56 protein-coding genes (1 of these 56 running past the window's edge) are annotated in these 57,671 nt (G+C 33.3%); 23 read left to right on the forward strand and 33 right to left on the reverse strand.

All coding sequences use genetic code 11. From position 1 onward, the window contains the following. Positions 1–175: 175 nt before the first annotated feature. Together OD803_RS10215 and OD803_RS10220 are read right to left on the reverse strand one after the other, a co-directional pair. On the reverse strand, positions 176–757 hold the full coding sequence (locus OD803_RS10215) for a hypothetical protein (protein ID WP_129760172.1): 582 nt from the start codon (positions 755–757) through the stop codon (positions 176–178). Between the two features lie 67 nt (positions 758–824). Next, entirely contained in the window at positions 825–1,601 is a 777-nt protein-coding gene (locus OD803_RS10220) for a hypothetical protein (protein WP_262733329.1), read from the reverse strand. Between the two features lie 272 nt (positions 1,602–1,873). Between OD803_RS10220 and OD803_RS10225 the strand changes: the two genes are divergently transcribed. Continuing rightward, complete coding sequence (locus OD803_RS10225) at positions 1,874–2,989, forward strand: hypothetical protein (RefSeq protein WP_129760174.1); 1,116 nt, start codon at positions 1,874–1,876, stop codon at positions 2,987–2,989. A gap of 108 nt (positions 2,990–3,097) precedes the next feature. Here the strand turns inward: OD803_RS10225 and OD803_RS10230 are convergent, their stop codons facing one another. The 4 genes from OD803_RS10230 to OD803_RS10245 are packed head-to-tail and all read right to left on the reverse strand — an operon-like array spanning position 3,098 to position 8,569. After that, the gene (locus tag OD803_RS10230; protein WP_262733330.1) at positions 3,098–4,555 is read right to left on the reverse strand and encodes an oligosaccharide flippase family protein; all 1,458 of its coding nucleotides are present in this window, start codon (positions 4,553–4,555) and stop codon (positions 3,098–3,100) included. Beyond that, entirely contained in the window at positions 4,556–5,833 is a 1,278-nt protein-coding gene (locus OD803_RS10235; protein WP_262733331.1) for a glycosyltransferase, read from the reverse strand. Then, a complete protein-coding gene (locus OD803_RS10240) occupies positions 5,826–8,258 on the reverse strand; it encodes a YfhO family protein (protein WP_262733332.1) in 2,433 nt (810 codons plus the stop codon). Before OD803_RS10240 ends, OD803_RS10235 begins: the two co-directional genes overlap by 8 nt. A 29-nt stretch (positions 8,259–8,287) precedes the next feature. Next, a complete protein-coding gene (locus tag OD803_RS10245) occupies positions 8,288–8,569 on the reverse strand; it encodes a DUF4834 family protein (protein WP_129760178.1) in 282 nt (93 codons plus the stop codon). Positions 8,570–8,762: 193 nt separating this feature from the next. Between OD803_RS10245 and OD803_RS10250 the strand changes: the two genes are divergently transcribed. Continuing rightward, positions 8,763–9,737: a transporter gene (locus OD803_RS10250; RefSeq protein ID WP_262733333.1), complete on the forward strand. Its 975-nt coding sequence runs from the start codon at positions 8,763–8,765 to the stop codon at positions 9,735–9,737. A gap of 12 nt (positions 9,738–9,749) precedes the next feature. Continuing rightward, positions 9,750–10,868 (forward strand): GTP cyclohydrolase, encoded by a 1,119-nt coding sequence (locus OD803_RS10255; protein WP_262733334.1) that lies wholly within the window; start codon positions 9,750–9,752, stop codon positions 10,866–10,868. Positions 10,869–10,923: 55 nt separating this feature from the next. On the opposite strand, the gene OD803_RS10260 is transcribed toward OD803_RS10255, so the two are convergent. The 3 genes from OD803_RS10260 to OD803_RS10270 all read right to left on the reverse strand — a co-directional run bounded on the left by OD803_RS10260 (position 10,924) and on the right by OD803_RS10270 (position 15,500). Beyond that, positions 10,924–12,183, reverse strand: coding sequence for an aminotransferase class I/II-fold pyridoxal phosphate-dependent enzyme (locus OD803_RS10260; RefSeq protein WP_129760181.1), 1,260 nt, complete (start codon positions 12,181–12,183; stop codon positions 10,924–10,926). A gap of 144 nt (positions 12,184–12,327) precedes the next feature. Beyond that, positions 12,328–13,365 carry a PLP-dependent cysteine synthase family protein gene (locus OD803_RS10265; RefSeq protein WP_131506858.1) on the reverse strand — a complete coding sequence of 346 codons (1,038 nt, stop codon included), beginning with the start codon at positions 13,363–13,365 and terminating at the stop codon, positions 12,328–12,330. A 71-nt stretch (positions 13,366–13,436) separates the two neighbouring features. After that, complete coding sequence (locus OD803_RS10270; protein WP_262733335.1) at positions 13,437–15,500, reverse strand: S9 family peptidase; 2,064 nt, start codon at positions 15,498–15,500, stop codon at positions 13,437–13,439. Positions 15,501–15,614: 114 nt separating this feature from the next. Here OD803_RS10270 and OD803_RS10275 point away from each other — a divergent pair, with 114 nt between their 5' ends. Both OD803_RS10275 and OD803_RS10280 read left to right on the forward strand, forming a co-directional pair. Then, positions 15,615–15,938 (forward strand): YbaB/EbfC family nucleoid-associated protein, encoded by a 324-nt coding sequence (locus tag OD803_RS10275; protein ID WP_131506861.1) that lies wholly within the window; start codon positions 15,615–15,617, stop codon positions 15,936–15,938. 31 nt (positions 15,939–15,969) lie between these two features. After that, positions 15,970–16,359 (forward strand): hypothetical protein, encoded by a 390-nt coding sequence (locus OD803_RS10280; RefSeq protein WP_262733336.1) that lies wholly within the window; start codon positions 15,970–15,972, stop codon positions 16,357–16,359. 44 nt (positions 16,360–16,403) lie between these two features. Here the strand turns inward: OD803_RS10280 and OD803_RS10285 are convergent, their stop codons facing one another. Next, positions 16,404–17,426: a threonine aldolase family protein gene (locus OD803_RS10285; RefSeq protein WP_262733337.1), complete on the reverse strand. Its 1,023-nt coding sequence runs from the start codon at positions 17,424–17,426 to the stop codon at positions 16,404–16,406. Positions 17,427–17,474: 48 nt separating this feature from the next. Then, positions 17,475–19,883, reverse strand: a complete 2,409-nt coding sequence (locus OD803_RS10290) for a zinc-dependent metalloprotease (RefSeq protein ID WP_262733338.1) — start codon at positions 19,881–19,883, stop codon at positions 17,475–17,477. Positions 19,884–19,988: 105 nt separating this feature from the next. Here OD803_RS10290 and prfB point away from each other — a divergent pair. From prfB to OD803_RS10310, 4 genes are all read left to right on the forward strand, one after another. Next, a protein-coding gene (prfB, locus tag OD803_RS10295; RefSeq protein WP_262733339.1) for a peptide chain release factor 2 occupies positions 19,989–21,099 on the forward strand; the annotation gives its coding sequence in 2 pieces (ribosomal slippage) (positions 19,989–20,051 and positions 20,053–21,099; 1,110 coding nt in all). A 9-nt stretch (positions 21,100–21,108) separates the two neighbouring features. Then, positions 21,109–21,450 (forward strand): arsenate reductase (glutaredoxin), encoded by a 342-nt coding sequence (arsC, locus tag OD803_RS10300; protein ID WP_129760190.1) that lies wholly within the window; start codon positions 21,109–21,111, stop codon positions 21,448–21,450. An 88-nt stretch (positions 21,451–21,538) separates the two neighbouring features. Beyond that, a complete protein-coding gene (locus OD803_RS10305) occupies positions 21,539–21,940 on the forward strand; it encodes a hypothetical protein (protein WP_131506871.1) in 402 nt (133 codons plus the stop codon). Between the two features lie 18 nt (positions 21,941–21,958). Then, positions 21,959–24,394 (forward strand): TonB-dependent receptor domain-containing protein, encoded by a 2,436-nt coding sequence (locus tag OD803_RS10310; RefSeq protein ID WP_262733340.1) that lies wholly within the window; start codon positions 21,959–21,961, stop codon positions 24,392–24,394. A gap of 66 nt (positions 24,395–24,460) precedes the next feature. Here OD803_RS10310 and OD803_RS10315 read toward each other — a convergent pair whose 3' ends face one another. The 3 genes from OD803_RS10315 to OD803_RS10325 all read right to left on the reverse strand — a co-directional run bounded on the left by OD803_RS10315 (position 24,461) and on the right by OD803_RS10325 (position 26,271). Beyond that, positions 24,461–24,637: a hypothetical protein gene (locus OD803_RS10315; protein ID WP_165353684.1), complete on the reverse strand. Its 177-nt coding sequence runs from the start codon at positions 24,635–24,637 to the stop codon at positions 24,461–24,463. Between the two features lie 86 nt (positions 24,638–24,723). Next, entirely contained in the window at positions 24,724–25,545 is an 822-nt protein-coding gene (locus OD803_RS10320; RefSeq protein WP_262733341.1) for an alpha/beta hydrolase, read from the reverse strand. An 84-nt stretch (positions 25,546–25,629) separates the two neighbouring features. After that, positions 25,630–26,271: a peroxiredoxin gene (locus OD803_RS10325; protein WP_129760194.1), complete on the reverse strand. Its 642-nt coding sequence runs from the start codon at positions 26,269–26,271 to the stop codon at positions 25,630–25,632. Positions 26,272–26,440: 169 nt separating this feature from the next. On the opposite strand from OD803_RS10325, the gene fumC reads away from it, so the two are divergent. From fumC to hutI, 3 genes are all read left to right on the forward strand, one after another. Further along, positions 26,441–27,838, forward strand: coding sequence for a class II fumarate hydratase (gene fumC / locus OD803_RS10330; protein WP_129760195.1), 1,398 nt, complete (start codon positions 26,441–26,443; stop codon positions 27,836–27,838). 37 nt (positions 27,839–27,875) lie between these two features. Continuing rightward, on the forward strand, positions 27,876–29,270 hold the full coding sequence (locus OD803_RS10335; RefSeq protein ID WP_262733342.1) for a T9SS type A sorting domain-containing protein: 1,395 nt from the start codon (positions 27,876–27,878) through the stop codon (positions 29,268–29,270). A gap of 134 nt (positions 29,271–29,404) precedes the next feature. Continuing rightward, positions 29,405–30,643 carry an imidazolonepropionase gene (gene hutI / locus OD803_RS10340; protein WP_262733343.1) on the forward strand — a complete coding sequence of 413 codons (1,239 nt, stop codon included), beginning with the start codon at positions 29,405–29,407 and terminating at the stop codon, positions 30,641–30,643. Between the two features lie 74 nt (positions 30,644–30,717). On the opposite strand, the gene OD803_RS10345 is transcribed toward hutI, so the two are convergent. Continuing rightward, positions 30,718–31,602, reverse strand: a complete 885-nt coding sequence (locus OD803_RS10345) for a chromosome partitioning protein ParA (RefSeq protein WP_129760198.1) — start codon at positions 31,600–31,602, stop codon at positions 30,718–30,720. Positions 31,603–31,729: 127 nt separating this feature from the next. Here OD803_RS10345 and OD803_RS10350 point away from each other — a divergent pair, with 127 nt between their 5' ends. Together OD803_RS10350 and OD803_RS10355 are read left to right on the forward strand one after the other, a co-directional pair. Then, complete coding sequence (locus OD803_RS10350) at positions 31,730–32,749, forward strand: formimidoylglutamase (protein ID WP_262733344.1); 1,020 nt, start codon at positions 31,730–31,732, stop codon at positions 32,747–32,749. Further along, entirely contained in the window at positions 32,739–33,203 is a 465-nt protein-coding gene (locus OD803_RS10355) for a GNAT family N-acetyltransferase (protein ID WP_262733345.1), read from the forward strand. The genes OD803_RS10350 and OD803_RS10355 overlap by 11 nt, the downstream gene beginning before the upstream one ends. Here the strand turns inward: OD803_RS10355 and OD803_RS10360 are convergent. From OD803_RS10360 to OD803_RS10390, 7 genes are all read right to left on the reverse strand, one after another. Beyond that, positions 33,200–33,655 (reverse strand): hypothetical protein, encoded by a 456-nt coding sequence (locus OD803_RS10360; RefSeq protein ID WP_262733346.1) that lies wholly within the window; start codon positions 33,653–33,655, stop codon positions 33,200–33,202. The two genes, OD803_RS10355 and OD803_RS10360, sit on opposite strands and share 4 nt — an antisense overlap. Before the next feature lie 182 nt (positions 33,656–33,837). Then, positions 33,838–35,514 carry a DUF4199 domain-containing protein gene (locus tag OD803_RS10365; protein WP_134199088.1) on the reverse strand — a complete coding sequence of 559 codons (1,677 nt, stop codon included), beginning with the start codon at positions 35,512–35,514 and terminating at the stop codon, positions 33,838–33,840. A gap of 24 nt (positions 35,515–35,538) precedes the next feature. Further along, the gene (locus OD803_RS10370) at positions 35,539–36,087 is read right to left on the reverse strand and encodes a hypothetical protein (protein WP_262733347.1); all 549 of its coding nucleotides are present in this window, start codon (positions 36,085–36,087) and stop codon (positions 35,539–35,541) included. A gap of 46 nt (positions 36,088–36,133) precedes the next feature. Further along, complete coding sequence (locus OD803_RS10375; protein ID WP_262733348.1) at positions 36,134–37,369, reverse strand: DUF6638 family protein; 1,236 nt, start codon at positions 37,367–37,369, stop codon at positions 36,134–36,136. An 82-nt stretch (positions 37,370–37,451) separates the two neighbouring features. Continuing rightward, positions 37,452–39,410 (reverse strand): AAA family ATPase, encoded by a 1,959-nt coding sequence (locus tag OD803_RS10380; RefSeq protein WP_262733349.1) that lies wholly within the window; start codon positions 39,408–39,410, stop codon positions 37,452–37,454. A 76-nt stretch (positions 39,411–39,486) separates the two neighbouring features. Beyond that, positions 39,487–40,545, reverse strand: a complete 1,059-nt coding sequence (locus OD803_RS10385) for a hypothetical protein (RefSeq protein ID WP_262733350.1) — start codon at positions 40,543–40,545, stop codon at positions 39,487–39,489. Between the two features lie 83 nt (positions 40,546–40,628). Continuing rightward, the gene (locus OD803_RS10390; protein WP_129760206.1) at positions 40,629–41,966 is read right to left on the reverse strand and encodes a coiled-coil domain-containing protein; all 1,338 of its coding nucleotides are present in this window, start codon (positions 41,964–41,966) and stop codon (positions 40,629–40,631) included. Positions 41,967–42,135: 169 nt separating this feature from the next. Between OD803_RS10390 and OD803_RS10395 the strand changes: the two genes are divergently transcribed. Together OD803_RS10395 and OD803_RS10400 are read left to right on the forward strand one after the other, a co-directional pair. Next, positions 42,136–42,945: an MBL fold metallo-hydrolase gene (locus tag OD803_RS10395; protein ID WP_262733351.1), complete on the forward strand. Its 810-nt coding sequence runs from the start codon at positions 42,136–42,138 to the stop codon at positions 42,943–42,945. Positions 42,946–43,045: 100 nt separating this feature from the next. Further along, on the forward strand, positions 43,046–43,267 hold the full coding sequence (locus tag OD803_RS10400; protein WP_129760208.1) for a hypothetical protein: 222 nt from the start codon (positions 43,046–43,048) through the stop codon (positions 43,265–43,267). A gap of 50 nt (positions 43,268–43,317) precedes the next feature. Here OD803_RS10400 and ettA read toward each other — a convergent pair whose 3' ends face one another. Then, positions 43,318–45,009 (reverse strand): energy-dependent translational throttle protein EttA, encoded by a 1,692-nt coding sequence (gene ettA, locus OD803_RS10405; protein WP_262733352.1) that lies wholly within the window; start codon positions 45,007–45,009, stop codon positions 43,318–43,320. A gap of 2 nt (positions 45,010–45,011) precedes the next feature. Next, a complete protein-coding gene (locus OD803_RS10410; protein WP_103052245.1) occupies positions 45,012–45,194 on the reverse strand; it encodes a CAL67264 family membrane protein in 183 nt (60 codons plus the stop codon). Between the two features lie 145 nt (positions 45,195–45,339). Here OD803_RS10410 and OD803_RS10415 point away from each other — a divergent pair, with 145 nt between their 5' ends. From OD803_RS10415 to OD803_RS14655, 5 genes are all read left to right on the forward strand, one after another. After that, positions 45,340–45,774, forward strand: coding sequence for an RrF2 family transcriptional regulator (locus OD803_RS10415; RefSeq protein ID WP_129760210.1), 435 nt, complete (start codon positions 45,340–45,342; stop codon positions 45,772–45,774). 59 nt (positions 45,775–45,833) lie between these two features. Continuing rightward, a complete protein-coding gene (gene ric / locus OD803_RS10420) occupies positions 45,834–46,571 on the forward strand; it encodes an iron-sulfur cluster repair di-iron protein (RefSeq protein ID WP_262733353.1) in 738 nt (245 codons plus the stop codon). 133 nt (positions 46,572–46,704) lie between these two features. Then, positions 46,705–47,895, forward strand: a complete 1,191-nt coding sequence (locus OD803_RS10425) for a hypothetical protein (RefSeq protein WP_262733354.1) — start codon at positions 46,705–46,707, stop codon at positions 47,893–47,895. After that, positions 47,888–48,121, forward strand: a complete 234-nt coding sequence (locus tag OD803_RS14650) for a hypothetical protein (protein ID WP_332006933.1) — start codon at positions 47,888–47,890, stop codon at positions 48,119–48,121. The genes OD803_RS10425 and OD803_RS14650 overlap by 8 nt, the downstream gene beginning before the upstream one ends. Positions 48,122–48,124: 3 nt before the next feature. Beyond that, the gene (locus tag OD803_RS14655) at positions 48,125–48,352 is read left to right on the forward strand and encodes a hemerythrin domain-containing protein (protein ID WP_332006934.1); all 228 of its coding nucleotides are present in this window, start codon (positions 48,125–48,127) and stop codon (positions 48,350–48,352) included. Here the strand turns inward: OD803_RS14655 and OD803_RS10435 are convergent, their stop codons facing one another. From OD803_RS10435 to OD803_RS10470, 8 genes are all read right to left on the reverse strand, one after another. Next, positions 48,353–49,606, reverse strand: a complete 1,254-nt coding sequence (locus tag OD803_RS10435) for an alginate export family protein (RefSeq protein ID WP_262733355.1) — start codon at positions 49,604–49,606, stop codon at positions 48,353–48,355. A gap of 24 nt (positions 49,607–49,630) precedes the next feature. Continuing rightward, positions 49,631–50,341, reverse strand: a complete 711-nt coding sequence (locus OD803_RS10440; RefSeq protein WP_262733356.1) for an SCO family protein — start codon at positions 50,339–50,341, stop codon at positions 49,631–49,633. 10 nt (positions 50,342–50,351) lie between these two features. Next, positions 50,352–51,056 (reverse strand): formylglycine-generating enzyme family protein, encoded by a 705-nt coding sequence (locus tag OD803_RS10445; RefSeq protein ID WP_332006935.1) that lies wholly within the window; start codon positions 51,054–51,056, stop codon positions 50,352–50,354. A gap of 96 nt (positions 51,057–51,152) precedes the next feature. Then, on the reverse strand, positions 51,153–52,616 hold the full coding sequence (gene nirK, locus OD803_RS10450; RefSeq protein WP_262733358.1) for a copper-containing nitrite reductase: 1,464 nt from the start codon (positions 52,614–52,616) through the stop codon (positions 51,153–51,155). Between the two features lie 235 nt (positions 52,617–52,851). After that, complete coding sequence (locus tag OD803_RS10455; RefSeq protein ID WP_262733359.1) at positions 52,852–53,577, reverse strand: pirin family protein; 726 nt, start codon at positions 53,575–53,577, stop codon at positions 52,852–52,854. Between the two features lie 27 nt (positions 53,578–53,604). Further along, positions 53,605–54,042: a MarR family winged helix-turn-helix transcriptional regulator gene (locus OD803_RS10460; protein ID WP_262733360.1), complete on the reverse strand. Its 438-nt coding sequence runs from the start codon at positions 54,040–54,042 to the stop codon at positions 53,605–53,607. Positions 54,043–54,047: 5 nt separating this feature from the next. After that, on the reverse strand, positions 54,048–54,332 hold the full coding sequence (locus OD803_RS10465; RefSeq protein ID WP_262733361.1) for a GNAT family N-acetyltransferase: 285 nt from the start codon (positions 54,330–54,332) through the stop codon (positions 54,048–54,050). A gap of 2 nt (positions 54,333–54,334) precedes the next feature. Beyond that, the gene (locus tag OD803_RS10470; protein ID WP_262733362.1) at positions 54,335–54,868 is read right to left on the reverse strand and encodes an NADPH-dependent FMN reductase; all 534 of its coding nucleotides are present in this window, start codon (positions 54,866–54,868) and stop codon (positions 54,335–54,337) included. A 255-nt stretch (positions 54,869–55,123) separates the two neighbouring features. Here OD803_RS10470 and OD803_RS10475 point away from each other — a divergent pair, with 255 nt between their 5' ends. Both OD803_RS10475 and OD803_RS10480 read left to right on the forward strand, forming a co-directional pair. Then, entirely contained in the window at positions 55,124–56,767 is a 1,644-nt protein-coding gene (locus OD803_RS10475; RefSeq protein ID WP_262733363.1) for an acyl-CoA carboxylase subunit beta, read from the forward strand. Between the two features lie 21 nt (positions 56,768–56,788). Beyond that, positions 56,789–57,337 carry a hypothetical protein gene (locus tag OD803_RS10480; protein WP_262733364.1) on the forward strand — a complete coding sequence of 183 codons (549 nt, stop codon included), beginning with the start codon at positions 56,789–56,791 and terminating at the stop codon, positions 57,335–57,337. Here the strand turns inward: OD803_RS10480 and OD803_RS10485 are convergent. Next, a protein-coding gene (locus tag OD803_RS10485) for an AMP-binding protein (RefSeq protein WP_262733365.1) crosses the window boundary here: on the reverse strand, positions 57,334–57,671 show its final stretch. 721 nt of this gene lie beyond the right edge of the window; only the last 338 of its 1,059 coding nucleotides appear in the window; its start codon lies off the right edge, out of view; the stop codon is at positions 57,334–57,336. The genes OD803_RS10480 and OD803_RS10485 overlap by 4 nt on opposite strands.

The raw sequence follows: 57,671 nt of genomic DNA on the forward strand, positions 1-57,671 counted from the left end.
AGCAGCAGTAAATTTCTAAAAAAAACTTGTTTTTTACCTTGGAATACGTATAACCGTCAGTTACGGGATTAAAGTTACTATTTTTCGGTTAAACACAGACGTTAGCAATTCCGAGTGGATTCGGACGTAGTCGAATCCGCCGTAATTGCGGTTATACATTGTTGGCAACAGTATTTTATTTTTTTCCATTATGAAACTCAGTCAGAATTTTTTCTTTTTCTGATTCCGACAACCCATAATCAACAATTAATTCAGGTCGGAAAGGTGGCATTTGATTATCAATTTTTAAAAACCATTGAATTAAATATTGGCTAATTTCTAATTCGATTTCTTCGCAACCTGCTGAATAATAAACCTTATATTCTTTGTCATTAATTGATTTTGAAATCAAATCTAATTTTTTACTATAATCACTCCTCCTTAAAAGCCCTTCGTATCCAATTGCTTTAACAGTTCCGTTTGGGTATTTTATTAAGTTCAACAGTTCATTTTCGCTGGCATTATTCATTATCCAAAGTCTTGTTTTGGCAAACTTTTCCATTGACCTTCCATTTGGACCAACTCCTCCTGTATATCCAGTGTTTTTTGCAACTAAAACAGAGTCCTTTATAGATTTCGATACATTATTCCAATTATGTGACCAACTTTTTTCATAGAATGAAGATAATACAACAACAATTCCAATTCCGAGTATTGTCAAAATTGGGAATAAAATCGAGAATCGATTTCGCTTATTATGATTTCTGCGTTTCATCATATTGTTGCCAACAAATAATTAATTTTAAAATAGCTGATAAATTATCATAAAGAGTTATAATTAAGAATTAAAAATCCTGACCACAATTACATTCGATAATGTAATCTTCCTTATAATAATTCATAAATTTAGCCACTGACTTCAATGTATCTAAATATTTAAAATCAAATCCTTTTTTTATTAAGTTTTTATATCTTAGAAAATCATTCTCTTGCTTTGTGTGAATTATATCATCTCTATATTCTTTCAATTTCCAAATTAACTGATTATTTAGATTATTGTTTTTAAAAAAATCCTTTCCTGTATTCTCTTTAAGAATGACTTTGATTTTAGTCTTAAAATCCAAGGATTCTTGAATTTGCATTTTATTATAAATTATTGTTTTGTTTTTTTGTCTATCAATATAATTATAGTCATCCTTTATCATTGAATTTATAAAAGATTCAATAGCCGTAAATAAGTATATCACAAAACCACTAGATAAACCAAAAAAATTATACAATTCATGAATTGGTGGCTTTTTATCTTCTGATGATAAATTTAATTTAGAAATTAATATTTTTCTCTGTTCTGAAATTCTTTTCAAGCCCATCTGAGCATTATTAAAATAAATTAAAGTGGGATCAGGAATTGGAACAAGATAATTTATACCATCAATCTTATTCACCAAGCCACCAATTAAAGTATCATCTTCTAATTCTAAAAAAGCTATTTCACCTTTCCTATCAGATAATATATTTTCTTCAACATTAGCTCTTAAATCAATCATTTCTATTTTTTTTCCGTTAAAAATAGGATCATTAGAATTTGTTTGATAAAAAAACCGTCTCTTAATATGTTTCATTTTATTTGATTTATAAAACTCTTAAATATAATCTTTTTCAACAACTATCATTATTCAATAAGCACGAAAAAAACAATCGCTAAACAGCTTCTCTATACCTAGGTCATAGCTACTCCATAGCTAGTCCATGGATAGTCCATGTAAAACGCGGTTTTTCCTACAAAAAACCCAAATAAACACAAACTACTTAAAATCAATACATTAAATATTGTTTCTGTTTTTTGGCACGCTGTTTGTTTACTATTAGTTGTATAATTAAAACCCTTACAATTATGAAACGAATTATTTATTTTTTTACAGCAATACTCTTAGGAAGCGTATCTGTAAACGCAACAACCACCAGCACAAATTCAGTAAATACTTTTAACACTTATGCTAATGGTTATGGCAACTCTTTCATATTTGTAGAGAATGGTATTGAATTTTCAGTATTTCCTGATGGTCAGTTTGACTTTTACATCCCTAATTATGGTCCAAACGTAAATGTTGGCTTTAGTACTCCTAATGTATCCATAAGCTTTAACACTGGTTATGATTACAACCCTTATGTACAATATGACGATTTTGGTGCTATTGTTCAAATAGAAAATACACCTATTTATTATGACTTCTACGGAAGAATTACAAGAGCAGGAAATGTAAACATTCACTATAACAGTTTTGGACGTGTTGCTCGTGTAGGTGGTTTATACATTCACTATCGTAACAGAGTATTTTCTCACTACACAGGGTTTATAAACGTTTATAATAGATACTATGTGTACCGTCCATGGCACAGATATTATGCTGTACCTTCAGTAAACTTCTGTATTGTAAACACTAGACCTTATAGACAGTATTACACTCCTATTAGACATCACTATTACAGACCATACAGAAACAATTACCGTCAGCCTGTTAACATAAACAGTCGTCGTAATACTGTAGCTAACAACGGAAGACGTTCAAACGCACAACAAACACGTATAAGTGATAGATATAGACAAGATGCTACACCTAGAAGAAGTACTTCTGTAGATAGAAGCAACACCACAAGACGTAATAATAGTGCTGTAACAGCTCCTACTAGAACAAGAACTACCACTCCTAGAGTATCAAGTTCTACTAATAGAACAAACACATCGTCTAGAGCTACAGTTAATACTAATAGGCCTAAAAATAGTTCGGTTACTACCAAAAGAAATGTGACCAAAACAAGAACTACTGTGTCTAATAAAGTGAACACTAAAAAAAATTCAACGGTAAGAAAACCAAATACGTCTCAAATACGTAAATATAATACAAGACAAAACAAAAGTACTCAGCGTGTAACTCAAAATAACAGAACAAAGTCGTCAAATGCGACTAAATCTAGAAGTTCACAAAACAGTACAAGATCTAGAAGATAATATAACGATACATAATTTTTTGGTTGGTTAGTTGGAAAGTCCTGCAAGTCGTATGCCTCAAAGCACCTTGTGGGATTTTCCCGTTTTAGGCTAGTAACACAGCAAAAACTATTTAATTGGTAAGTACTTTTTTAATATTCCTGAAATGTCTTTAGAGACATTCATCTTATACACTGCAAAGACATACACACACCCTATCAATAAAGACTTAAATGCTATATTAACTATAGGATGAAAAGGAAATTCCCAAAAATAAAACACAGCAACACTTACTAAAATCAATATTCCTACTTTTAAAGAATCTTTTGTAAAAGGAAGCATTTTAAACTTTCGGTTTACAAAGTAAATTTTAGCTGTATTGTAAATAAAAATAGCTATAAAAGTTGCAACTGCTGCTCCATCAATTCCTAATAACGGAATAAATACCATATTTAAAATAACTATCAATACCGTAAGTAACACTCCAAAAAGTAGTACCACTCTATAATAATCACTATTGAATAAAATAGCATTATTGTTCCCTAAAAGCGTGTCGTAGAGTTTTGCTAAGCTTATTAAAAACACAACGGTTAGTCCATAACTAAATTCTTCAGGGATAATTAAATACAACTGATTGATGTTAAGCACAATTAGTAAAAATATCAAACCACTGATAATAAAAAGGCTAAGTGACGAGCGTTGATACAAATCCTTTAAAGCAACCTTATTTTTTTCATTTAAATAATTAGCAGTAATAGGCATTAATATTTGATGCATAGACCGTTGCGGAACCGAAATTACCGATGCGATATAAATTGCAACACTATAGTAAGCGACTTCCTCTATATCAATATATTGTCCAAGCATAAACTTATCTATATCTAAAATAAGTGTCGCTACCGAACCTGCAAGTATAATAAGCGATGAGTATTTAATAATAGCCCTAAAGCTCTCTATTCTATTAAACTTAAGTACTGGCCAACGAATAATAAATGCGTAGAGTTTCATTATAACCATACGCAATACATATACTATAATAATTGCATTGATAAACTCGTGTACATTAAGATATCCCAAATACACACAAAACAGCAGTAACATTATCCCAATTCTATGAAACACCTCTTTCATAAAGTTGCCAAAAACAGTCTGCATTTGGGTTTTTGCCCAAGCAAAAAACACTTCAAAATAACCCATAGAAATAGCAGCAATAATAATATGCCACACATAGTCTTTTACAATACCATTTCTTTGTGATAACAAATCACTTATAACATCATAACCAAAATAGCCAATCAATGCTACAGGAACTACTACAAACATAGGTAGTATAAGCATTAAGGTTAAAAAGCTGTTAAGTGAATTTTTGGTTTTAAATGTAGAATAGAACTTTATAAGTGTATTATGAACTCCAAAAGCCATTAAAGGCATCATAATATTTGCTGTAGATAGCACAAAGGCAATTAAACCATAGTACTCATCTGTAATAAAATTAGTGTACAGAAACAATGTATTAATTGCTCCTATACCAAACCCTAAATAGGTACTAATAGTGTTTTTAAAGGATTGTTTAACTACAATTCCCATTTATACAAGTTTCGCTAGAGTTTTTGTTAGTTCCCTTCTACTGTACTTTTGCAATCCTATAGGTTGCGTTTGCAGCGAATTGGTTTTATAGGCATTAAAATACAATAAAATTTGAGATTTTATCTGCTGCTTTTCATTGTAATAAAAATAATGTCCTGTATTTGTAGTTTTAATGATGTCTTCAACATCAGACTCTTGTGGTCCTATAGCTAGTATTGGCGTATTGGAAACCATATATTCAAACAGCTTTCCAGGAATAATAGCTTTACTTACTTGTGAGTCTATTTCAATTAACAACAACACTTGCGATTGCATTTGAAACTGCATCGCTTCCTCATGGTTGACATAACCAACAACATTTACATAATTATCTAGTTGATAACTTGACAAAGTCTGCAACACATCATCGCTCACAACACCTATCAAGTTCAATTGAAACGCAGTTTTAAAAGCTTCGTTTTCAGCTATCAACTCACGTAATGCGTCCCATAATTGAGTTGGGTTACGTTCAGAAAGTAATGAGCCAATATGAGCTATTGTAAAACGTTGGTCTTTCTCTGGTTTTTCAATAGCATACGTGTCGTAACCATTGGTAATAACAGTTATAGGTTGTTGGGTTTTAAGCGCAAACTCTTGCTTTGTTACTGTGCTAGTAACTATAATTTGGTCGGCAGATTGTAAAACATTCTGCTCTAACAATTCGTGTTTTTGTCTAGAGCTTTTGGTGAGTTTTAAATCTTTGTGATAACCTATAGTTGTCCAAGGGTCTCTAAAATCGGCTATCCATTTTACATTCAATTGCGCTTTTAACTGCAAACCTATAAGGTGTAAACTATGTGGTGGTCCAGTAGTGATAATCGTTTCAATACCTTCGTTTTTTATATATTCTGAAAGATAAGCTACCGAAGGTTTTACCCAACCTTTTCGCGCATCAGGAATAAAGAAATTTCCTCTTACATACAATAATAAACGCTCAATAAGAGATTGCTTTTTTTTCTTCGGAATAATGCCTGAGCTTATCGTTTTAGAACTCTTTTTTGAAAGTAAATTAGCAAACTTATAAGGTTCGTTTATAGGTTGTTTTAAAACAGTTACAGTATTAGACACTTCATCTTCCAACTGCAAGTCTGTAATTGGATAACTAGGATTCTCAGGACAGTAAACAACAGGATCTACACCAAATTCTGGCAAGTATTTTACAAATTTCAACCAACGTTGTACACCTGGTCCTCCTGCAGGTGGCCAATAGTATGTTATTATAAGTGCTTTTTTACGCACTAGCTTGGTCTTTTTTAAACGAATACAATAGCCCTCCTAAAAGCAATAATGCTAGTACAATTGAACTAGACAACGCAATAGTACTTCCTGTTTTTACTACTTGAGGCTCAAATTTAAACTCAATAGTATGGTTTCCTTTAGGAATTTCAAGTCCTCTCAATACATAATTAACACGCTGAATAGGTGCTTCGGTTCCATCAATTGTTGCTACCCAACCATGGCCATAATACACTTCAGAAAACACAGCAAAACCATCGTTACTATTGTTAGATTCGTACTTTAAATAGTTTGGTTGATGTGCTACTAATTTAATTGTAGATAAAGAATCTACAGTATAGGTTCTAGACTCCAATGGCATTGATGTAATCGCTTTTGTTTTAGTATTTAAACTGTCTAAGGCAACTATTTCTTCATTAGCAGAACTAACCTGTTGTAATGACGAAACAAACCAAGCATTTCCATTGGCTTCTTCATTGTTATAAGGAAATACATTACCCTTATCGTCTTCTCCAATAAAATATTTGGTATTCAACATATTAATGACTTCCATATTATTTTTTGAAATATGAAAATCATACAGTTCATCAAATCGTCCAAGTTTAGCTGCATGATAACCACTTAACGAATTATGAAAATAAGCAGCTTTCCCTGGATTTCTAGAGCCTTCACTAGATAAATCTAAAACTCTAAAATGTGTCTTGTCCTTTAATATCTCTTTATCAGCAGCATTAGCTTTATAAGGCTTTTCAACTTGAATTGCAGACACAAAATTATCGTTATTAACGTAGCGTCTGTCTACACCAACCAAATCAAATAAAATTAAAGCAGCAAATACAATAATCACTTTTCCTTCTGATAGTTTTTGTTTTAAGAATCCAAAAATTGTTGCTGCTGCAAGCACTACTAAAAGCAAAGTTCTTAATGTGTCTTGTGTAAAGAAGGTTTGTCTGTCGGCTCTTAGTGCATCAACAAAGCTTTGTCCATACTCGCCATAGGCTTGTCTGTAATACCCATCGTTTACACCAACAAAGTCAAACGACGATTTTATAAGCAAGAGTAAAATTGCAAGTCCTCCTGTAATTATTGCGGAATATTTTAATGCTTTTAGCTTTTCCTCTTTGCTTTCAAAATCATTGAATAAACGTACCAAACCAAAAATAGCCAATACAGGTATACAGAGTTCTAAAATTACCTGAATAGAACTTACTGCTCTAAACTTGTTGTACATAGGTACAAAGTCTATAAAGAAATCGGTTAAAAACCCTAAATGTTTTCCGTAAGAAAGCAATAACGATAGTACAGTACCACCAACTAGCCACCATTTGAGTCTGCCTTTAACCAAAAACAAAGCAAATACAAACAAGAAAATAACTACTGCTCCAACATACGCTGGTGCTTCAACAATGGTTTGTGCTCCCCAATAAGTAGGTGTAGTTTTTACTTCGCGAGTAGCTTCAACAGGCGACGCTCCAATATTTCTATAAAATTTAAACGTTTCAGAGTCGACACCAACATCTTCATGACTTCCACCACCAAAAAGCCTCGGAATAAACAAGTTAAGACTTTCCGCTATGCCATAGCTATATTCTGTAATATAATCCTTATCCAATCCAGTAGTCACTGCTTTAGGAGAACCATCAGGATTTATAGTAAGTTCACTTTTTCCTCGTGTACTTTCATTAACATACTCTTTGGTCGCCATAATATTGCTGGCGTTTAACCCAACAGCTAATAGTACTGCAACAACTAGCATCCCAACCGATTTGAAAAAATGTGGCAATACCTTTTTTCGGTAAGCGTCTATTAAATAAGCTATTCCTAAAACCACAACTAACAGCATCAAATAATAAGTCATTTGAAAATGGTTAGCACATATCTCTAAAGCCATAGCCACTGTAGTTAGTAAAAAACCACCTATGTAATGTTTTCTGAACGTGAGTAGAATACCACTAAGCACCAAAGGCATATAGGCAATAGCATGCGCTTTACTATTATGTCCTACACCTAATATAATAATGAGATAGGTAGAAAAACCAAAGGCCAATGCACCAAGTGCAGCGAGTTTAAAATCTACTTTTAGCACAAGTAACAACACATAAAACCCTAGGAAATAAAGAAATAAATAATCGGCTGGTCGTGGTAAAAAACGTAGTGAAAGGTCTAGTTTTTTAATATAATTATGAGGGTATTTTGCACCTAACTGATACGTGGGCATACCTCCAAACGCACTGTTAGTCCAGTAGGTTTCCTCACCAGTGGCTGCTCTAAAGTCATTTTGCTGTTGAGACATTCCAATATAGTGCTTAATATCACTTTGGAAAATCTTTTTGCCTTTTAAAACTGGGCTAAAATATGCTAATGAAACAATAACAAACCCAACTAAAATTAAAAGATGAGGAAGAATTCTTTTGATTGAAAACTGCATGAATATGTTTTAAAGAATGATTGTGAAAATTAATCAATTTCTTCGTAATCCACGTACTCACCAACAGTTTTATTTGAAGACTTCTGACGCTCAGGCATTTTATCAATTACAGTCTCGCCTTCTCTTTGTTGTGTTTGTTGGTTATTTTGGTATTGTTGAAATTGACCTCCAAAACGTTCTTGCATCTTTTTAGACATATAACGCATAAGGTATGGAGCAAAAATTCGCATAAGTAGCTTTATACCATAATACACTAATAGTATGATTAAAATGGTTCTTAAAAAACCAATAAAAGAAGCCGTTTGTACCATTAAAAAGATATTTTTTTCAAAAATACAATTATCATACTTTAAAATAAGTTATAAATACTTAAAAAAAGTATAAAATCTCTATATTTGAATTTAACAAATCACCTATGAAATGCCTACACAGCTAATTTTTACATCAGAATATAAAATGAAAAAGGCATTACGTTTGACAATTAAAAAACTAAAACACAAACAGATGAAATCTATTAAACAGTATATGTTATTGGTGTGTTTTGCAGTGTCTTTCAATACATTTTCGCAATATACCGAAGTTATAAATTCCAATAGACCCGGAGTTTCTAGAAGTGCTTTTTCTGTGGGAACCAATGTAGCTCAATTAGAGGTTGGCCCTTACATTGTTAAAGAAAAACACACGCCTTTAATGTATGAAGTGTCTGGTTTTGGAGTAGATTTTGCTGCGCGTTACGGACTACTTTTTGAAGAATTGGAAATCAACCTTGAAGGTACTTACCAAAACGATACGTTTACCGATAATCGCTCAACATTCTCAACTGAAGATAAACGCTCAAATTTTAAAAACTTTACTCTTGGCGCTAAATATTTAGTTTACGATCCTTATAAAAATGCAGAAGAAGACAAACCAAACATTTATAGCTACCATGACAATAGAGCTTTTAAGTGGAAATCCTTAATTCCTGCTGTTGCTGTATATTTAGGTGCAAATTACGATTCTAAAAATAACCCTTACACTGCTCCAGATGTTGAAGGTTTTAGTCCTAAAGTAATGGTTGCAACACAAAACAACTTTGCTGGTGGTTGGGTACTTGTTATGAATTTAATTAAAGACAGAATTGGTAGTGACTTTTCTGATTTTCAATATATCCTCACACTAACGCATTCTTTCAATCCTAAATGGGTGATTTTTGGAGAAGCTCATGGTATTAAGAGTGACTTTTATGCCGATAATTTATTTAGATTTGGAGGTGCTTACCTCTTAAGCAAAGACTTACAGTTGGACACAGCTTTAACCTTGAACACTAAAGACACACCTTCGGTATTCAGCGTTAATTTTGGAGCATCTTACAGGTTTGATTTCCATAAGGATAAAATTGACAATGGTAATTCTGCCGATGAAGAAGCTAAACGAAAATCAAGAGGTAAAAAAAGCAGAAGAGCTGAAACCGATTTTAATGACGATAATGGCAACTAAGCCAACTATTTTATGATTACAGTTAAAGAAATTAGCTCTAAAAATGAGCTTAAGGAATTTGTAAAGTTTCCGTTTAAAATTTATAAAGACTCCAAGTATTGGGTTCCTCCTATTATAAAACAAGAGTTAGAAACCTTTAACAAAGATGTTAACCCAATATTTAAAGATGCTGAAGCTCGTTTCTTTTTAGCATATAAGAATAATGAAATTGTAGGTAGAGTCGCTGCAATTATCAATTGGCTTGAAGTAAAAAAGCAAGACCAAAAGAAAATGCGATTTGGATGGTTTGATTTTATTGATGATTTAGAAGTTTCTAAAGCGCTTCTTGAAAAAGTAGAAGAAATTGGTAAAGAAAATAACCTTGAGTATTGCGAAGGTCCTGTTGGCTTCTCAAATTTAGATAAAGTAGGTGTGCTTACCGAAGGTTTTGACCAACTTAGCACTATGATTACATGGTATAACCATCCATACTACATCAACCATTACAAATCTCATGGGTATACTGAGGAAAAGGAATACATCGAAAACTTTTTCCCTTTTAAAAATGTAAAACCTGAGTTCTTTACAAAGGCTCAAGAACTTATAAAAAGAAGATATCAGTTACGTTCATTGGCTTTTACCAAAACAGAAGAGGTAATGCCTTATGCTGATAAAATGTTTGACTTATTCAATAAGAGTTATTCTTCGTTATCATCGTTTGTTGAGATTACCGATATTCAAAAGACATACTTTAAAAAGAAGTTTGTAAGCTTTGTAAACCCTGAATACATCAAGTTTGTTGTTGATAAAAACGATGAATTAATTGCGTTTTCAATAGTAATGCCATCATTTGCTAGAGCTTTACAGGAAGCAAAAGGAAAACTATTTCCGTTTGGGTTTCTTAAGTTATTAAAAGCTAAAAAAGAAAGTAAGGATGTAGTATTCTACTTAATTGGTGTTTTACCAGAATATCAAAACAAAGGAGTTACAGCAATTATATTTAATGAATACTATAAGGTGTTTAAGGAAAAAGGCATTCAAAACTGTATTAGAACACCTGAATTAGCAGATAATAAAGCTATTCATCAAATATGGAAACATTTTAATCCTAAAACCAACAAAAGGCGTTTTACACTTAGAAAAAATCTTTAATAAAAAAAGCCGATGAAAAATCATCGGCTTTTTTGTTGATATATTTAACTATCGTTTACTCTCCCATTGCAGCAGCAACTGCAGCAGATAAACGTTTGTAAGTTCCGTTTTCTAATCTACTTCTAATACCATCAAAAGCATCTAAAGTTTCATTAACATCTTCTAGCGTGTGTGTCGCAGTAGGTATTAAACGTAATAATATTAATCCTTTAGGAATTACTGGATACACTACTATTGAACAAAAAATACCATAGTTTTCGCGTAAGTCTTTTACTAAAGCCATAGCTTCAGGAATACTTCCTTTTAAATATACTGGAGTTACACAACTTTGCGTTGTACCAATATCAAAACCACGCTCTTTTAAACCTTTTTGTAATGCGTTTACATTCTCCCAAAGCTTTGCTTTGAGCTCTGGCATTGTCTTTAACATCTCTAAACGCTTTAACGCACCAACAACCAATTGCATTTGCAATGATTTAGCAAACATTTGAGAACGTAAATTGTATTTTAAATAATCAATAATTTCTTGATCTGCAGCAATAAATGCACCTGTACTTGCTAAAGACTTAGCAAAAGTTGCAAAATATACATCTATTCCGTCTTGTACACCTTGCTCTTCACCTGCTCCAGCTCCTGTTTTTCCTAAGGTTCCAAAACCGTGAGCATCATCAACTAAAAATCTGAAATTGTATTTTTCTTTAAGCGCTACGATTTCTTTTAAACGACCTTGCTCACCACGCATTCCAAACACACCTTCTGAAATTACTAAAATTCCACCTCCTGTTTGTTCTGCCATTTTGGTAGCACGCTCAAGGTTTTTTTCTAAACTTTCAACATCGTTGTGCTTGTAAGTAAAACGTTTACCCATGTGTAAACGTACTCCATCTATAATACAAGCGTGTGCATCAACATCGTAAACGATAATATCATCTTTAGATACCAAAGCATCAATAGTAGATACCATTCCTTGATAACCAAAGTTTAAAAGGTAAGCTGCTTCTTTACTTACAAATGAAGCCAACTCATTTTGAAGTTTTTCGTGTAAATCTGTGTGACCAGACATCATACGAGCTCCCATTGGGTAAGCCGACCCATAAGCTGCTCCAGCTTCAGCATCGGTTTTTCGTACTTCAGGATGGTTAGCTAAACCAAGATAATCATTAATACTCCAGGTAATTACATCTTTTCCCTGAAACTTCATTCTGTTGGATATTTGACCTTCAAGTTTAGGAAACACAAAATATCCTTCTGCTTGAGACGCCCATTTTCCTAAAGGACCTTTATCCTTGTATATCTTTTCAAATAAATCTTTCATTTAAGCTAAATTAGTCTAGTTTGAGAGGCAAAATTAATTAATTATATTATGACAACATAATTAATTTATAAACTTGTGTTCATAACCTAATAAGACACAAAAAACCTATCATATTATTAGGGTGAAATAGGATAGGTAATGTATTTACTTTATGTACTGAATTGTTTCGGAAGTGACATTTTTACTGTCAAAGAAACCTTGGCTTTCCATCCACTTGTCACTATACACTTTACTCATGTATCTTGAACCATGGTCTGGGAAAATCACAACAATTTTGTCTCCTTTTTTAAATTCTCCTTCTTCACTAAGTTGTTTTATGGCTTGCATTGCTGCTCCACTTGTATAACCAACAAATAAACCTTCGGTTCTAGAAATTTCCCTTGCAGTGTGTGCACTGTCTTCGTCGGTTACTTTTACAAACTTGTCAATAAGGTCAAAATCTGTTGCTGTAGGAATTAAGTTTTTTCCTAAGCCTTCAATTCTGTATGGGTAGATTTCGTTTTCGTCAAACTCTCTGGTTTCGTGGTATTTTTTTAATACCGAGCCATAAGCATCTACTCCTATTATTTTAACGTTTGGATTTTGCTCTTTCAAAAACTTAGAAGTTCCTGAAATTGTTCCTCCTGTTCCACTACAAGCAATTAAATGTGTAATTTTTCCTTCAGTTTGTTTCCAAATTTCAGGACCTGTAGTGTTATAATGTGCATCAATATTTAATTGATTAAAATACTGATTGATATAGATTGAACCTTTTCGTTCTTCATGTAAGCGTTTTGCAACTTGATAATACGACCTTGGGTCATCAGCACTTACATGAGCAGGACACACATACACAGTTGCTCCCATGGCTTTAAGCATATCTATTTTATCAGCTGACGACTTTGAGCTCACAGCCAAAATACACTCGTATCCTTTAATGATACTTACCATAGCAATACTAAATCCTGTATTACCAGATGTGGTTTCAATAATTGTATCTCCTGGAGTTAAAATTCCTTGTCTTTCAGCTTCTTCTATAATATGAAGTGCTATTCTATCTTTTGAAGAGTGTCCTGGATTAAAGGCTTCTACCTTAGCGTAGAAATCACCATCAAAACTTGCAGTTAGCTTATTTAATTTGATTAGAGGTGTTTTTCCTATAAGATCCAACACGTTATCAAACACTTGTAAGTTGTCTTTCATAAATGCTATTTATCAGTCACAAATTAAAAAAAGTAACCTAAAACCTCGCAAAAATAAGAGTTTTTTTTTAATTAACTAGTAATATTCTCTAAGTCTAATAAAAAGGCATACTCTTCGGCATCTTCTTTTAAAGCTTCAAAACGTCCTGAAGCGCCACCATGACCTGCATTCATGTTGGTTTTTAAAAACAATTTATTAGTGTCAGTTTTTAGAAACCTCATTTTTGCAACCCATTTTGCTGGCTCCCAATATTGTACTTGAGAGTCATGAAGTCCTGTAGTTACTAAAATATGTGGATAGTCTTGCGCTTTTACATTATCGTATGGCGAATAGGATTTCATGTAATTATAATACTCTAAGGTATTTGGGTTTCCCCATTCGTCATATTCTCCTGTTGTTAGCGGAATACTATCGTCTAGCATTGTGGTTACCACGTCTACAAAAGGTACAGCAGCAATAACGCCATGATATAACTGTGGTGCTATATTAATTACAGCACCTATTAAAAGCCCTCCTGCACTTCCGCCTAAAGCGTAAAGATGTTTAGGAGAGGTATAATTGTTTTCTATTAAAAAGTTTGAACACGCAATAAAATCGGTAAAGGTGTTTTTCTTTTGAAGTAGTTTACCTTGCTCATACCAATTTCTACCCAAATACTCTCCGCCTCTTACATGAGCAATTACATAAATAAAGCCTCTATCTAACAAGCTTAAACGTATGCTAGAAAAATAAGGATCTATAGTTGAACCGTAAGAGCCATAAGCATATTGTAACACTGGACTGTTGCCATCCTTTTTAACACCTTTTTTATATACTACAGACATTGGTATTTTGGTACCATCATCAGCAGTTGCCCATAAGCGCTCTGATTGATAATTGTTTTTATCAAATGTACCTCCTAAAACCTGCTGCTCCTTTTTTATGGTTTTGGTTTTAGTTACCATATTAAAGTCAATGGTTGACGCAGGATTGGTTAGCGAATTGTAACTATACCTTAGCACTTCAGTATCAAAATCGACATTAGTGCCTGTGTAGGCTGTATAGGTTTCACTATCAAAAGGTAAGTAGTAATCATCGGTTTCGTCCCAACGTGTAATTCGTATTTGGTTTAAACCATTACTACGCTCACTAATGACTAAAAAGTCCTTGAAAATATCAATATCCTCAAGTAACACATCTTCTCGATGCGGAATAACCTCAACCCAATTTGAAACTTCTGTTTTGGTTTCATCGGTTTTCATTAGCTTAAAGTTAGTAGCCTCATCTTTATTGGTAACCATATAAAAATGGTCTTCAAAATGCGAAATACTGTACTCCAACCCTCTTATACGCTCTTGAAACACCTTAAAACCAGCATTAGGTGTGTTGGCATCTAAAATGTGATACTCATTAGTTAAAGTACTGTAACAAGCAATAATGATATATTTTCTAGATTTTGACTTGTAAACTGCTACTCCAAATGTGTCGTCGGTTTCGTGAAAAACCAATTTATCTTCACTTTCATTAGTGCCTAATTTGTGTTTAAACACTTTATCAGACCTCAGCGTTTCTTCATCTTTTTTAGTGTAAAATAAAGTCGCGTTATCGTTAGCCCAAGACGCTGAACCTGTAGTGTTTTCTATAGTATCAGTAATTGGTTCATTATCAACTAAATTTTTAAAATTAATAGTATACTGACGCCTTCCTACTGTATCTAAACCATACGCAACTTTGGTATTATCAGGGCTTATGCTTATACCTGCTAATTTAAAATAGTCGTGTCCTTTTGCCATTTCGTTACAATCAAACATCAACTCATCAGGAGCATCTAAAGTATCTTTTCTTCTTATATAAATAGGGTAATCTTTTCCTGTTTCATACTTCACAATATACCAATACCCATTGTATTTATAAGGAACCGACTCATCATCTTCCTTAATTCTTGCTTTCATTTCTTTAAACAAGTTGTCTTCAAAAGCTTTGGTATGCGCTGTCATTTCTTCAAAGTAGGCGTTTTCAGCGTTTAAATAATCCAAAACATCTTGGTCTTCTCTTTGGTTGAGCCAAAAATAATCGTCAATTCTGGTATCGTTGTGAATGCTTAAAGTTTTAGGAACTCTTTTAGCTACAGGAGGTACAACCCTTTCTTTTATCATTAAAAATTAGTTTAAGAAGTATGCAAAAATAGAATTAAAATTAGAATTGAACTGTTAATGCATTACTAATGATTTTAGTAATTTTGTGACTTAACCTAATAAAAAGAAAAAATTATGTTTGGAGATATGATGGGTATGATGAATAAATTGAAAGAAACCCAAAAAAAAGTTGAAGACACTAAAGCTCGTTTAAACACTGTTTTAATTGATGAAAGCAGTACTGATAATAAACTTAAAGTAACTATTACTGCAAACAGAACCATAAAAAATATTGTTATTGACGATGCATTGCTTGAAGACAAAGATATGCTTGAAGATTACCTTGTTTTAACCCTAAACAAAGCTATTGAGCGTGCTACAACTGTAAACGAAACCGAAATTGCTGCAGTTGCCAAAGACGGTATGCCAAACATTCCTGGTTTGGATATGTTTAAGTGATTTTTTAGCGTGTTGATGTAAATCCCTTAAAATGAAAATTCATTATAAAAAGAAACAACTAACCCTAAATCTAATTTTAGGGTTAGTTTGGTTAGCTAATGGAGTTATACAAACTGTATTTAATGACAATACTAGATGGTTTGATTATATCTGGTTTCTACTTTCAGGGTTTTACTTAATAACACACTTCTATCAGAAAAAGGAAAAGTATTTAACTATTGAAAATGGGGTTATTAAACAAAACTGGCCTTTTGGAAAGAAGATAAACTTAAATGAAATAACAAGAATTAAACATTTTGCTGGAGAGTATATCCTTAAAACCACATCACAGGAAATGAAAATTAATATTGATTTAATTGATAAAGAATCTTTATCTAATTTAAAAACAGAATTAGAGAAGTTAAATGTTGAGTGGGTTTAATTTAAACCACTAATTTAAAAATCTATTTACTAAACATTATTGAACTAAAACTCAAGCTTTCTCAATACGCTCAAAAACTTATCGTGCATTACATTGGTATAATCAAGATGTGTTACAATACGTAGCTTTCCACTTCCCATACCAATAATCTTAATACCATTATCATCTAGCTTTTGTACAAATGCAGATTCGCTAATTCCTTTCTGTAGCTCAAAAATGATAATGTTGGTCTCTACTGGTTCAACCGATTGTATAAAAGGCAATGTTTTTAAAACCGTTTCAATGTCTTTAGCTTTACTATGATCGTCTTTTAGTCTGTTGATATTGTTTTCTAAAGCATACAATCCAGCAGCAGCTAAATATCCTACTTGTCGCATATTTCCACCAAATACTTTTCTAATTCTCACTGCGTTTTTCATAAGCGCTTCATCACCAATTAAAACAGAACCTATGGGACAACCTAAACCTTTACTCAAACACACCGAAATAGTATCAAACAGTTTTCCATACTGCATTGTGGTTTCGTCTTTTTCAACAAGCGCATTCCATAATCGAGCACCATCAAGATGATACCCTAATTTGTGTGTATCACAAACCTGACGTATTTTTTTCAACTCTTCAAAATCCCAACAAGAACCTCCTCCTCTATTTGCTGTATTCTCAACTTCTACTAAAGTTGTTTTAGCATAATAAAACGCATCAGGATTAATAGCTTCTTCTACTTGTTGTGCTGTAAACATTCCTCTGTTACCATCAACCAACTTACACGAAATACCACTATTAAACGACGCTCCACCAGCTTCGTAATTATAGATGTGAGCTGTTTTATCACAAATCACCTGCTCTCCTGGTTGCGTATGCAGTTTTAAAGCAGTTTGGTTTGCCATACTTCCGCTAGGAAAAAATAAGGCGTGTGATTTTCCAAATTGAGCTGCTAGTTTGCTCTCTAGCATTTTTACAGTAACATCTTCATCAAAAACATCATCGCCAACTTGCGCTTGCATCATTGCTTCCAACATGTCTTTTGTTGGCTTTGTAACTGTATCGCTTCTTAAATCTATAATCATATCTATTTTCTAAGAAATGGGAATTTTTAAACTATTTTTCTGTTATGTTTAGTTTGAATGGTAAAAACAAGCATCACTTCCTATTGGAGAACCATCAGGAATTTTTGGTGTACTTGGTGCTTTAAACCCTTTAGGATTTCCTAAAAATTTATCTATCTCTTTCACCATAAACATTGCCATTGGGTCAACTCTTCGCTCTTGTAGCTTCACTTTTAGTTTCATCACTTCAAAATTCACTAAAGCCTGAGCTTGTGGCATTAATTTTTCACTAGCTGATAACGCCATAATATTATTTAAAACCGAAAGATTGATAACCTGCTGTACTTCACCTTGGTAACTATTTTCTGTTTTCTTTTTTATAGTGGCATCTATCAAGATTTCTAAAAATTCTTTTAAACCTAATTGCGATTTATCTAAAACCTTTTGTTGATACACTCTGTTCATTCGTTCAGGATTTAATAATAATCCCAAAGTCATATCGCTTGACGTTTCTACAGGTGCAAAAGGGTCAAAAGCGACTCCTGTATTACCACGAAATGATTCTCTAGTTCGCCAATACTGAAATGCTCTTGGAGGAAACAACTCTAACTTATCTTGTGGAATAGCCAATGTTTCTGCAGAAAGGGTTTTAAGTATAGCTTGTAGTGCTTCTTTTTGAGTTTTAGCATCGATAGCTTTTGTAATCATTTGACCATCACCTTTTACAGCGTAATTATAATCCAATCCTCCTACAAGCTTAGTAGCTGCTTCGGTTTGATAACGATGAAAGAAATATAAAGGCACAAACACATCTTCTAAAACTGAATAAGGTTCTCCTGTCTTAATATTATCTTTTGAAAAATTTGAAATCGCTTTAGCTCTCACTTTAAGCACGTTTTCTAACTCCTCAGAAGCACTTTTACCGTTATCCCAAAGGTGAGCATAGGCATGAGCACCATTTTGTGCTCGTGCATCACTATCGGTTATAAATCGAAGACCTGAATTGGTTGCTTCTTTTAAAATATTATTTAGTGCTTCTGTTTCATTTTCAGTGTCTTTAAATTGAGAATAACTATAAGCCACAGTAACTTTATCCCAATCACCAATACCAACATCATAAGCATCGCTTAAATCAACTTCGCCATTTGTAAGTTTTACTTTTGGATGCGGATAATCCATAACCGAAGCTCTATTGTTAGTACTTGCTGCAAAATTATGAGCAAAACCAATAGTATGTCCCACTTCGTGCGCGCTCAACTGACGTATTCTTGCCAAAGCCATTTGTAACATAGGTTGGTAATTATCATCACGTTCAGCAAATGGCTTATTCAATAACGCCTGAGCAATCATAAAATCTTGTCTAATACGTAAACTTCCTAGACTAACATGTCCTTTAATAATCTCTCCTGTTCTTGGGTCAATAACACTTCCACCATAGCTCCAACCTCTTGTTGAACGATGTACCCATTGAATAACATTATATCTGCAATCCATAGGATCAACATCTTCAGGCAACACTTCAACTTGAAAAGCATTTTTAAAACCAATAGCTTCGTAGGCTTCATTCCACCAACGTGCTCCATCTAATAAAGCAGAACGAATAGGTTCAGGAGTACCAGAATCTAAATAATAAATAATTGGTTCAACTGCTTCACTAATGGAATCGTTTGGGTTCTTTTTTTCTAAACGATGACGAATAATATAATGTTTCTTTATTTGCTCCTGTACAGGAGTTGCATAATCCATATACGAAATGGAAATGGCTCCACTACGCACATCAAACTCACGCTTTTTATAATTATCGTCCGGTAATTCCACAAATGAATGATGTTGAATAACACTCACTAAAGAAGCTGTTGGTGTTACACTTCTTATGTTTCGGCCTTTTGGGTCTCCACTAAAAGTTAACAATGCTTCAAACTCAACATTTTTTGGGAATGCCTTTGTACGCTCTAGTGATAATGCACTTTTACTCATATCTAAACTGTAGCGTCCTTCGTTTTGGCTTTGCAGTCTATCAGCTACTCCATGAGCATCTTGCATTAAAAACGGAGTAACATCGATAATGTATTTTCCGTTGGACTCCTCTTCTATTTTAAACCCGAATAACACCGATTTTGCAAAAGCTTGTTCAATACTTTTCTTTTCTAACTCGTTATCGGTTATTGCTCTGTAATTTTGATTAGGTTGTACTAAAAGTAATTTGTTTCCTGCTTTAACAAATTTTACAATTCTGTTATCTCCAAGTTGTCCTCTATCTAAACCAATATCATTAGAACCAACTCCTGTTGCAAGTGAGTTTACATATAAAAACTCCTCATCTAACTGAGTAACTTCTAGATAGATTTTGTCTTGAGCTTCTTCATAAAAGAAATTAAAATATCCTTCGTAATTTTTTAAATCTTTTCCTGTTAATCCTTGAGCAAAGGAAGTAGTAATACATAAAAGTAAAAATAAATGTAAAAAAAGCGTTTTCATAGTTGAGTATTAAGGCATAAAACTAAACAAATTCCTTTAAAAATATCCTTGCAAATCTTTTACAATGCAGGTTTTAATTTTAAATTTGTCAAAATTTACAATTTTATGACTACATCAGATCAAATAAAAGATCTTAATTCCCGTCTAGGTTCGCTTAGACAATATCTTTGACGTAGATGCCAAATTAATTGAAATAGCTAACGAAGAAGAAAAAACATTTGACCCAAACTTTTGGAACGACTCCAAAGCTGCTGAAGCCTTAATGAAGTCGCTAAGAGAAAAGAAAAAATGGGTTGAAGATTATAACACTGCAAAAACACTTGTAGAAGACTTAGAAGTTATTTATGAGTTTCATAAAGAAGATGAAGCTACTGCTGAAGATGTTGATGACCGATTTGAAAAAGCTGTAACTCAAATTGAAAAATTAGAGTTTAAAAACATGCTTTCAGATGAAGGAGATAGTCTTAGTGCTGTACTTCAAATTACTGCTGGAGCTGGTGGAACCGAAAGCTGCGATTGGGCAAGTATGCTTATGCGTATGTATCTTATGTATGCTGAAAAAAATGGCTTTAAAGTTAAAGAACTTAACTTTCAAGAAGGAGATGTTGCAGGTATAAAAACGGTAACTTTAGAGATTGAAGGCGATTATGCTTTTGGATGGCTAAAAGGTGAAAATGGAGTGCATCGTTTGGTACGTATTTCGCCATTTGACAGTAATGCTAAACGACACACAAGTTTTGTTTCGGTATACGTTTATCCTTTGGTAGATGATACTATTGAAATAGAAATCAATCCTGCCGATATTGAAATTACAACAGCGCGTTCAAGTGGAGCTGGTGGTCAAAATGTTAATAAAGTTGAAACCAAAGTACAGCTTACTCACAAGCCTACAGGAATTCAAATTTCTTGTTCCGAAACACGATCGCAACATGATAACAGAGCAAGAGCAATGCAAATGCTTAAATCGCAGTTATACGAAATAGAATTGCAAAAACAATTGGCTCAAAGAGATGATATTGAAGCCGAAAAAATGAAGATTGAATGGGGAAGTCAAATACGTAATTACGTTATGCATCCATATAAACTAGTAAAAGATGTAAGGTCTGGTCATGAAACAGGTAATGTAGACGCTGTTATGGATGGAGATATTGAGCCTTTTTTAAAAGCCTATTTAATGATGATGGGACAAAAAGAAGACACACAACAAACACTATAAAAAATTATTATGCTTAAAATTTACCACAACCCTAGATGTAGTAAATCAAGACAAGGTATTGAAGTTCTTGAAACTTATGGAAAACCATTTAAAGTCATTAAATATTTAGAAGACGTTCCTTCTGAAAAAGAACTAAAAGACATCATTAATTTATTAGGAATTCAACCTATTGAATTAGTGCGTAAAAATGAAGCTATTTGGAAATCAGAATTTAAAGGTAAAGACCTTACTGACGATCAAATTATAAAAGCTATGACTGAAAACCCAAAACTTATTGAAAGACCAATAGCTATTAATGGTAAAAAGGCTGTTATTGGTAGACCTGCTACCAAAATTTTAGAAATTATTTAGCCTTAATAAGATTTATTTCTTTAACACAACTTTAACCAAAACCCACTAAACCTTACCATATTTTTGCTGTCTAACTAAAAAACTAGGCATGCAAAAACTATTCTTTTTTTTACTTTTTTTCAGTTTTTATTCTCTAGCTACTCATTCTCAAAACAGTAATGAGAAGCAAATGCAAGAGATGAAAGAACAATATGAAGCTGACAAACTTGAATTTATAGAAAATCTTGTTAGCAGCTTAAGTGTTGACGATTTTCAAAAAGAAATCATCAAGCAAAAACTAAACTCCTATTTTGATGAAAAACAGAAAATTCATCAAGCAAACTTCCCTTCATATATACGCGAAGAAAAATTAAATGAATTGGACAGAACTCATTTTACTGAATTAAAAGATATATGTAAAGATGAAGTTATTAGTAAAATTCAAGAAGCAGTTAAAAACCCCTTGGAACATAAAAAAAAGAACAAGAGAAAAAAGAAAAACAAAAATTAACCCAACCAAAATCAATTCATGAAACATCTATTTAAAACACTTATTCTACTTTTAAGCTTCAACTCAATTGTTGCGCAAACACCTAACGAAATAACCGTTTCTGGTATAGTAATGGATAGTGAGGTAAACTTACCATTAGAGTATGCAACTGTTGCTTTTTTTAGTAAAAAAGAGAATAAAATAGTTACTGGAGGCATTACAGATAGCGAAGGTAAATTCTCTATAAATGTACCTGCAGGAACTTATGACATATCAGTTGAATACATTTCTTACGAAAAGAAAACCTATTATGATAAATCATTAACTAACGATATAAATCTTGGTACTGTAGGTTTAGCTTTAGATGTTGAAGCTCTTGGAGAGGTTGAAGTTATTGCAGAGCGTACTACTGTTGAAATAAAGCTAGACAAGAAAATATATAATGTTGGTAAAGACCTTACGGTTCGTGGTGGTACAGTAAGTGATGTACTAGACAACGTTCCTTCGGTTTCTGTTGATGTTGAAGGAAATGTATCTTTAAGAGGTCAAGACAACGTACGTATTTTAATTAACGGTAAACCTTCAGGATTGGTAGGTTTAAATTCAACCGATGCTTTACGACAACTACCTGCTGAATCTATTGAGCGTGTTGAAGTAATCACCTCTCCTTCTGCTCGTTATGATGCCGAAGGAACTGCAGGTATTTTAAACATTATTTTAAGACGTAGTAAATTACAAGGATTAAATGGAGCTGTTACTGTAAATGCAGGACACCCAACACAAGCTGGAATTTCTGGGAATATTAACTACAGAACTGGAGATTTTAACTTTTTCAATACTACTGGATATAATTACAGAGAATCTCCTGGTAATTCACTAACTGAAACTGAATATTTTAATGGTGACGACCCTAACACATTCTTAAACGAATACAGAGATTTTGACAGACAGCGAAAAGGAATTACAACTAATACAGGTGTTGAATGGTACATTAATGACACTGCTTCATTAACAGCTTCGGTTGTGTACAGAAAAAGTGATGATGATGATGAAACTACTAACACTATTAGAGAGGTTGATGCAACTGGAGCATTAATTAATGAATCTCCAAGACTTGAACTTGAAAAAGAAGACGACAGAAACTTACAGTACTCTGTTAATTTCGACAAGCAATTTAATGGAAACAGTGAGCACAGATTTACGTTCGATTTTCAATATGAAAATAGTAACGAGGATGAGTTTTCTTTAATTCAGCAAGATGGAGATGCTTCTGAAAGAGTAACAACTCTTGAAGAACAAGATCAAATTTTATTACAAAGTGACTACGTAATGCCTATTGGTGAAAAAGGTCAATTTGAATTTGGGTATAGAGGTAACTTTAACGAATTAGATACCGATTATGCGTTAGAGTTTTATGATGGTTATGATTATGTTTTAGACACTGATGTAAGTAATAACTTAGTTTACAGAGAATATATTAACGCTGTGTACTCTCAATTTGGTAGTAAAATAAAAGACAAATTTTCTTATTTATTAGGTTTACGTATGGAATCTACACGTATAACTATTGACCAAGTTACAAGTGGTGATTTCGACAAGAAAAACTATGTTGGATTTTTCCCAACCGTAAATTTAGGGTATGAAATTACTGAAAACCAAAGTATCACATTTGGTTATAACCGTAGAATTAGAAGACCACGTTCTCGTTTTATAAATCCATTTCCATCAAGAAGTAGTGCAACTAACCTATTTCAAGGAAATCCTGATATTGACCCAAGTTACTCAAACACTGTTGATATTGGATACTTAAACAAATTTGGAAAAGTAACTTTAAACTCTTCTATTTACTTTCAACATGCTACAGATGTATTTACTTTCATTACAGAAGATACAGGACAAACAGTTACTGTTGGAGGAACTGAAGTACCAGTAATAAGACGTGTTCCTATTAACTTAGCAACAAACGACCGTTTTGGTTTTGAGTTTACCGTAACCTACAGACCATCAAAAAAATGGAACTTAAACGGAAACTTCAACTTATTCCAATCTAAAACCGAAGGTTTTTATAACGGAACCGATTTTGGAGCTGAAAACATTAGTTGGTTTGCTCGATTAAACAATAAATATACTTTACCAGGAAAAATCGATTGGCAAACACGTTTATTTTATATGGGACCAAGAGAAGATGCTCAAAATAAAACAAAGGGAATATTTTCAACCGATGTTGCTTTTAGTAAAGACATCTTAAATGAAAATGCTTCAATAGCTTTTAATGTGAGTGATGTATTTAACAGCAGAAAAAGAATTTCTGACTCTACAACCGATACGTTTATTAGTCATAGTGAGTTTCAATGGAGACAACGTACTTTTAACCTATCGTTCACTTATAGATTTAACCAACAAAATAGAAACAACCAACGTCAAAGAGGTGGCGATGGTAATGGTGGTGGAGACGACTTTGAGTTTGAAGGGTAAACCTAAAATGTATAAAACTAAAAAAGGACGCAATTGCGTCCTTTTTTTATAATATATAGTAAAAAATTATTGTTGTAATCTTTGAGCTTTCTTTTCAGCTCTAATTTCTTTAAGTCTTTCAATTGAAGCACCAAAAATCCAGTAAGGGATTACGAAAGTCAATAAAAATATCATTAACCAAAATCCAATTGTTAAAATGGTTAAAAATGCTAAAAATCCTAAGTATTGATCAAATTCAAACATGTGCTATTTTTTTGTTGTTGATGCAAAGATAAAACAAAGTGTTTTGTTTTACAATACGAAACTAAAATTTATTAACAGCTTATTCACTACTCTTTGTATGGAAACAATCTTAAGAGACCTTCATACAAACTTCTGTGTAAAATAGTAGCATGATTTTCATTATCCATTAGTAAATAATCAACTGTTAAATGCTCTTTACCTGAGGATTTTAAAACTTCAGCAATAGCACTAGCTTCTCTTTGCATAATTGGGTCTTCTTCCTTCCCTACTGAAACATACACATACGTTTCAACATCTGGTTGGTGGCTAAACAATACATTAGCTTCGTTAAGCATACTTTCATCATCCCACCATAAACTAGGACTAACGATTAAGTAATGCGTAAATAATGACTGTTTTTTCAATAAAACCTCAGTGGCTAACAAACCTCCTAATGATTGGCCAATTAAATATTTCTCATTAGTAGTTTTATACGTTTTTTCAATATAAGGTTGCAATTCGGTTTCTAAAAAAGTGATAAACGATTTAGAATGTCCTGTTGTTGGATAATTTTTTTTCAGAGATTTTAAATTTGTATGAAATGTGAAATCGCGTTTTCTATCTACATTAGCAATACCTACAACAATAACATCAGGCATTTTAAACTGTAAATTAAAAAACTGCACCAAGCCAACGACATGAATAAAATCTTCATTGATTGAGCCATCTAAAACATATATAACAGGATATGCTTTAGCTGCATCATAAGTTGATGGCAAATACACATTAAGTGTACGGTTTTCATTTAAAACCTTTGAATGAATAGTTTTTACCTCTCCTATCGTTAATGGTGTTGATTTAACTTCGGTTTGCGAAAAAGAAAAAGAAACTGTAAAAACTAAAAAAAGTACTGCTATAACTTGCTTCATATCTAAATCATTTTTGATTTATAAATATAAAAAAACACCATGAATTAACTACATGATGTTTTTTAATCTTTTTTATTGTTAATCCTAATCCAAATTAGGTTGTGGAGTTGTTCGCAAATAAGGTTTTACAACTTTATGACCTTTAGGGAAAAGCTCAGGAATATCTTTATCTGCAACCGCAGGAACGATAACACAGTCATCTCCATTATTCCAGTTAGCAGGTGTAGCTACTTTATGATAAGCTGTAAGCTGTAACGAATCGATAACTCGTAATAACTCATCAAAATTTCTACCTGTTGAAGCTGGATAAGTAATAATAAGTTTTACTTTTTTATCAGGATCAATCACGAATACTGAACGAACAGTTAATTTACTATCTGCATTAGGATGTATCATATCATAAAGTTCTGATACTTTTCGATCTTCATCAGCAATTATTGGAAAGTTTACTGTTGTGTTTTGCGTTTCATTAATATCGTTAATCCAACCTTTATGAGACTCTACTCCATCAACACTTAACGCTACTACTTTAACATTACGTTTATCAAATTCTGATTTATATTTAGCTACAGTGCCAAGCTCTGTAGTACAAACTGGAGTATAATCGGCAGGATGCGAAAACAAGATTCCCCAACCATCACCTAACCAGTCATGAAAATTAATCTGTCCTTCTGAAGATTGCGCAGTAAAGTTTGGTGCTACATCTCCTAATCTAATTGTTGCCATGTTTATGATTTTAAAAATTAAAGTATAAAGATACTTATTAATCTACTAAACTAGTAGGAATTAAAAATATTTAAGTTTTTTTTAATATTTAAGCACATAACTTCATGCTTTTTAAACCTAAAAGAACGATGAAAAATGTTAAATTTGTGCATCTAATAAAACAAACATCATGACTTATAGAATAGAAAAAGACACGATGGGAGAAGTAAAAGTCCCATCAGATAAACTTTGGGGAGCACAAACTGAGCGCTCAAGAAATAATTTTAAAATTGGCGCACCAGCTTCTATGCCTTTAGAAATAGTATATGGTTTTGCATATTTAAAAAAAGCTGCTGCTTATACTAATAATGAGTTAGGTGTTTTAGAAGACGAAAAACGCGATTTAATTGCTCAAGTTTGTGATGAAATTTTAGAAGGCAAACACGACGATCAGTTTCCGTTAGTAATCTGGCAAACAGGTTCAGGAACACAAAGCAACATGAACGTAAATGAGGTTATTGCCAATAGAGCACATCAACTTGCTGGTAAAGTTATTGGTGAAGGCGATAAAACCATCCAACCTAATGACGATGTTAACAAATCACAATCATCAAACGATACCTTCCCTACTGGAATGCATATTGCAGCTTATAAAAAAGTTGTAGAAACTACAATTCCAGGAGTTATAAAACTTAGAAACACTTTACACACAAAATCTATTGAGTTTAAAGACTGCGTAAAAATTGGAAGAACACACCTTATGGATGCAACACCTCTAACTTTAGGGCAAGAGTTTTCAGGTTATGTTTCACAATTAGACCATGGTTTAAAAGCACTTGAAAACACTTTACCTCACCTTGCTGAGTTAGCTTTAGGAGGAACAGCTGTTGGAACTGGTCTTAATACTCCTGAGGGTTATGCAGAACTGGTAGCACAATACATTGCAAAATTTACTAACCTTCCATTTGTATCTGCTGAAAATAAGTTTGAAGCTCTAGCTGCTCATGATGCAATTGTTGAAACTCATGGTGCTTTAAAGCAACTTGCGGTATCATTAAATAAAATAGCAAATGATATTAGAATGATGGCTTCAGGACCTCGTTCTGGTATTGGAGAAATTATAATTCCTGCTAACGAACCTGGTAGCTCAATTATGCCTGGAAAAGTTAACCCAACACAATGTGAAGCTCTTACAATGGTTTGTGCGCAAGTTATGGGTAACGACGTTGCTATTACTGTAGGTGGTACTCAAGGACATTATGAACTAAACGTATTTAAGCCTATGATGGCTGCAAATATTTTAGAATCTGCTCAACTTATAGGTGATGCTTGTGTAAGCTTTGAAGAAAACTGTGCTAGTGGTATTGAACCTAATCATTCAGTAATAAAACAGTTACTAAACAACTCTTTAATGCTTGTAACAGCATTAAATACTAAAATAGGATATTACAAAGCTGCTGAAATTGCTAATACAGCTCATAAAAATGGAACTACATTAAAAGAAGAAGCAATTAATTTAGGATATGTTACAGCTGAAGAATATGACGAATGGGTAAAACCAGAAGACATGATTGGTAACATGAAATAAATCAATATATTAGTAACTAATTCAATTTACTACATTTATGAAAAGAACACTACTTACTTTACTTTTTGGAGTTTTTATACTGTCAACTTCAACATCTCAAACTACATTCTCGACAAAAATGCCTATTGATACTAATGCAGGAACAAACCCTTATGTTGTTGTGTCTGGGTTAATAAATAATGATGCATATCCTGATTTAGTTGTATCTGCTTATAACGCTAGTACCATTAAATTATATATCAATAATACAGATGGATCTTTTGCTGCTCCTGTGACAATTTCATCTACTCTATCTCAAGTTGGAGGTATATCATTAGCTGATATTGATGGGATTAATGGCTTAGACATTGTTGCTGCTTCTTATGCCGATAATAAAGCAGTTTGGTTTGCTAACAATGGTTCTGGTGGTTTTGGAACTGAAAATGTAATTTCAAGTAGCGTAACTGATGCTGCTGGTATACATACTGCTGATGTTAACAATGACACTTATATTGATGTGATTGTTTCTGTTAATGGTGATGACAAAGTAGTTTGGTATGCTAATGATGGAACTGGAAACTTCCCAGGTGGCGAAAACACAATTGTTTCTGGATTAAACCAACCAGGAGATATTGATATGATAGATTTTGATGATGATGGTGATTTAGACATAGTTATCTCTACTGCTGAATATGCAGCAAACGGAAGAGTTGATGTATACTATAACGATTTAATCCCTGGTGGATCAGTAGCTTTTACAGTTGATGCAAATCCTGTAACTGATTCAGGAAACGTTTATTTATTTGATGTAGATTTCGCTGATGTAAATGACGATGGAAATATTGATATTTTAGTTTCTGATAGTTTTGGTGACTTAGCTTGGTTCAATAAGGAATTAGATGGCACGTATACTAAAAATATAATTTCGATTTCCATGGCTAATCCAGGAACTGTTGAATCTGCCGATATGGATGATGATGGTTATAATGATCTTGTCATTACAAATGGAGGAACTGCTGGTAATGATTTAATTTGGTTTGAAAGTACGGATATTGGTGGATTTAATAGCGAATCTGTTATTGATGCTACTCAAGCCCAAATTTTCACATTAGCTATTGATGATTTTGATAATGATGGTGACTTAGATATAGCTACTGTTGACTATCAAAACTTTGATGTGAATTGGTTTGAAAACGAGTTATATACTTTAGGAAGTAATGATTTAACTCAAAACACTTTTAACATCTACCCTAACCCAGTTAAAAATAAGCTTTATGTTAAGTCTCTTAATAATGAAAGTTACAATGTATCAGTTTATGATATTTTAGGAAAAAACGTTGTTAATTCAACTATTTCACCTAATAACCCTTTAGATGTATCATCTCTATACAATGGAATTTACATTATCAAATTTGAAGGACATAACAAAACTTTTAAGTTTGTTAAAGAATAAACTTTTAAATACATCTTATAAAAAGCGTTGACAAACAGTCAGCGCTTTTTTTATACATCGTATTTAGAAAAAATTTGATACCATTTCCTGATAACAGAAGTAATTTTGTTAATTTTATGATTTTACCCTTAGCTATGTCAATACTAATAACCAACATAAAAGAACTTATTCAAGTTCGTGATACCAATGTTACCATTGTAAAAGGCAGTGACATGAAAACACTTCCTGTAATAAAAAACGCTTACTTATTTATTGAGCATGACACTATAGTTGAGTATGGCTCAATGGACGACTACCAAGATATCGATGCTGATGAAGTTATTGATGCCACAGGAAAAGTGGTGATGCCTTCTTGGTGCGATTCTCATACACACATTGTATACGCAGGAAATAGAGTTAGAGAATTTGTAGATAGAATTAATGGCTTATCCTACGAAGAAATTGCCAATAATGGTGGTGGTATTTTAAATTCTGCTGAAAAACTTCAAAACACTTCTGAAGAAGAACTTTACCAACAATCATTAAAACGTCTTAATGAAGTCATAAAACTAGGTACAGGTACTGTCGAAATAAAATCGGGTTACGGCTTAACCGTTGATGCAGAACGAAAAATGTTGCGAGTGATAAAACGATTAAAACGCGAATCGCTTGCTTTTATTAAGCCTACACTATTAGGCGCTCATGCTGTTCCTAAAGAATACAGTAATAATAAAAGTGCTTATGTAGATTTGGTAGTAAACGAACTTATACCAAAAGCTACTGAAGAGCATCTAGCCGAATACATTGATGTATTTTGTGAAAAAGGCTATTTTGACCTAGACGATACTGAAAGAATCCTTAAAGCAGGTGTAGCTCATGGTTTAAGACCTAAAATACATGTAAACCAATTTAATGCTTTTGGAGGTGTAGCTTTAGGAGTAAAATATGATGCGCTTTCAGTAGATCATTTAGAAGAAATGAGTAAAGAAGATATTGAAGCGCTTAAAAACAGCAATACAATGCCTGTTGCTCTACCTTCTTGTTCTTATTTTTTAAGTATCCCTTATACACCTGCAAGACAAATGATTGACGCAGGCTTACCACTAGCATTAGCAACCGATTATAATCCAGGTTCAACACCTAGTGGAAATATGAATTTTGTAGTAAGTACTGCGTGTATAAAAATGAAAATGACTCCTGAAGAAGCTATAAATGCTGCAACCATAAATGGTGCTTATGCTATGGGATTAAGCAATATGTATGGCAGTATTTGTAGAGGTAAAAAAGCGAATGTAATCATTACAAAAGAGATTCCTAATTACCAGTTTATTCCTTATGCGTTTGGAGAAAACTTAATTGATGAAGTTATTATTAATGGTATTAGATTAGATTAGATTAGATTAGATTAAAATAAAAAAGCCGAATGAAAATTTTCATTCGGCTTTTTACAATCAATCAATTAATTTGCTTATTTCAATGTAAACTCAGTTGATGAGATTAATTCTTTTTCATTGAAAACATTTACTGTATAACGTCCTTCTTCAAACTCATCGTTGTTAGGAGCTACAAACTCGCAAATGTTTAAACTTCTGTTTTCGTAGTTAAATTTACTCACCAAGCTATAGTTTAATATTTTATCTTCAAACTGTATTTGCTCGTTAGCACCAAGTACATTATCATTAGGATCTAATACCTGAACATATAATTCTTTATCACCTGCACCTACTAAAGTGTTTTTAGCAACAGTATAGCAAACTCTAATTTTATCACTTCTTCTAGAACGCTCTGTTGGTATTAATTTACCTGAAGTTCTCTCAATAACTCCGTACGCTTTAAGTCCAACTGTTTGTAATACTGCAGCATTTTCAACTACTGTTGCTAACTCAGTATTTTGTACTAATAATGAATCAGTAAACATTGTACGTTCTGCTAATTGTAATTGAGTACTATCTAATGATGTTGCTAACAAAGAGTTTTCTACTTTTAGCTTGTCATTTTCAGCTAGCAATACATCCATTTCTTCTTGTAATGCTAAAAATTGTTTTTTGTATCTCCATAAACTGTTAACACTGTTTTGAGATATTTTTAGTGAGTCCATTAAGCCTTCAATACGTGCTCTAGCCTCAACTAAATTTTGGTTGGCAACTTCATTCTCGCCAATAGCAATATCATATTGCTTAGCCATGTTATTTAGGTCTGCCATTACCTGTTCTTTTTCTTTGGTTAAAACCGCTTCGGTTTCTTTCTTGTCATTATAAAGTTTAGAGGTATAAAATCCTGTTCCTAAGAAAAGAGCCAACAAAATACCTAAAGCAACTTTTAATCCTGTACTTTTACTGTTTGAATTCTCCATTGTTTTTTCTTTTTTAAATTATTTAAACGTTAATTCTTGTTTTTAATCTTTTAATTAAATTTAATTTTAAGCCTGAAAATAAATAAAACTGTATTTTTAATTATTATTTTTTAATAACATTTCCAATATGGACAACCTTATACTTTTTGATAAAGATACTTTAAAAACCATCTTAAAAAAACGCTCAGGCGAAACCAAGTTTGGAGAACAAGTTATTTTACTTCCTAACTCCACTAATATATACGATGAATTAGTAAATTTAGATGTTGACTATGTAATTTTTGGTATTTCTGAAGACATTGGAGTCTTTGGAAACCTAGGAAATACAGGGACTTCAAAAGCATGGGATGCTACAATAAAAATTTTAACAAATATACAAAGTAACGCGTTTTTAAATGCTAGTAAAGTAGTTATCCTAGGTCATTTAGACTATTCTAAATCATTACAAAAACTTCAAAACTTAGATAAAACCAACAAAAAGGATATTGCTAAAGCACGTCGAAAAGTAGCTAAAATCGACAAACAAGTTTCACATTTAATCCATCAAATAGTTAAAGCAGGTAAAACACCAATTGTTATTGGTGGAGGACACAATAATGCCTACGGAAATATAAAAGGAACTTCGCTAGCGCTAAACTCAACAATTAACGCTGTAAATTTTGATGCGCATAGTGATTTTAGAGCTGAAGAAGGCCGACACAGTGGCAATGGATTTAGTTATGCTTACGCTGAAGGCTTTTTGAAAAACTATTTTGTGTTTGGACTACACGAAAACTATACATCTTCAACTACATTTAAAACTTTAGATAAAGTAAAATCTGTGGCATATAATACTTTTGAGGCTATACAAATTAGAAAAGAGCTTAAGTTTAAAGCAGAGATGCAACGTGCTTTAGAGCATGTTTCTGGTAGTGCTTTTGGTGTTGAAATAGATTGCGATGCTATATTAAATATACCAAGCAGTGCAATGACACCAAGTGGTTTTAGCGTTAATAAAGCACGACAGTTCGCCACCTTTTTTGGTGCTCACGAAAATGCAAAATATTTGCATATTTGCGAAGCTGCTCCTACTCCAGAAACCGAAACCCAAGTTGGAAAATTGATTACTTATTTGATTACTGATTTTATTAAAGCTCATGCAAATTGAAATCATCCCCTTTAATACTAGATATTCTCAACATTTTTATGATTTGAATATTGAATGGCTTAAAACCTATTTTTATGTAGAACCTTACGATGAAGAAGTCTTAAGTAAACCTGAAGAATATATCATTAATAAAGGCGGTTTTGTCTTTTTTGCAAAACTTAATGAAACTATTCTTGGAACTGTTGCATTAATGCCTACTAGTACTAAAAATGTGTTTGAACTCACTAAAATGGCAGTTTCACCAAAATATCGTGGTTACAAAATTGGGCAACAGCTTATGCAATATTGTATAGAATTCGCAAAACAACATCAGTTTAAAGCTTTAATGTTGTACTCTAACACCAAGTTGGAAAACGCTATTTATATATACCGAAAATATGGTTTTATAGAAATTCCTGTTGAAAAAAATTCTCCTTATAAACGTAGTGATATAAAGATGATTTTAGAGGTTTAAAACTTTTCATCTAGCTCATTACAAAACTTTTGATTTTCAGCACAAAGAATAGATAATGTCTCAAATAACAACTGATTTAATTCCTCATCTGTAGATTTAATAGCATAAGCAAGTTTAAACTCAGAGAGAGCTCCTTGAAGATTATTGCTTTTTAATCTTGATTTACCAGAACGCTTCAATAAGTTGAATGCTTCAAGGTTTTCACTCTCAAGACGTTGTTTCGTTGTATTATTAATTTCAGATGAATGTTGCAAGATTTTTGACTTATTCAATTGGATAATTCCAAAAAACAAGCTTATCAAAACAATACTTACCACTACATATAATCTATTTGAAGTTTTAGAAGGCTGGATTTTAAATTCTCTTTGGTATTTTGGGACTTCTGTAAATAAAGGTTTTCTTTTTATTTCAAAAGGCTTTCTTGGACGTTGTTTATAAATCCAACTTTGCATACCAAAACCCATGTAACCCATAAATATCCTTTATCTATAAGTCATTGAAATTCAATAAAAGTTACACTTAGTTAGTATGATGAGATAATAATTACCTTGTCATTCCGCAATTGATGCGGAATCCAATCCAACTAAAATAATGTAAATGTTGATAGTTTAGGAATGTAGAAAGAATAGCAACCTTAATTCTCAATAGATTTTAAAGAGTCTATTTGACGCTGTAAGCGTTCAATTTCTTCAGCATTTTTATCTACTCTAGGGATTGCCAAAACCGAGTCTATAGCTTGCTCAACAATATCAATATCTTTTGTTTCTTCAACAAAATAATACCCAATACCTTCACTCGATCTCCAAGCTTCGTTTAATTGGTCATAAACTGTTTTATCCCATTGACTTGGGTGTTTTACATCAATCCAAATAACATCTCTATATTCAGCATCAATTAAGGCTAAGTCTGGTGTTGCAGAGCCATCAAAATTGTCTGAACCTTCACGAATTGCTGAAATAGTTCCTAAAAAGAACATACGTTTTCTTCCTGCAATATCTTTTATATAAGGCCTAAATTCAACCGGTTTATTAACTGTCCAGTCAAACTCTTTACGAGACTCTATAACTTTTAAAGGCATTGCCGAAACACCTGCATAACCTTGTTTTTTAGCTGCATGATCATAATAATACAGCTTATCAGTTCCATCTGCAGGAATAAAAACACTAAATGTTAAACTTGTGCGCTCATCACCAACTGGCTCTAAACCAAACCAATGGTATAATCCGCTGTAAGCATTAGTATCTGTGTCAGAAAAATCAAAATCAGTTACAAAAGGCTGCTCGTTTTGATCGTCTGGTAAATCTGGTATTTTCACTGCTGTTTCCATGTTCCAAGGTAGTGGATCACTAAAACCTCCAAGGAATTTTAAAGATTCTGCTTGTATGCGAGATACTTTTTCAGACAATGTATTTTGACGTGTTAAATACGGATGGTTGTTCATTTCATCAGGACTTATATAGGTTCCTTTTCCTATTAAAACACGCTCAAAATAATCGTTAATATCGTGTTCGCCATTATCAATAACCATAACGCCTCCAAAAGTTGGATAAGGAAACAAGAACCCTTTCCATTTTATCAAACTCACTACTTCTACCCATTTTCCGGAATCGTTTTTCATATAAAACACATCTCCAGGTTCATAATTAAACAACATCCAAGGATTGAAACGTTGCACTACTGCGTTGTAAGTGTTTCTACTAAATTTTAAAGACTCACCTATTGAAAACACTACAGGAATACGATTTTCACTTGAAAACCTAGGAAATGGTGTTGTACTAGAGACTGAAAAAACCTCTTCGGTATTATCGCTTATTTGCTGTAATGTATATTTTTCTGAAGGTTGAATGGCCATAGTCCATTTGTTTTCGCCATCTACACGAACTAAGTGAGGTAACGACACGTCTTTGGTCTCTCCTACACTTTCGTTTGCCATTGAGAAAATGTTACGAAGTGGTTGTATACGTTCGTTTTGAGTTAGAGGAAGCTCGTTGATTTCAACTTTATTTAAATGATTAAAGACATTATAGGTTTTCATGTAATCGTACATTTTAAAATGCCATCCTACTGCATAGAGCAAACCAAAAAACACAAGCAAAACACCTAAAATACCTAATCGACCACCTGTACTTGCTGTTTTTCTAAACTTTCGTAATCCAAAAAACAAGACTATACCACTTAACAGAATAATGAAAATGTATTTTCTAAGAAATAATAAAACTGGTTGATAATCGTCCCTAAAGAAGAATAATGCCAACACTAATAAAATGTAAGTTAAAATTGCAGGCTTTCCGTTTTTCCAGAATAATCTCATGTTTAGTTTTTAGTTGTTAGTGAATTACATCAATCCTTTATCCTTCAAGCGTTCACGAGCACTTTTCTCGTTAGGTTTTGGTGCTTCAACTTCAGGTTCGATTTTGTTCTCGACTGCGCTCGAACTGACATCGCTGTCTTTAGTTCTTAAGTCTTCAATAAAGTCTTTTCCTTTTTCAACAGCGTCATCAAACTTATCTTCTAAAGAATCACTTTTCTCTTCAATAATTTTAGTTGATTTAATTACAAAATTTGCAATGTAAGTTCCTACAAGTGTACCAACAATAACTGAAGCAAAAGCTGAAACACCATTATAGCTTCCAAAGATTTGAAACGGAGTTAAAAATTGAACAGCCACAGCTACAACCAAAAATAAGGCTACAACAAAAATTAATCTAGGTATAAAGGTTTGCTTATAAATGAATCCTTTTCTACTATCGGGTTTCATTTGTAACTCTTTACTGTTTACAATTTTATTCACAAAACGATATGCTCCATTACCATTAGACTCTCTCCAATACAAGAAAATGCCAAAAAGTATAGCAGCTATAAAAATTACAAGATCTAGTCCCATGTGTTTGTTTTTAAAGTGAATGCTTTATAAAATTAGTCTATTTTATTTAAATATTGTTACGTATTGTGTCAATTACCCAATCTTTAAACGAGTCATCCCAAGTCTCATAGGTTTTATAAAACTGTTCTTTATCATACCAGTACAAAAACAACACATCCTTTGGCGAAACATTTATTAAAAGCTTCCATATTAAATCTTGATGCATTGGCTCTAAAGATGAATGAGGTTGGTGCAATGCATGGTATAGATCAACATCTACCATGTCCTTTAATTTATACTCGTTGCTAAACTCTAAGCGTTCTAAATACAACTCTACACTATTGATTTTCTTAAGTGCATTGATATCAATTTTATTTAAATAACTCTTATATAAAATTTTACTCTCAAATATTTCTTTTAGAGAGTGTTGAGTCTCTTTAAGTTGTTGAGAGAGTTCATATTTTTTTACACGATCGTATCTTGGGGTTTTAACCACTTCATCCAAATCGCATTCAGCAATTAAATGATTTCGTAGTTTTTCAATTAATTCATCATGATTGATATGGTACATCAACACATCATGTGTAGTATCATTAATAGCTTCTTTGTACCATTTTTCATCTTCAAACACGATAATATCCGAAATAAAATCGCGCAACACATACACACCTCCAAAAGCTCTTGTATAAAACGAACTCACACTGTATTGAAGTTCTGGTAATTCTAAATCCCTGTTACGCAAATCTCCATAGGTATTTGCCGACTGTAATAACTTTTCGTGTAAGGTTTCATCAATAAAATTATTACCTTCTTTAAACTGCTCAATAAGCTCGCGTTGTTTTTTTTGTGCTTTATTAAGGTTGTTTATTAACCTAAAATGAATGTTTATAGTTTTGTATTTTAAAATATCCATAGGTCCATAAAACGCATCGATACCTTGATCAAAATCGAGACAAATTGCTGAGTCTCTAGTTATATCGTTTATTTTATTACCATAGGTTTTAAAAACCAATTTCATTAATTCCCTGTCAAACGTATGTGTAGGCAAATAGACAGGTTTTCCTTTTTGCAATGGAGAAATAATAATAGCATGTGCGTTGGCTTCGCCATGGTTTAAGTAAAGTAATTCCTTTTTTTCTTCAGCAATTTCAGGGCTCCAACCTATACCATCAATTGAAAAACTAGTAAGCTTTGTTGGCGAAAACCCTAATGTTTTTAAACACTGATTATAACGCTCAACCAACTTACCTCTTACAGGAAGTAGTTCACTTTGATATAGATTTGCTGCTTTTAGTTTATTCATAATTATTTCCCACAAAAGTGGAAATCTTAATTTATTCTAATTCTCTTTAGGATTCCGCATCAAGTGCGGAATGACAGTAAAATTACTTTTTGTCAAACTGAGTTCTTGCTTCCAATTCAATATTAAGCTGATTAACTCTAGCATCAACTTTACGTTTAAAATCAGTATCTGCAATTGTAGCAACATTGTCTAGATAACGCACAACCTCTTGACGACGAATTTCAGAAAAATCCAAACCTCTCATATTGGTTCGCATCAATTCTTGTAACATATTGAGTTTGGTATCATAATCCTTTTTAAAGTAAAAATCAGGGTTACTAAACCAATCTTCTTCTAAATCAAAATCAGTTAACCTTAAAGATATAGCGCTTTGTATATTACGAACATCTCTAGACGAGAAAAACGGAAAAACAGCTTGTATTTCTTTATATAAGTTTGCAAAAAATAAATGCTCATTGGTTTTAAAATGCTTCTCTACTTGATCATATATATCATGAACTCGAACTTCTGTAGGTTTATCTATATTTTGTAAGATATCGCCCATACTCTTGGCTAATCCTTGATTTTGTAGATAGCTGTAATTTTCTGGTCCTTGCATATTTACAAAATCAGGCATAGTGTCTTGTAATTTTCTCCACCACAAATGATCTTGATCTAAAAAGTCGTGCTCGGTACGTGCTCCATCAATTTTAAATCGTCCTTGAACACGTGAAATTACTGCTTTATCCAACATTTCTGGAAGGTTGGTAAATAACCCTATTGAGCTATTACCGTAATTAACAGCATAAGCACCTTCGGTATATCTTAAAAACACACCTATTACTTCTTTTACACCTGCCGAAACACCTTGTGCAGTACGCTCTTGAAGATTATTTTCAGCATCATCAATTGGAGCAAAAATGAGTTTTGAAGGATCTTGTAATGGTTTCATCCACTCTACCATTTTTTCGGCAGATCCACCTTGAAATGTTGATATCAACGTATCAGGCATTGGATGGAATAAAAATGGAATATCAAGATTGTCACAATGCTCTTTTAAACGTGTTGCAATAGCTGCAATAAGCATACTTTTTCCTGTTCCTGGAATTCCGTAACCCATAAACACTGGCATAAAACCTCCTAGTTCCTGAAATGGATTCTTTTTTGCTGTAAAATCGTAGCTTAACATACGCTCGGTTAAACGTCGTGCAAAGTGTTTTGCATCTCTGTTACCTACTATTTGTTCAAATTGAATTTTATTAAACTCTACACTTTTGGCAGCTCCTGCAAATACATTGTCCCAACCAGATACAGCAAAGTCTGATTTTTCTAATTTATAGGTTCTATCTAAAATAGTTTCGGTGTACTCCAACGTGCTTTTACGCATTTGGATTTCATCTATTAAGGCTTCAAAATACACAACCGTAAAATCGGTAACGTCTTTATCGCTTTTTATAATATCTGGATGCGACAAATACTTGTCGTAATAATAAAGACAACACGAAATTCCTTTTAATGGTGATAACAAAGATACTTCTGGCAGACCTGCAAATTTTTGCTTCATAACGCTTAAATCATCTGAAGCAACGGTTTTAAGGTTATGCAAAATATTGTAAGCCGTAGCATATAGCATAAAAGCTGTTGCTGTTTGCATTTTGCTTTCGTACTCTCGTTTTCCTGAACTATCTAAAGCAGATTTTCGCTCGTTTAAACTTGATAATCCTGAAGCATCATAGTAACTATCTTTAATCCAAATACCCAAAGTAATACCTTCTTGAACTGCAAATAAGGTTTGATTTAAATGAATTGGAATAGCAACAGAGTCTGGTAATAAGCGTTTTTTTAAAGCTAATATGGTTTTTGAAACTGAAGTCAACTCAACATTGCTTCCATTATTGGCACGCGACAAATACAGTAAAATAGATTCATCTTTAGCATCTTTGTCTTTGTTTTTTGCACGTTGACCTTGCTCCCACTGTACACTTTTTAAATAGGATGTTGCTTCATCACGAAGCATATCAAGTTCTGTTTGCTTTATAGGAAATGTTGAGTTGTGTTCCATGTTTCTATTTTGTCGTCATTGCGAATAAAATGAAGCAATCTCTTGTTTAAAAGAGAACCACGTACTTTGTTCCTCGTTATGACATTGTTTTTTTAATTTTTAATTCAGAAACTTGAATTGGCGCTTTCGCCAATTTATTCATAATTTCAGGTGTTTTGTTATACAGCATTTGTATAATACGATGTGGCGCAAACACATATTTTTGATGTATCGGTTCGCTCCACTTTTGTAAGGTTTGCTTATTAAAAAAGCTACCTTCTTTAAACTCACTTCCTGAGAATACTTCGTCAATACTCAGCGACAGCGCATACGACTCTATACTTAATTCTTTTTTAGCTATACCTTCTAAAATGGCATGTGTGATTTCATTTTCATCTTTTGCAAATACATTATGAAAAGGGCCTAAATCTATTCGCTTAATGTGTTTTGGATGTACTTCAGGCAGTTTTCTGTCTATTCCATAAGCCATAGTGTCTAAATCCATATCTCTGTCTGCAGTGGTCTTTAAGACTTCATAAATTTTATCTCTGTCTTTTAACGGATTTCGTCCTCCACTATAATCAAAGTACATGAAGCATATAAATGGCCTATTATGTGCTACATCATAAAAACTCCAACTGGTCATAAACTCAGGCGAAACATTCTCAGGCGTTTCCATAATGCGACCTTGCACAAAACGATTAAAAATATATTTCTGCTCTACTGACGTGTAATAAACTATTGAAGCCGCTTGAAACAATTTTTCTCGTTTTATGGGTTGTTTTTTATGAAGTAACTCATGCAAAAACTCATCTTGTAATTGACTAACATCTTTAAGTTTAGAAATGTAGTCTTCTTTTAAGGACAAATCATTAAAAAGATACCTAAACTCCAAATAGTTAGGAAAACCTGAATCGGTTAAATCCACTTTCATATTGTCTTCATCGTCGTACATATATTTAATACGCATAGCTTCGACTGAATACAATAACAAATCACAAAACTGCTTAAAATAAACAACTTCTTGTGCACTACATAATCCTTGATTTTGAACACTTACAATGAGTTCCTTTAGGGCAAAGTCTACCATTTTATGATAGAATACATATTGCGCTTTGGAGTCTAGTGTAGCGGAATCTAAAGGAGTTACAATCATGTTTTGAGTTTGCAGTGAACAGTATTCGGTTTGCAGTCAATTATAAAAATACTGCTAACTGCAAACTGAATACCAATTACTTTTTAAGATAATAAGTCGTCATTATTTTCAGGCTTTTTGTCGCCAGTTGGCTCTCCTTCACCTGAAGGTTTATTAGCATCTGCCTTATAGTAGTCTTCAAAAATTTCTTTCATATCAATACCATAACGCTCAGCAAAATTCTTTTGAATTTCAGAATCTTTGGTACGAATTTCCTGTAACGCTTCAGCATAACTGCTGTAAACACCTTGCATTACTTTTTCATGCACAGGAATATTATCCATCATTTCTTGACGTGCTTTAGCACTTGCTGTATGCATTGATGCAAGAGTTTCTCCAATATGTTCGTCAGTTTTTACACCTAAATGCTCTAAAATAGCTGCAAATTCTTGGTCAGTTCGTGCTTTTAAAGCCACAACGTAACCGTCGTAATATTTTAAACGCTCTTCGGTATCACTCTTTAATTTTGCACGATGTGTTTGTAAATTACTTCGTAAAGAGGTTAATACCTTTATGGTTAAGTTATGCTTATGCACAAAGCTGTCTTTACTTGCAGCAAGTGTTGTATAAGCGTTTTTAAGTCCTTCAAGCTCTTCTACTTTTTGCTCTAATGTGGTGACTTTACCAACAGCTTCAGCATACTCCGCAGATTGCTTATCTACAATTTCTTCTAACTCTTGACGTGCTTGTTTTAGTAAAGCATAGTTTTCTTCAAGCTTTGCTTCTACTTCTTTCTTCTTCTCTAAAGCTTTTGTATGGTTTTTTGTAGCTTCAACAATCGCGTCTTGAAGTTTGTCTTCAACTTCTTTAATTTCTACTTCACGATCTTTTAAACGCTTTACAGCTGCCTGACTTTTAAACGATAACTCATTTAATAAAGTTTGTACATCTGCCGATTCTATACGTTGCTGAAACATCGCTTTGGCTTTGTTATCTGCTTCGTCACGAGATTTTTGAGCAGCAGTAAGTTCGTCTTGCGCTTTTTTGATTTTACTTTTTCTTCCCCAAAGGTTGTTCCACCAAGTATCTGGTTTAGCTTCGGCATCTTCTAGTTCAACTCTTGCGCGTTCTAGACGTTTTATGGCATTATCAATGATTTTTTGTTCATCAGCATTTAAGCTAGAGAAATCTTCAAAAATAATCCCAACTTCGTCTTGATAATCAGTTAAATCTTTAATGGCATCTAGTAATGACGTTCTATCTTTTTCTGCCATATGCACTACATCGTCCAATGTTGCATTAAGTATTTTTTGACGCACTTCAGGATCATCTTCCTGTGCCAATTTAGATTTCATAGTGTCAATGGCTTTTCCCCAATTAACATCTACTTTTTCCTGTTTTTCATTGGAATTGGTTTCTAATAAATCAAAATCATCAGACATATTGTGTAGTGTTTTTATAGTTGAACAATTTTTGGATAAGCAATTTCGTTAAAAAATATCATTTTCAAAACTAATGCTCTTAAAATATCAGTAGTAAAAAAATTAAAAATGTTACAGGCTATAAAAAATGTAACGCAATCATTATCTTTAGTACTCAAACACTTCTATTATGAGAAATTCAATTTTTATTACCGCTATTTTAGCATTGTGTTTTATAAGCTGTAAAACAGATAAAAAAGAACCAGCAACCACTGAGACAATTATTGAAAACAATGTTGATGTTGAAACAACAACTTCCGATACTTCTTCTGAAATAAAAATTACTCCTATCGAACATGCTACTATGGTCTTGGAGTATAAAAATGTTGTGGTGTATGTTGATCCTGTTGGAGGAGCAGAACAATTTGCTGGACAAAAATCACCTAGTATCATTTTAGTTACTGACATTCATGGTGATCATTTTAATGAAGAGACCTTGTCAGGAATATTAGGAAATGCTGTTAAGATTATAGCTCCTGGTGCAGTAGCTGAATTGCTACCAAAACCTCTACGAGATCGTACACTGGTTCTTAATAATTCGCAAAATAGAGACTACACTTTTGATGGTGTTGAAATTAATATTGAAGCTGTACCAATGTACAACTTAAGAGAAGAGGCTTTAAAATTCCATGAAAAAGGACGTGGTAATGGTTACATTTTAACCATGGGAGGAAAACGAATTTATATTTCAGGTGATACTGAAGACATTCCTGAAATGCGCAACTTAAAAGATATAGATATGGCCTTTGTATGTATGAACTTACCATATACCATGACTGTTGAAAGTGCTGCAAGTGCTGTTCTAGATTTTAAACCAAAGCAAGTATATCCATACCATTACAGAGGCCAAGGTGGACTTAGCGATGTGGAAAAATTTAAAACCATTGTGAATGATAAAAATGATGCTATTGAAGTCGTTCAATTAGATTGGTACAAATAGTGATTACTCCATTTTTTATTAACAAATTTATAATGAAATAGTTACGGTTTTAATTAAAATTGTATATTTGACTTGATTAACCCCAACTATCAACCTAATTATGAATGCTTTATATTCAATTCCAAAGTTACTTGTAAGCACTACTCAGCTTACGGTTATACTCATTATTACAGCAGCAGTATTTATGTTTTTTATTGTGGTTGCAGTAATAAAAATGAGAAAGTTAAAGGCTGAAAATAAGAAGCTTATTGAAATGGAATCTTTAAAAAATGACGTTGAGGAGAGCTATAAAGATTTTACAAATGGCCATTTGTATGAATAAATTAAAATCACTTAAATAAAAAAGCCTGCATTGTGCAGGCTTTTTTTTATCTATCTAACTAATTTTTTATACTTAATTCGTTTCGGCATTAAGTCACCACCTAAACGTTTTTTCTTGTTCTCTTCGTAATCACTAAAACTACCTTCAAAGAAATAGACTTGGCTATCGCCTTCAAAAGCTAATATGTGCGTACAAATACGATCTAAAAACCAACGGTCGTGAGAAATAACCACAGCACAACCTGCAAAGTTTTCTAAACCTTCTTCTAGCGCACGTAACGTGTTTACATCAAGGTCGTTTGTAGGCTCATCTAAAAGTAGTACGTTTCCTTCTTCTTTTAGTGTCATAGCTAAATGCAAGCGGTTACGTTCTCCTCCAGATAGTAATTTTACTTTTTTGTTTTGTTCGCTTCCAGAGAAGTTAAAACGACTTAAATATGCACGAGAATTGACTTGCTTTCCTCCCATCATCACCAATTCTTGCTCATCACTAAAGTTTTGCCAAATCGTTTTTTCTGGATCTATATTAGAATGACTTTGGTCTACATAAGCAATTTTTGAAGTATCACCTACTATAAACTCACCTTTGTCTGGTGTTTCTTCGCCCATTATCATTCTGAAAATTGTGGTTTTACCTGCACCATTTGGTCCAATAACACCAACAATTCCAGCTTGAGGTAGATTGAAGTTTAAATCTTCATACAATAACTTATCGCCATAACCTTTACTTACACCTTTTGCTTCAATAACATTGGTTCCTAAACGCGGACCATTTGGTATGTAAATTTCAAGCTTTTCGTCAAGTTGCTTTTGGTCTTGACTCATTAATTTATCGTAGTTCTTTAAACGCGCTTTTTGCTTGGTTTGACGTCCTTTTGCACCTTGACGCACCCATTCTAACTCACGTTCTAATGTTTTTTGACGTTTTGAAGCTGCTTTTCCTTCTTGAGCCATACGTTTAGACTTTTGGTCTAACCATGAAGAGTAATTCCCTTTCCAAGGAATACCTTCTCCTCTATCCAGCTCTAAAATCCAACCTGCAACGTTATCCAAGAAATATCTATCGTGCGTTACAGCGATAACGGTTCCTTTATACTGCGCTAAATGATGCTCTAACCAATGTACCGATTCAGCATCAAGGTGGTTGGTAGGCTCATCAAGAAGTAATACGTCTGGTTCTTGTAGTAATAAACGACATAAAGCTACACGACGACGCTCACCACCAGAAAGTACACCGATTTTTTTATCACCATCTGGAGTACGTAATGCATCCATGGCAATTTCTAATTTGGTGTCTAATTCCCAAGCATTGGAAGCATCTATTTGATCTTGTAATTCGGCTTGACGGTTCATAAGCTTTTCCATTTTTTCAGGATTGCTATACACTTCTTCCAAACCAAACATATCGTTTATTTTGTTGTATTCATCTAGAATAGCTACAGTTTCAGCAGCGCCTTCTCGCACTACTTCCATCACTGTTTTTTCATCATCTAGTTGTGGTTCTTGTTCTAGATAACCAACAGAATATCCTGGTGAAAAAACCACATCGCCTTGATAGTTTTTATCTACACCTGCAATAATCTTTAATAATGTAGATTTACCCGAACCGTTAAGACCTAAAATACCAATTTTAGCTCCGTAAAAGAAGCTTAAATAAATGTTTTTAAGTACTGGCGTATTAGCCGATTGAAATGTCTTGGTTACACCAGACATTGAAAAAATTACTTTTTTATCGTCGCTCATAATTATACTCTTCCTTTTAATGCATTAAACACCCAAGCAATACAGAAAAAGCCAAAACCAACAGCAGCAAATCCCCAACCTGCAACATCGTCATAGCGAAAAGCTCCTAGTCCTATTAAACCTAATCCTACAAAAATCATAATCCATGTGGCCCAAGCCAACACTGTATTTTTATTCATTGCCATTTCTTAATCTTTATTTTTAGTTAGCAAATACAAATATCGGCATTATTTAAGAAATAACATATAATAGGTTAAAGACATTTTAATTAAGACAAAAACATCCTAATTAAAAAAATATTCGTAAATTTGTAAAAGATAAATTATCTATATGTTTTCAAAAGCTTGTGAATATGGTATTAAAGCAGCAATTTACATTGCATCAAATTCCAATGAAGGTAAGCGTGTTAGCTTAAAAGGCATTTCAAAACATATTGATTCACCAGAAGCCTTTACTGCAAAAATTCTTCAAACTCTTGCGAGAGAGAATATTGTAAACTCTATAAGAGGTATTAATGGTGGCTTTGAAATAGACAAGCAAAAACTTGAAAATATTCAATTGGCTGATATTGTTAATGCCATTGATGGAGACAGTATATATAAAGGTTGTGGTATTGGTTTAAAAGAATGTAGCGAACAACATCCTTGTCCTATTCATAATGACTTTAAGGTTGTTAGAAATAATTTAAGAATCCTTCTAGAGACAACTAATTTAAAATCCTTGGCAATGAATGTGAATGCTGGTGCTGTTTTTTTAAAAATTTAAAATAAAAAAAAAAAATTAAAACAAAACAGGATAAATTTATCCGAATAAATAAATATGATATGGAGATTCTAGAACAACAAACAAACAAACAAATAGGAAGTTTTGTGGCTGATGATTACAGAACTGCTGCAGTGTTTTCAAAATACGGTATTGATTTCTGCTGTAAAGGCCACAGAACCATTCATGAGGTCTGCGAAAAAAATGATATTAATGCAGACGAATTATTGAATAATTTGAATGTCATTATGAATTCGAAAACCAATGAAAATATTGATTATAAATCTTGGCCATTAGATTTACTTGCAGAGTATATTGAAAAAAAACACCATCGTTATGTAGAAGAAACTATACCAGTATTAAAACAATTTCTAGATAAGCTATGTAAAGTGCATGGAAACCGCCATCCTGAATTATTCGAAATCAACGAACTCTTTTCGGCTTCTGCTGGCGAACTGGCTGCCCACATGAAAAAGGAAGAACTTATCCTCTTCCCTTTTATAAAAAAGATGATGAAAGCCTCTATTTCTGGTCAAGAAATTCAAGCACCTGGTTTTGGAACCGTTGAAAACCCTATTGCCATGATGATGCAAGAACACGATAATGAAGGGAAACGATTTAGAAAAATCGCTGAACTAACAAATAACTATAATCCACCTGCTGATGCATGTAACACATATCGTGTTACCTTTGCCATGCTCAACGAGTTTGAACAAGATTTACATCTTCACATCCATCTTGAAAACAACATTTTATTCCCTAAAGCTACCGATCTTGAAAAGCTTTTTTTAAAAAAATGATTCAATAACATTTGTTTTTAAATAAAATAACGCTGTGATTGAAACACCTTTCCAATAAAAGAATATACGAGAGAAGTATAAAGGAAAGGTGTTTCTTTTTTATACGTATTTTTAAAATATAAAAATACATTTTATGCAAAAAAAACTTGTAGCAACTTGTCTTATCAATTTTTTAATTGCCGCATTATTAGGTTTGGTTTTGCGCTACGCATTTGTTGGACATCTAGATTTCAACTACCAATTTTTGACCCATACACATTCGCATGTAGCTATCTTGGGTTGGGTTTATCTTATGATTTTTACACTTTTTGTACATTACTTTATCCCTAAAAACAAACGTTTTTACACCAAGCTTTTTTGGGTTACCCAACTTGCTGTTTTGGGCATGCTCTTTAGCTTTCCTTTTCAAGGTTATGCAACAGTTTCCATAATATTTTCAACTTTACATATCTTATGTAGCTATGTGTTTGCCTTTAAGATGTGGAAAAATTTAAAAGCAAAAAATATTTTAATTGAAAGACTCATAAAGTGGTCATTAGCTTTTATGGTATTGAGTACCATTGGTGTTTGGTGTTTGGGTCCTGCTGTTGGGCTTCTAGGAAAAGCATCGGCATTTTATCAAATAGCCATTCAGTATTTTTTACATTTTCAGTTTAACGGTTGGTTTTTGTTTGCTGTTATTGCTATTCTTTTTCATCAGCTACAAGTACAACCGTCAAAAAACACAAAACTATTTTTAAGATTATTGATTGTCGCAACCATAACTACGTTCGCTTTACCTATTCAATGGTTTGCAACCCATTGGTTGCTGTACTACATCAATGCATTGGGTAGCATTTTACAGCTTTTAACTTTAGTTTACTTTATAAAAATCATAAAAATTCCTTTTAAGACCATTATTGTTAAACAACAAAAAGCCGTAAGATGGCTTTATATTTTTGCGTTGAACTGTTTTATTTTGAAAATGGCACTCCAAAGTGTTTCGGTTATTCCTGAATTTTCACAAGTACTCATAAACCACAAAAATTTTATTATCGGTTTTATCCATTTATTGATGCTAGGAATAGTTAGTGGATTCCTATTCGCATTTCTACTTTATTCAAAAACCATAAAACCGTCAGTCTATCTCAATCTAGGAATATTTAGCTTTTTTATAGGGTTTGTTTTAACAGAACTTTTACTGACGTATCAAGGTAGTTTTTTCTATTTTGGAAAAGGATTAATACCGCACTACTACCTTTTACTTTTTATAAGTAGCATATTTCTTCCGTTGGGAATTGCCTTAATCTTATTTACATATTCAAAACAAAAACAACATGTCTAACAAACCCTTAAAACGCCATACAGCACTTCAACCATTAAGTAGAGAGCATCATCATGGATTATTGCTTTCTTGGAAATTACGAGAAGGTTTTAAAAAAAATATTGACATAAACCGTATGAAAACCTATACTGATTGGTTTTACAGCACGCATTTAATTCCTCATTTTGACATGGAAGAAAAACACATTTTCCCCTTATTAGGAAATGAAAATGACTTGGTAAAATGAGCTTTGTCTGATCATGAAAGGCTAAAATGGCTTTTCACTGATGAAGTGAATCCGATTAAAGCTTTAAGCTTGATTGAAGAAGAGTTACAGCTGCACATTCGCTTTGAAGAGCGTGTACTGTTTCCGGAAATACAAAAGGTCGCTACCGAAACTCAATTTCAACACATAGAAAAATTACATCAATCTCATGAAAAATTTAGGGACAACCTGACAGATGAGTTCTGGAAGTAATTACTTCTTAAAACTAAACACCTCTGGTTTTACGGTTACCATAGCCCAAGCCCAGTTTTGAATTCTATTGGCATTACCACCTTTTAGCACTTCCATGGTATCACTTCCAAACATTTGCGAATAACCCAAATTTGCTGTTATGAATTTATGCAGTCTGTAAGTTGCTACAAAATCGATTTCTGCACCCAAATAGCTGTCCATGATTTCTGAACCATCCAATACACTTTCGGCAGATGAGAAGATATGTGCTGACAGAGTTAAAATCAATTTGTCATTTCTATATTTTATTTGTGCAAAAGCATCAATCAAACCAACAGAATTGGCATGATTTCCTACATAGAAATAATCCATTAAACCATTAAACTTATGATTGGTTCCAAACAACGGAGTAAACGATTTATTAGTTCCCGAAGTATCATCCATGGCTGTTCCTGACAAATATTCGCCTCCAAAACCAAAGAGCCAATGTTCTGTTGCCAAATATCCCAACGAAGCTCCACCATACCAAGCAGAAACAGTAGTGTCATTTCGTGTTCCTGTTTGTCCGTAAACAGAAAACTCGCCTATCCATTTATTGGTTTTCAAGCTGTAAAACATACCAAATGTTTGTGCATATTGGGTTTTCAGGTCTTGATTAGTAGTTTCAAACTCATAACCTGTATTTAAAAACAAAACACTCAATGTTGATGTCTTAAAGCCATATTGATACCACAACAATTGCATATTCTTGTAATTGTTTACCGAATACGCTGTACGCTCAACAGTTTCAGCATTTGAACTCACCGATGCGCCAACATCCAGTCGATGTTTTTTGTTGGGTGTTACCGAAACCAAAAAGGCATCGTGACTTCTACCTTGTTGTGCCCAATTGACTTCTCCTAAAATACGTTGATTATCATACGACAACGTTTGTCTTCCCACTTTAAACTTCCAAATATTATCCAATCTATATTGGGCATAACCTTCAAAAAGAGCTAAACCATCATGGGCATTACTTTGGTTTGTTGCAACATCTCCCCAGACTCTAATGTCTTGCGGTCTTAATACAATAGTTAGGTTTTCGTAATTAAAATTCAGATTTAATCTGCTACGTTGGGACACAAAAGACGTTGGGTCTTGTGTATCATCCAGCAATGTACCAAAGCCGTTTCTAAACTCGTATCGTGGTCTAAATTCGATACCTACTTCTAATTCTTGGGCAAAAAAGGTGTATGTCAACATTCCGAAGAACATTGTGCAAATTATATTTTTCATAAGATGTTAGATATTGTTAAACTGTTACATAGCGTCAACAGCTTCGTTAATATGTTTAATGGTATTATCGGAATTCACACCCAAACCTTCTTGCTGAAACACTAACTCTCCTTTATGGTTAAATACGCTAATAATGTTTGAATGTGAAAAATCGATTGGTGATATTTCTTTATAGCTTACCGCTAAAACCGCAGCAAATTCGCGCGTGTTTTCTTCTGTAGAACGTAAAAACAGCCAAGGGTCATTATCCATCAAGTTTTCTTTTGCAAAGGTTTTTAAACGTTCTGGTGTATCAACTTCGGGATCAATACTTACAAAAATCATTTTTACATTTTCTTTGGAATGTTCTGGTAGGCGTTCTTCTATGTTTCGCATATCGGCTACCAAACGTGGGCATGCTGCTTTACAACTAGTATAAATCATTACCATGACCAAAACATCACCTTTCAAGTCTTTAAGTTGAATATCTTCTCCATTTTGGGTGGTCCAAGTTGAGGGTAAGTTGTAGATAGACATCTCTGAAAACTTATCATCTGAAATAGTTTTTACATGGTTTTCTTCTACAACCAAATCCATTTTACAAACAGGGCAATTTCCTTTTTCGGTATATATTTTATCACCTTCACAACGCATAGGACAATGGTAAGCCACATCATCTTTTGCAGCTTTTGAAGAGGTGTTTTTACAAGATACCAACGTTAAGGCAATACATATTATATAGATAAATGGTTTCATAATGTTGTTTTTAAGGATTTACTTCAATGTCTTTTGCACATCTAAATCCAAGGTTTTTAATACTAAAACTTGCCTTTATACTACCTCTAAAAGCATATCGCATAAAAGCAGCATAATTCATTAAATCGGTAGCACCAATGGCTGCGCTCCCACAAAACAGATTACTATCTTTGTCAACATCTTTTCTGGATTCTCCAGAAATCAATACCGAGTTAAAATCGAGTGTCCATTCCCAAACCAAACCATGCATATCGTAAATACCCCAATAATTTTTAGGCGAATTACCTATAGTTTTTTCATCAGTTCTAGGTGTTTCGTACCAAGAGAGGATTTGTTGGTTATATGAAGGCTTTCTTCTGGCATCTGGTACGTCTTCATCTGCCATTGCTACATATTCCCATTCATCAATAGTTGGTAATCGTTTGCCTTGACACTCGCAGTAAGCTTTGGCTGCAAACCAAGACACATAGGTTACAGGGCTTTGAGGGTTTACTATATCGTTTAGAATTGTATCACTTTTAAATTGTCTCAAATAGTTTCCATCAGCATAGAGCTTAAGTATATTGTGTTTTTGCCATTTAGGGTTTTTCTTTAGAAACTCTAAAAACTGCTGATTGCTAACAGGGTATTTATCAAGTTTAAAATCTTGAACTTCAACAACAGTTGAATCTCTACCATATAAAGGGATATAGCGACTACCCTTTATATTTGCCATACCTTCAGTTTGTGAAAAACAAATGGTTTGAAACACTAAAAACACACACAATATTTTGAAGGTATGGTCAAACATAACACTAACTATTACTATTAATTACTTTCCTTTTACTTTATCCACCATTTGTTTAGTAACCACTGTTCCGTTATTATCCCAACTGTTATACACGTAGGTCAAAACATTGGCTATTTCTTCAGAAGATAACATTTGTCTGGTCATTACACTATTGTATTTTTTCCCATTTACGGTAATTTCGCCTGTTAATCCGTTTACAACTGCACCAATGGCACGATTTACATCTGCGTTTAAATAATCTGATTTTGCCAATGGTGGAAATGCATTAGGAACACCTTGCCCTTCAGCTTGATGGCATGCAAAACAAGTTTGCATATAAATTTGTTTGCCAAATTTCATTTGCTCCTCAAAGTTTTGTGCAGGAATTTCAGACTCTACAATTTCATTGGTTGTTGGCATTTCTTGAATTCCTGGACCTTCTGGTAAATAGATTCCTTCATATTGTTCTCCAGAATAGATTTTTTCATGTTCTTCTCCTTGTACTTTCAACATACCCAAAGCCCCTTTATTAAAAGCTCTAAAAATGGAATGGTCAACTAAAATAAATGTTCCAGGAACATCTACACGAAATTCTACAATAGCTGCTCCTCCTGCAGGGATTATTGTGGTCTGAACATTTTCATTTACCATATCACCACCTTCTACGTGAACCTTATCAAATATTTCTCCAATTACGTGAAATGAAGACACTAAATTAGGCCCACCGTTTCCTACAAACAGTCTAATAGTTTCACCCACATTAGCAGTAATAGCATTATCGCCTGTTAGAGCATTTACACTACCATTAAAGACAACATAATCGGCGTGTTCATCAACGGCCTTTTGCATATCAAAAGGTTGCAAACCACGTTCACCATTTTTTCCTTTGGTATAAAAATCGCCTTGCATAATATAATATTCCTTATCTACAAGTGGTAAACCACCTTCAGGTTCTACCAAAATTAATCCATACATACCATTGGCAATGTGCATTCCTACAGGAGCCGTTGCACAGTGGTACACATACAAACCAGGGTTGAGTGTTTTAAAAGAAAACACTTTTTCGTGACCTGGTGCTACAAACGAAGATTCTGCACCACCACCTGGACCAGTTACAGCGTGTAAATCGATGTTGTGAGGCAGCTTATTATCTGGGTGGTTTTGTAGTCTAAACTCAACCTCATCACCTACCCGAGTTCTAATGAAGCTTCCAGGAACTGTTCCACCAAAAGTCCAATATACATAGCGTACACCATCGGTAAGTTCGCCTTCTTCTTCAAGGATTTCCATTTCAACAATAAGCTTTTTGGCCTTTCGTCTTCCAACAGGTGTTGGTACGTTTGGTGGTGCAGTTAACTCTGCTGTCATTTCACGGCTAACAGGAATGTCTTGTGCTTCTTCATAAACGGTTTTCTCGTTGTTGAAACAAGAAACCATAAACAATGATACAACCACAAAAAATAGTATGTTGATACCTTTAATTTTAGTGTTTTTTAGTGTTCTCATAATAGTGATTTTAAATTAGGATAATTTTGTCTTGATTAATAAAACAAATTTAGTACACGAATAAGATTAAAAATATGATTAATGTCATAAAATGAAAAAAAGCATCACGTTTGTGATGCTTTAGTTTACTCGATAATCGAGATTAAATGCTCCAATGCTTGCCTCGAAATTAAACGTTTGTTCTTTTTAATACCTTGTGTGCTTGCTTCGAGATAGTTTCCTCCTGTTTAAACGCCTATAGAGTCATCATAGGAACTTCAATAAACAACAATTCAGAATCTTGTTTTGTTTCTATTGAAAAGCTTTCAGTTTCTGAAACACCTATAGCGTCTCTTGTTTCAAGGTTTTGATTACCTATTATAATGTCTCCATAAATAGTCATTACGTAAACACCATGGTTACTACTTTTTAGGTTATAGGTAAACGTTTCACCTTGATTTAAATCAATGCGAGATAGTTTAGCATCTTGATGAATTTTTAAACTTCCTTCATGATTATCATCAATAGATGTTACCAAGGTTTGTAGTTTATTTTTCCTTTCAGAATCACTAAATGTTTTTTGATCATAACGTGGTGAAACACCTTGCTTGTTAGGTATTACCCATATTTGAAACAAACTTAAATGCGAATCTACCGAACCATTAATTTCAGAATGTTGCACTCCAGTTCCGGCACTCATTACTTGCACTTCTCCTGGTAATACAGATTGCCATTCGTTATGCATAGAATCGCGATGTTTAAGCTCTCCACTTAAAGGAATGGTGATAATTTCCATATTATCGTGCGGATGTGTTCCAAAACCCATTTTTGGTGCAATAACATCATCATTTAATACGCGTAACGCTCCAAAATGAACGCGCTCTGGATTAAACCAACCTGCAAAGCTAAACGAATGATTGGCTTGTAACCATCCGTGATTTGCAAATCCTCTTGTACCTGCTTTGTGAACTATTGTTTTCATTTTATTATCCTTTCTGGGTTTCCCCTTTTATCTTAATTTATCTAATAAATCACTTAATTGTGACGCTTCTTTTTCTGTGATATTTTTTAACCAATCGTCATTAAAATTATCTGATATATCTTCTAAAAGTTTTAATCCTTCGTTGGTAATGGCAACTTGTACCACGCGCCTATCGGTTTCAGATGGAATGCGCTCAATGAGTTGTTTTGCACAAAGTTTGTCTGCCAATCGCGTGGCATTTGGCGCTCTGTCTATCATTCTTGATTTTACATCTTGCATCGTCAATGGTTTATCAGCTCCACGCAAAATGCGTAAAATATTGTATTGTTGTGGTGATAACCCGAACTTTGCAAAAAATGTATTTTGTTTTCCGGTAATCAAATTGGCTGTGTACAAAATATTAATCAGCGCTTTTGTGCGGTTATCCTTAAACGAAGAATTAACGTCTTTTGAAATATCTCCCATAGTTGTTAGGCTTTTACATCATTATAATCATCCGCTTTCTTTTTAAAAACTGCTGCTGCAAACGGACAAAGTGGTAAAATTTTTAACGCTTTTTCTCTTGCAAATGCTACAGCTTCTTCTACTAGTTTGTAACCAACACCTTGACCCTTTAAGCTTTCGTCAACCTCTGTATGGTCAATTATTATCTTTGATGGACCAGCATAAGTATAGGTCATTTCTGCTATTTGTTTATTATTCTCGATTATATAGAACTTTCCTTTTTTAAGATTGTCTTCTTGTTGAATAGTCATAATTATAATGCTTCTTTAAATTTTTTAATTTCTGTTAAAAGCTGATCGTTAAGTTCCTTATTTATTATTTTCCCTTCAGAAAAATTGTCTTTAAACTTGGGTAATGAAAACACTCCCTTTATGTCTGCATTATGACGAGGAAATCTATCTTGAGCAATTGTTAATACTGACTGTCCTCCTCTAGCACCTGTTGATGTAGCCATTAAAAGCATGGGTTTTCCAAAAAACGTCTTACCTTCTATTCGTGACATCCAATCGAAAAGATTTTTGAAAACCGATGTGTAAGCTCCATTGTGTTCAGCAAGTGATATAACCAATCCATCTGCATTTTTTATTTTATTTAATAACTTATGAGCATTATCTGGTTGTCCATTCATACTAGATTCTAAGTCTACACCAAAAATAGGCACATCAAAATCGTTTAAGTCCAATACTTCAGGATTTACACCATCCAACAATCCTACTGTATAATTTACTAATTGTTTATTTATTGATTGTTTACTGTTACTACCAGCAAATGCAATTATTTGTTTCATATATAATTATATTTTCCATGGCAAATATATGACAAAATAATTTATTTTCCAAGGAAACTATTTACATGGTAATATTTTTAACATAGCTTTTACATTACAACGTTTTCGTAGCAAGGTTAAGTTTTGTATTTTTAGCCTGCATTAACAACTTGCGTTAGGGGTTGCAGCGGCATCCTCCCTATTTTTAGGGAGATATAGCGAAAAACCCGACCACGCTTATGCGTGGGAACGCCCTAATTAACTATATAACATCTGATGGATTTAAACTTCAACAAAAACGAAGATCATAATAAATTATTAGTTTCTGAACTTAAGAAACGACTTGCAAAAGTAAAACTTGGCGGTGGCGAAAAGCGTATTGAAAAACATCACGCTAAAGGAAAAATGACTGCTAGAGAACGTATTGATTATTTGCTTGATGATAAAGCCAAAAGTATTGAAATTGGCGCTTTTGCAGGTGACGACATGTATAAAGAACATGGTGGTTGTCCGTCTGGTGGTGTTGTAGTGAAAATTGGTTACATAAAAGGGAAACAATGTATTGTAGTGGCTAATGACGCGACTGTAAAAGCTGGTGCGTGGTTTCCTATAACTGGAAAAAAGAATTTGCGCGCACAAGAGCTTGCGATTGAAAACAAATTGCCAATTATTTACCTTGTGGATTCGGCTGGTGTGTATTTGCCAATGCAAGACGAGATTTTCCCTGATAAGGAGCATTTTGGTCGTATTTTTAGAAACAATGCTGTAATGAGTAGTATGGGCATTACACAAATTGCTGCTGTAATGGGTAGCTGTGTTGCTGGTGGTGCTTACTTACCTATTATGAGTGACGAAGCGCTTATTGTGGATAAAACTGGAAGTATCTTTCTTGCTGGTAGTTATTTGGTAAAAGCGGCTATTGGAGAAAGTATTGACAACGAAACACTTGGTGGTGCAACAACACATAGCGAAATTAGCGGTGTTACGGACTACAAGGCTAAAGATGATAAAGATGCATTGGATAAAATAAAAAATATTGTTGACAAAATAGGTGATTTTGACAAGGCTGGTTTTAATCGAACTGCGGCTAAAAAACCTAAAGAGAATCCTCAAGATATTTATGGCATTTTACCAAAAAGTCGTGCCGATCAATACGATATGTACGAGATTATAAAACGTCTTGTAGATAATAGTGAGTTTGAAGAATACAAAGCGGGTTACGGACAAACCATTATTACCTGTTATGCCAGAATTGATGGTTGGGCTGTTGGTATTGTTGCAAATCAGCGTCATATTGTAAAAACTACTGGATCTAAAACCAAACCTGCCGAAATGCAGTTTGGTGGTGTGATTTACAATGATTCTGCCGATAAAGCCACGCGCTTTATTGCCAATTGTAACCAGAAGAAGATTCCGTTAGTATTTTTACAGGATGTTACTGGTTTTATGGTAGGTAGTAAGAGTGAACATTCTGGAATCATAAAAGATGGCGCTAAAATGGTAAACGCTGTGAGTAACAGCGTTGTGCCAAAATTTACCGTTGTAGTCGGTAATAGTTATGGTGCTGGTAATTATGCTATGTGTGGTAAGGCTTACGACCCAAGACTTATTTTTGCATGGCCTAGTGCTGAACTGGCTGTAATGAGTGGTAAAAGTGCTGCTAAAGTATTATTACAAATAGAAAAAGCCTCTTTAGAAAAACAAGGTGAAAAATTCACCAAAGAGAAAGAAGACGAACTTTACAACAAAATAAAAGCGCGTTACGACAACCAAGTATCGCCTTACTATGCTGCTGCCAGATTATGGACCGATGCGGTTATTGATCCTTTAGACACCAGAACCTGGATTAGTATGGGTATTGAAGCCGCTAACCACGCTCCTATTGAAAAACCTTTTAATTTGGGTGTGTTGCAGGTTTAATTTAATGTACTTTGCTTTCTTATGAAAAATTTATTTTTGATTTTATTCGTTTTATTTGCCTTTTCCTGTAAATCTACTAAAAACAATACTGAAAAGAATACGAAAGACTACACCCTTTCAGATATAAAAACAAGTGCGTCATCAATAGAAGTTGGAGAACTAAAAAAGCAAGAAATTGTTGATTTAAAAAAATATTTAAAAGAAACTTTCAATAAAGATTTAGATAGTTTAAAATATTTAACCATATCATATTTAAAGTCCAAGAATAAATGTTGGTACGATAATTATCAAAATATAAGTAGTGATAGTAACAAAGACTTATTAAATAAATTGAAAACAAAAATGAATTCCGATTTATTAATAGCTCATTATGATTCAGGCTACAACTCTTTTTACAGCTTACATGATGAAAAAAAAATTATTTCATCACTTTTTGACAGAGGTTATGAAACCTGTGATTTTATGTTAACCATCAACAGCATGGGTGTATACCTATTTAAAACAAGTCATTTTAGTATTGATGCTTCAAATGCATTTACAAATGAATTAAAAAAACTAGAAACAAATTAGTTTAATTTACTTAGCGTTTTAGCCCTCTGGATTTTTTTCGATGATGTCTCTGCAAATTGTTCTACAGAAAGTATTTGTTTTGGCACTTCGTATTTTTCTAAATCAGAAAAAATAGCTGTATCTAATTCAGTTGATTGTCCTTCTAAAACCAATACCACACGTTCTCCCAAAGTGTCATCTGGTTGAGAAGCCACAAAAAAACGCTGGCTTATTTTTCCATCTAGCTTTGCTTCAATTTGCTCAGGAAATAATTTAACACCACCTGAGTTAATCATATTATCATAACGACCTATAACCTCAAATTCTGTTTTAGAATATAATTTTACAATATCGT

Source organism: Gaetbulibacter sp. NE (assembly GCF_025548475.1).
GTDB classification, from domain to species: Bacteria; Bacteroidota; Bacteroidia; order Flavobacteriales; family Flavobacteriaceae; genus Gaetbulibacter_B; species Gaetbulibacter_B jejuensis.

Excerpts from the sequence above, each read along its gene's own strand:
- OD803_RS10215 (WP_129760172.1), bottom strand. The coding sequence starts at position 757 with ATGATGAAACGCAGAAATCATAATAAGCGAAATCGATTCTCGATTTTA.
- OD803_RS10220 (WP_262733329.1), bottom strand. The coding sequence starts at position 1,601 with ATGAAACATATTAAGAGACGGTTTTTTTATCAAACAAATTCTAATGAT.
- OD803_RS10225 (WP_129760174.1), top strand. The coding sequence starts at position 1,874 with ATGAAACGAATTATTTATTTTTTTACAGCAATACTCTTAGGAAGCGTA.
- OD803_RS10230 (WP_262733330.1), bottom strand. The coding sequence starts at position 4,555 with ATGGGAATTGTAGTTAAACAATCCTTTAAAAACACTATTAGTACCTAT.
- OD803_RS10240 (WP_262733332.1), bottom strand. The coding sequence starts at position 8,258 with ATGCAGTTTTCAATCAAAAGAATTCTTCCTCATCTTTTAATTTTAGTT.
- OD803_RS10245 (WP_129760178.1), bottom strand. The coding sequence starts at position 8,569 with ATGGTACAAACGGCTTCTTTTATTGGTTTTTTAAGAACCATTTTAATC.
- OD803_RS10250 (WP_262733333.1), top strand. The coding sequence starts at position 8,763 with ATGAAATCTATTAAACAGTATATGTTATTGGTGTGTTTTGCAGTGTCT.
- OD803_RS10255 (WP_262733334.1), top strand. The coding sequence starts at position 9,750 with ATGATTACAGTTAAAGAAATTAGCTCTAAAAATGAGCTTAAGGAATTT.
- OD803_RS10260 (WP_129760181.1), bottom strand. The coding sequence starts at position 12,183 with ATGAAAGATTTATTTGAAAAGATATACAAGGATAAAGGTCCTTTAGGA.
- OD803_RS10265 (WP_131506858.1), bottom strand. The coding sequence starts at position 13,365 with ATGAAAGACAACTTACAAGTGTTTGATAACGTGTTGGATCTTATAGGA.
- OD803_RS10270 (WP_262733335.1), bottom strand. The coding sequence starts at position 15,500 with ATGATAAAAGAAAGGGTTGTACCTCCTGTAGCTAAAAGAGTTCCTAAA.
- OD803_RS10275 (WP_131506861.1), top strand. The coding sequence starts at position 15,615 with ATGTTTGGAGATATGATGGGTATGATGAATAAATTGAAAGAAACCCAA.
- OD803_RS10280 (WP_262733336.1), top strand. The coding sequence starts at position 15,970 with ATGAAAATTCATTATAAAAAGAAACAACTAACCCTAAATCTAATTTTA.
- OD803_RS10285 (WP_262733337.1), bottom strand. The coding sequence starts at position 17,426 with ATGATTATAGATTTAAGAAGCGATACAGTTACAAAGCCAACAAAAGAC.
- OD803_RS10290 (WP_262733338.1), bottom strand. The coding sequence starts at position 19,883 with ATGAAAACGCTTTTTTTACATTTATTTTTACTTTTATGTATTACTACT.
- arsC (WP_129760190.1), top strand. The coding sequence starts at position 21,109 with ATGCTTAAAATTTACCACAACCCTAGATGTAGTAAATCAAGACAAGGT.
- OD803_RS10305 (WP_131506871.1), top strand. The coding sequence starts at position 21,539 with ATGCAAAAACTATTCTTTTTTTTACTTTTTTTCAGTTTTTATTCTCTA.
- OD803_RS10310 (WP_262733340.1), top strand. The coding sequence starts at position 21,959 with ATGAAACATCTATTTAAAACACTTATTCTACTTTTAAGCTTCAACTCA.
- OD803_RS10315 (WP_165353684.1), bottom strand. The coding sequence starts at position 24,637 with ATGTTTGAATTTGATCAATACTTAGGATTTTTAGCATTTTTAACCATT.
- OD803_RS10320 (WP_262733341.1), bottom strand. The coding sequence starts at position 25,545 with ATGAAGCAAGTTATAGCAGTACTTTTTTTAGTTTTTACAGTTTCTTTT.
- OD803_RS10325 (WP_129760194.1), bottom strand. The coding sequence starts at position 26,271 with ATGGCAACAATTAGATTAGGAGATGTAGCACCAAACTTTACTGCGCAA.
- fumC (WP_129760195.1), top strand. The coding sequence starts at position 26,441 with ATGACTTATAGAATAGAAAAAGACACGATGGGAGAAGTAAAAGTCCCA.
- OD803_RS10335 (WP_262733342.1), top strand. The coding sequence starts at position 27,876 with ATGAAAAGAACACTACTTACTTTACTTTTTGGAGTTTTTATACTGTCA.
- hutI (WP_262733343.1), top strand. The coding sequence starts at position 29,405 with ATGTCAATACTAATAACCAACATAAAAGAACTTATTCAAGTTCGTGAT.
- OD803_RS10345 (WP_129760198.1), bottom strand. The coding sequence starts at position 31,602 with ATGGAGAATTCAAACAGTAAAAGTACAGGATTAAAAGTTGCTTTAGGT.
- OD803_RS10350 (WP_262733344.1), top strand. The coding sequence starts at position 31,730 with ATGGACAACCTTATACTTTTTGATAAAGATACTTTAAAAACCATCTTA.
- OD803_RS10355 (WP_262733345.1), top strand. The coding sequence starts at position 32,739 with ATGCAAATTGAAATCATCCCCTTTAATACTAGATATTCTCAACATTTT.
- OD803_RS10360 (WP_262733346.1), bottom strand. The coding sequence starts at position 33,655 with ATGCAAAGTTGGATTTATAAACAACGTCCAAGAAAGCCTTTTGAAATA.
- OD803_RS10365 (WP_134199088.1), bottom strand. The coding sequence starts at position 35,514 with ATGAGATTATTCTGGAAAAACGGAAAGCCTGCAATTTTAACTTACATT.
- OD803_RS10370 (WP_262733347.1), bottom strand. The coding sequence starts at position 36,087 with ATGGGACTAGATCTTGTAATTTTTATAGCTGCTATACTTTTTGGCATT.
- OD803_RS10375 (WP_262733348.1), bottom strand. The coding sequence starts at position 37,369 with ATGAATAAACTAAAAGCAGCAAATCTATATCAAAGTGAACTACTTCCT.
- OD803_RS10380 (WP_262733349.1), bottom strand. The coding sequence starts at position 39,410 with ATGGAACACAACTCAACATTTCCTATAAAGCAAACAGAACTTGATATG.
- OD803_RS10385 (WP_262733350.1), bottom strand. The coding sequence starts at position 40,545 with ATGATTGTAACTCCTTTAGATTCCGCTACACTAGACTCCAAAGCGCAA.
- OD803_RS10390 (WP_129760206.1), bottom strand. The coding sequence starts at position 41,966 with ATGTCTGATGATTTTGATTTATTAGAAACCAATTCCAATGAAAAACAG.
- OD803_RS10395 (WP_262733351.1), top strand. The coding sequence starts at position 42,136 with ATGAGAAATTCAATTTTTATTACCGCTATTTTAGCATTGTGTTTTATA.
- OD803_RS10400 (WP_129760208.1), top strand. The coding sequence starts at position 43,046 with ATGAATGCTTTATATTCAATTCCAAAGTTACTTGTAAGCACTACTCAG.
- ettA (WP_262733352.1), bottom strand. The coding sequence starts at position 45,009 with ATGAGCGACGATAAAAAAGTAATTTTTTCAATGTCTGGTGTAACCAAG.
- OD803_RS10410 (WP_103052245.1), bottom strand. The coding sequence starts at position 45,194 with ATGGCAATGAATAAAAATACAGTGTTGGCTTGGGCCACATGGATTATG.
- OD803_RS10415 (WP_129760210.1), top strand. The coding sequence starts at position 45,340 with ATGTTTTCAAAAGCTTGTGAATATGGTATTAAAGCAGCAATTTACATT.
- ric (WP_262733353.1), top strand. The coding sequence starts at position 45,834 with ATGGAGATTCTAGAACAACAAACAAACAAACAAATAGGAAGTTTTGTG.
- OD803_RS10425 (WP_262733354.1), top strand. The coding sequence starts at position 46,705 with ATGCAAAAAAAACTTGTAGCAACTTGTCTTATCAATTTTTTAATTGCC.
- OD803_RS14650 (WP_332006933.1), top strand. The coding sequence starts at position 47,888 with ATGTCTAACAAACCCTTAAAACGCCATACAGCACTTCAACCATTAAGT.
- OD803_RS10435 (WP_262733355.1), bottom strand. The coding sequence starts at position 49,606 with ATGAAAAATATAATTTGCACAATGTTCTTCGGAATGTTGACATACACC.
- OD803_RS10440 (WP_262733356.1), bottom strand. The coding sequence starts at position 50,341 with ATGAAACCATTTATCTATATAATATGTATTGCCTTAACGTTGGTATCT.
- OD803_RS10445 (WP_332006935.1), bottom strand. The coding sequence starts at position 51,056 with ATGGCAAATATAAAGGGTAGTCGCTATATCCCTTTATATGGTAGAGAT.
- nirK (WP_262733358.1), bottom strand. The coding sequence starts at position 52,616 with ATGAGAACACTAAAAAACACTAAAATTAAAGGTATCAACATACTATTT.
- OD803_RS10455 (WP_262733359.1), bottom strand. The coding sequence starts at position 53,577 with ATGAAAACAATAGTTCACAAAGCAGGTACAAGAGGATTTGCAAATCAC.
- OD803_RS10460 (WP_262733360.1), bottom strand. The coding sequence starts at position 54,042 with ATGGGAGATATTTCAAAAGACGTTAATTCTTCGTTTAAGGATAACCGC.
- OD803_RS10465 (WP_262733361.1), bottom strand. The coding sequence starts at position 54,332 with ATGACTATTCAACAAGAAGACAATCTTAAAAAAGGAAAGTTCTATATA.
- OD803_RS10470 (WP_262733362.1), bottom strand. The coding sequence starts at position 54,868 with ATGAAACAAATAATTGCATTTGCTGGTAGTAACAGTAAACAATCAATA.
- OD803_RS10475 (WP_262733363.1), top strand. The coding sequence starts at position 55,124 with ATGGATTTAAACTTCAACAAAAACGAAGATCATAATAAATTATTAGTT.
- OD803_RS10480 (WP_262733364.1), top strand. The coding sequence starts at position 56,789 with ATGAAAAATTTATTTTTGATTTTATTCGTTTTATTTGCCTTTTCCTGT.